Annotated in this window: 51 protein-coding genes (2 of these 51 only partly in view); 27 read left to right on the plus strand and 24 right to left on the minus strand. The window is 74.7% G+C overall.

From position 1 onward, the window contains the following. The 4 genes from MF406_RS14765 to MF406_RS14780 all read left to right on the plus strand — a co-directional run. Nucleotides 1–930, plus strand: partial view of a YafY family protein gene (locus tag MF406_RS14765; protein ID WP_242895213.1) — the 3' portion only. The gene continues 81 nt to the left of window position 1, outside the view; 930 of the gene's 1011 nt are visible here — the last part of the coding sequence; its start codon lies beyond the left edge, outside the window; it ends in the stop codon at nt 928–930. Nucleotides 931–1303: 373 nt separating this feature from the next. Continuing rightward, a complete protein-coding gene (locus tag MF406_RS14770; protein ID WP_242895215.1) occupies nt 1304–2869 on the plus strand; it encodes a flotillin family protein in 1566 nt (521 codons plus the stop codon). Between the two features lie 640 nt (nt 2870–3509). Then, the gene (locus tag MF406_RS14775) at nt 3510–4964 is read left to right on the plus strand and encodes an HNH endonuclease signature motif containing protein (RefSeq protein WP_242895216.1); all 1455 of its coding nucleotides are present in this window, start codon (nt 3510–3512) and stop codon (nt 4962–4964) included. Nucleotides 4965–5385: 421 nt separating this feature from the next. Next, complete coding sequence (locus MF406_RS14780; RefSeq protein WP_242895218.1) at nt 5386–6774, plus strand: DUF2254 domain-containing protein; 1389 nt, start codon at nt 5386–5388, stop codon at nt 6772–6774. A 69-nt stretch (nt 6775–6843) separates the two neighbouring features. On the opposite strand, the gene MF406_RS14785 is transcribed toward MF406_RS14780, so the two are convergent. Beyond that, nucleotides 6844–7944 carry a DNA glycosylase AlkZ-like family protein gene (locus tag MF406_RS14785; RefSeq protein WP_242895220.1) on the minus strand — a complete coding sequence of 367 codons (1101 nt, stop codon included), beginning with the start codon at nt 7942–7944 and terminating at the stop codon, nt 6844–6846. Nucleotides 7945–8164: 220 nt separating this feature from the next. On the opposite strand from MF406_RS14785, the gene MF406_RS14790 reads away from it, so the two are divergent. After that, nucleotides 8165–8797 carry an O-methyltransferase gene (locus MF406_RS14790; protein ID WP_242897815.1) on the plus strand — a complete coding sequence of 211 codons (633 nt, stop codon included), beginning with the start codon at nt 8165–8167 and terminating at the stop codon, nt 8795–8797. 117 nt (nt 8798–8914) lie between these two features. Here the strand turns inward: MF406_RS14790 and MF406_RS14795 are convergent, their stop codons facing one another. From MF406_RS14795 to MF406_RS14815, 5 genes are all read right to left on the minus strand, one after another. Then, nucleotides 8915–10636 (minus strand): M17 family metallopeptidase, encoded by a 1722-nt coding sequence (locus MF406_RS14795; RefSeq protein WP_242895222.1) that lies wholly within the window; start codon nt 10634–10636, stop codon nt 8915–8917. 84 nt (nt 10637–10720) lie between these two features. Continuing rightward, complete coding sequence (locus MF406_RS14800) at nt 10721–10888, minus strand: DUF3117 domain-containing protein (protein ID WP_242895224.1); 168 nt, start codon at nt 10886–10888, stop codon at nt 10721–10723. Nucleotides 10889–10967: 79 nt separating this feature from the next. Further along, nucleotides 10968–11792, minus strand: coding sequence for a TIGR00730 family Rossman fold protein (locus MF406_RS14805; RefSeq protein WP_242895226.1), 825 nt, complete (start codon nt 11790–11792; stop codon nt 10968–10970). Between the two features lie 53 nt (nt 11793–11845). Then, nucleotides 11846–13075 carry a succinyl-diaminopimelate desuccinylase gene (gene dapE / locus MF406_RS14810; protein WP_242895228.1) on the minus strand — a complete coding sequence of 410 codons (1230 nt, stop codon included), beginning with the start codon at nt 13073–13075 and terminating at the stop codon, nt 11846–11848. Further along, nucleotides 13072–14478 carry an NAD(P)H-quinone dehydrogenase gene (locus MF406_RS14815; RefSeq protein ID WP_242897816.1) on the minus strand — a complete coding sequence of 469 codons (1407 nt, stop codon included), beginning with the start codon at nt 14476–14478 and terminating at the stop codon, nt 13072–13074. The genes dapE and MF406_RS14815 overlap by 4 nt, the downstream gene beginning before the upstream one ends. 252 nt (nt 14479–14730) lie before the next feature. On the opposite strand from MF406_RS14815, the gene MF406_RS14820 reads away from it, so the two are divergent. After that, nucleotides 14731–15660, plus strand: a complete 930-nt coding sequence (locus MF406_RS14820; RefSeq protein WP_242895230.1) for a purine-nucleoside phosphorylase — start codon at nt 14731–14733, stop codon at nt 15658–15660. Nucleotides 15661–15718: 58 nt separating this feature from the next. Continuing rightward, a complete protein-coding gene (locus MF406_RS14825; RefSeq protein WP_242895231.1) occupies nt 15719–17515 on the plus strand; it encodes a phospho-sugar mutase in 1797 nt (598 codons plus the stop codon). A 107-nt stretch (nt 17516–17622) separates the two neighbouring features. On the opposite strand, the gene deoC is transcribed toward MF406_RS14825, so the two are convergent. The 10 genes from deoC to MF406_RS14875 all read right to left on the minus strand — a co-directional run bounded on the left by deoC (nt 17623) and on the right by MF406_RS14875 (nt 29853). After that, nucleotides 17623–18276, minus strand: coding sequence for a deoxyribose-phosphate aldolase (deoC, locus tag MF406_RS14830; protein ID WP_242895239.1), 654 nt, complete (start codon nt 18274–18276; stop codon nt 17623–17625). Between the two features lie 131 nt (nt 18277–18407). Beyond that, a complete protein-coding gene (locus MF406_RS14835) occupies nt 18408–18599 on the minus strand; it encodes a hypothetical protein (protein WP_242895241.1) in 192 nt (63 codons plus the stop codon). Nucleotides 18600–19219: 620 nt separating this feature from the next. Beyond that, complete coding sequence (locus MF406_RS14840) at nt 19220–20230, minus strand: hypothetical protein (protein ID WP_242895243.1); 1011 nt, start codon at nt 20228–20230, stop codon at nt 19220–19222. A gap of 292 nt (nt 20231–20522) precedes the next feature. Further along, complete coding sequence (locus tag MF406_RS14845; RefSeq protein ID WP_242895245.1) at nt 20523–21812, minus strand: thymidine phosphorylase; 1290 nt, start codon at nt 21810–21812, stop codon at nt 20523–20525. Beyond that, the gene (locus MF406_RS14850) at nt 21809–22255 is read right to left on the minus strand and encodes a cytidine deaminase (RefSeq protein ID WP_256463962.1); all 447 of its coding nucleotides are present in this window, start codon (nt 22253–22255) and stop codon (nt 21809–21811) included. The genes MF406_RS14845 and MF406_RS14850 overlap by 4 nt, the downstream gene beginning before the upstream one ends. An 8-nt stretch (nt 22256–22263) precedes the next feature. Next, a complete protein-coding gene (locus tag MF406_RS14855) occupies nt 22264–23559 on the minus strand; it encodes an ABC transporter permease (protein ID WP_242895246.1) in 1296 nt (431 codons plus the stop codon). Next, nucleotides 23556–24857 (minus strand): ABC transporter permease, encoded by a 1302-nt coding sequence (locus tag MF406_RS14860; protein WP_371744519.1) that lies wholly within the window; start codon nt 24855–24857, stop codon nt 23556–23558. Before MF406_RS14860 ends, MF406_RS14855 begins: the two co-directional genes overlap by 4 nt. Next, the gene (locus tag MF406_RS14865; protein WP_242895248.1) at nt 24854–26698 is read right to left on the minus strand and encodes an ATP-binding cassette domain-containing protein; all 1845 of its coding nucleotides are present in this window, start codon (nt 26696–26698) and stop codon (nt 24854–24856) included. The genes MF406_RS14860 and MF406_RS14865 overlap by 4 nt, the downstream gene beginning before the upstream one ends. Before the next feature lie 296 nt (nt 26699–26994). Further along, nucleotides 26995–28116, minus strand: coding sequence for a BMP family protein (locus MF406_RS14870; protein WP_242895249.1), 1122 nt, complete (start codon nt 28114–28116; stop codon nt 26995–26997). A 309-nt stretch (nt 28117–28425) separates the two neighbouring features. Next, entirely contained in the window at nt 28426–29853 is a 1428-nt protein-coding gene (locus MF406_RS14875; protein ID WP_371744520.1) for an amidohydrolase, read from the minus strand. Between the two features lie 196 nt (nt 29854–30049). On the opposite strand from MF406_RS14875, the gene MF406_RS14880 reads away from it, so the two are divergent. Continuing rightward, nucleotides 30050–31123 carry an FAD-binding oxidoreductase gene (locus MF406_RS14880; protein WP_242895251.1) on the plus strand — a complete coding sequence of 358 codons (1074 nt, stop codon included), beginning with the start codon at nt 30050–30052 and terminating at the stop codon, nt 31121–31123. Nucleotides 31124–31130: 7 nt separating this feature from the next. Here the strand turns inward: MF406_RS14880 and MF406_RS14885 are convergent, their stop codons facing one another. Together MF406_RS14885 and MF406_RS14890 are read right to left on the minus strand one after the other, a co-directional pair. After that, a complete protein-coding gene (locus tag MF406_RS14885; RefSeq protein ID WP_242895253.1) occupies nt 31131–32504 on the minus strand; it encodes an FtsX-like permease family protein in 1374 nt (457 codons plus the stop codon). After that, nucleotides 32504–33244: an ABC transporter ATP-binding protein gene (locus tag MF406_RS14890; RefSeq protein WP_256463901.1), complete on the minus strand. Its 741-nt coding sequence runs from the start codon at nt 33242–33244 to the stop codon at nt 32504–32506. The genes MF406_RS14885 and MF406_RS14890 overlap by 1 nt, the downstream gene beginning before the upstream one ends. A gap of 132 nt (nt 33245–33376) precedes the next feature. Between MF406_RS14890 and MF406_RS14895 the strand changes: the two genes are divergently transcribed. Continuing rightward, nucleotides 33377–34558, plus strand: coding sequence for a sensor histidine kinase (locus MF406_RS14895; protein ID WP_242895255.1), 1182 nt, complete (start codon nt 33377–33379; stop codon nt 34556–34558). Further along, nucleotides 34558–35226 carry a response regulator transcription factor gene (locus MF406_RS14900; RefSeq protein WP_242895257.1) on the plus strand — a complete coding sequence of 223 codons (669 nt, stop codon included), beginning with the start codon at nt 34558–34560 and terminating at the stop codon, nt 35224–35226. Before MF406_RS14895 ends, MF406_RS14900 begins: the two co-directional genes overlap by 1 nt. A gap of 524 nt (nt 35227–35750) precedes the next feature. On the opposite strand, the gene MF406_RS14910 is transcribed toward MF406_RS14900, so the two are convergent. The 3 genes from MF406_RS14910 to MF406_RS14920 all read right to left on the minus strand — a co-directional run bounded on the left by MF406_RS14910 (nt 35751) and on the right by MF406_RS14920 (nt 37878). Then, nucleotides 35751–35915: a hypothetical protein gene (locus tag MF406_RS14910; RefSeq protein WP_242895264.1), complete on the minus strand. Its 165-nt coding sequence runs from the start codon at nt 35913–35915 to the stop codon at nt 35751–35753. A 136-nt stretch (nt 35916–36051) separates the two neighbouring features. Beyond that, nucleotides 36052–37209: a mannose-1-phosphate guanylyltransferase gene (locus MF406_RS14915; RefSeq protein WP_242895266.1), complete on the minus strand. Its 1158-nt coding sequence runs from the start codon at nt 37207–37209 to the stop codon at nt 36052–36054. A 102-nt stretch (nt 37210–37311) separates the two neighbouring features. Beyond that, nucleotides 37312–37878: a 2'-5' RNA ligase family protein gene (locus tag MF406_RS14920; RefSeq protein WP_242895275.1), complete on the minus strand. Its 567-nt coding sequence runs from the start codon at nt 37876–37878 to the stop codon at nt 37312–37314. 722 nt (nt 37879–38600) lie between these two features. Between MF406_RS14920 and MF406_RS14925 the strand changes: the two genes are divergently transcribed. The 6 genes from MF406_RS14925 (at nt 38601) to MF406_RS14950 (ending at nt 45171) form a co-directional block, all read left to right on the plus strand. Further along, nucleotides 38601–39431, plus strand: a complete 831-nt coding sequence (locus MF406_RS14925) for a DeoR/GlpR family DNA-binding transcription regulator (protein WP_242895277.1) — start codon at nt 38601–38603, stop codon at nt 39429–39431. 2 nt (nt 39432–39433) lie between these two features. Then, nucleotides 39434–40741 carry a galactose-1-phosphate uridylyltransferase gene (gene galT / locus MF406_RS14930; RefSeq protein WP_242895279.1) on the plus strand — a complete coding sequence of 436 codons (1308 nt, stop codon included), beginning with the start codon at nt 39434–39436 and terminating at the stop codon, nt 40739–40741. Beyond that, on the plus strand, nt 40738–42012 hold the full coding sequence (galK, locus tag MF406_RS14935) for a galactokinase (RefSeq protein WP_242895281.1): 1275 nt from the start codon (nt 40738–40740) through the stop codon (nt 42010–42012). The genes galT and galK overlap by 4 nt, the downstream gene beginning before the upstream one ends. 170 nt (nt 42013–42182) lie before the next feature. Beyond that, the gene (locus MF406_RS14940) at nt 42183–43232 is read left to right on the plus strand and encodes a secretion protein HlyD (protein ID WP_242895283.1); all 1050 of its coding nucleotides are present in this window, start codon (nt 42183–42185) and stop codon (nt 43230–43232) included. A gap of 2 nt (nt 43233–43234) precedes the next feature. Next, on the plus strand, nt 43235–43975 hold the full coding sequence (locus tag MF406_RS14945; RefSeq protein WP_242895291.1) for an ABC transporter ATP-binding protein: 741 nt from the start codon (nt 43235–43237) through the stop codon (nt 43973–43975). Continuing rightward, nucleotides 43972–45171, plus strand: a complete 1200-nt coding sequence (locus MF406_RS14950) for an ABC transporter permease (protein ID WP_242895293.1) — start codon at nt 43972–43974, stop codon at nt 45169–45171. The genes MF406_RS14945 and MF406_RS14950 overlap by 4 nt, the downstream gene beginning before the upstream one ends. A gap of 56 nt (nt 45172–45227) precedes the next feature. Here MF406_RS14950 and MF406_RS14955 read toward each other — a convergent pair whose 3' ends face one another. The 3 genes from MF406_RS14955 to mftR all read right to left on the minus strand — a co-directional run bounded on the left by MF406_RS14955 (nt 45228) and on the right by mftR (nt 47599). After that, complete coding sequence (locus tag MF406_RS14955) at nt 45228–46043, minus strand: exodeoxyribonuclease III (RefSeq protein WP_242895301.1); 816 nt, start codon at nt 46041–46043, stop codon at nt 45228–45230. A gap of 130 nt (nt 46044–46173) precedes the next feature. Then, entirely contained in the window at nt 46174–46926 is a 753-nt protein-coding gene (mftE, locus tag MF406_RS14960) for a mycofactocin biosynthesis peptidyl-dipeptidase MftE (protein ID WP_242895303.1), read from the minus strand. Between the two features lie 7 nt (nt 46927–46933). Next, on the minus strand, nt 46934–47599 hold the full coding sequence (gene mftR / locus MF406_RS14965) for a mycofactocin system transcriptional regulator (RefSeq protein WP_242895305.1): 666 nt from the start codon (nt 47597–47599) through the stop codon (nt 46934–46936). 105 nt (nt 47600–47704) lie between these two features. On the opposite strand from mftR, the gene mftA reads away from it, so the two are divergent. The 11 genes from mftA to mftF form a co-directional block, all read left to right on the plus strand. Then, the gene (gene mftA, locus MF406_RS14970; RefSeq protein ID WP_242895307.1) at nt 47705–47794 is read left to right on the plus strand and encodes a mycofactocin precursor MftA; all 90 of its coding nucleotides are present in this window, start codon (nt 47705–47707) and stop codon (nt 47792–47794) included. Beyond that, entirely contained in the window at nt 47784–48131 is a 348-nt protein-coding gene (mftB, locus tag MF406_RS14975; RefSeq protein WP_242895309.1) for a mycofactocin biosynthesis chaperone MftB, read from the plus strand. The genes mftA and mftB overlap by 11 nt, the downstream gene beginning before the upstream one ends. Beyond that, nucleotides 48128–49537, plus strand: coding sequence for a mycofactocin radical SAM maturase (mftC, locus tag MF406_RS14980; RefSeq protein WP_242895311.1), 1410 nt, complete (start codon nt 48128–48130; stop codon nt 49535–49537). Before mftB ends, mftC begins: the two co-directional genes overlap by 4 nt. Nucleotides 49538–49604: 67 nt before the next feature. Continuing rightward, nucleotides 49605–50453 (plus strand): mycofactocin-coupled SDR family oxidoreductase, encoded by an 849-nt coding sequence (locus MF406_RS14985; protein WP_242895313.1) that lies wholly within the window; start codon nt 49605–49607, stop codon nt 50451–50453. Between the two features lie 116 nt (nt 50454–50569). Next, nucleotides 50570–51406, plus strand: a complete 837-nt coding sequence (locus MF406_RS14990) for a mycofactocin-coupled SDR family oxidoreductase (RefSeq protein ID WP_242895315.1) — start codon at nt 50570–50572, stop codon at nt 51404–51406. A 38-nt stretch (nt 51407–51444) separates the two neighbouring features. After that, nucleotides 51445–52263, plus strand: coding sequence for a mycofactocin-coupled SDR family oxidoreductase (locus MF406_RS14995; RefSeq protein WP_242895317.1), 819 nt, complete (start codon nt 51445–51447; stop codon nt 52261–52263). 39 nt (nt 52264–52302) lie between these two features. Continuing rightward, the gene (locus tag MF406_RS15000; RefSeq protein WP_242895319.1) at nt 52303–53304 is read left to right on the plus strand and encodes a MoxR family ATPase; all 1002 of its coding nucleotides are present in this window, start codon (nt 52303–52305) and stop codon (nt 53302–53304) included. Nucleotides 53305–53355: 51 nt separating this feature from the next. Further along, on the plus strand, nt 53356–54279 hold the full coding sequence (locus tag MF406_RS15005; RefSeq protein WP_242895321.1) for a VWA domain-containing protein: 924 nt from the start codon (nt 53356–53358) through the stop codon (nt 54277–54279). Between the two features lie 125 nt (nt 54280–54404). After that, nucleotides 54405–55643, plus strand: a complete 1239-nt coding sequence (gene mftD, locus MF406_RS15010; protein WP_242895323.1) for a pre-mycofactocin synthase MftD — start codon at nt 54405–54407, stop codon at nt 55641–55643. A 111-nt stretch (nt 55644–55754) separates the two neighbouring features. Further along, nucleotides 55755–56573 (plus strand): mycofactocin-coupled SDR family oxidoreductase, encoded by an 819-nt coding sequence (locus tag MF406_RS15015; protein WP_242895324.1) that lies wholly within the window; start codon nt 55755–55757, stop codon nt 56571–56573. Between the two features lie 250 nt (nt 56574–56823). Beyond that, nucleotides 56824–57671, plus strand: partial view of a mycofactocin biosynthesis glycosyltransferase MftF gene (gene mftF / locus MF406_RS15020; protein ID WP_242895326.1) — the 5' portion only. 622 nt of this gene lie beyond the right edge of the window; 848 of the gene's 1470 nt are visible here — the first part of the coding sequence; it begins with the start codon at nt 56824–56826; its stop codon lies off the right edge, out of view.

The following is a 57671-nucleotide window of genomic DNA, read 5'->3' on the forward strand; positions in this document are numbered from 1 at the left end:
GATCTCGCCGGCCATCTCGGCGTCACCGAGCGGGCCGCCCGCCGCTACGTCGCGATCCTGCGGGAGGCGGGTATCCCGGTCACCGCGACGCGCGGCCCCTACGGCGGGTACCGGCTCGGCCGCGGCGTCCGGCTGCCGCCCGTGGTGTTCACCGCGCCGGAGGCGGTGGCCCTCGTCATGGCCGTCCTCCAGGGCGGCCGGGCCCCCGACGGCGAGGACGCCGTCGGCACCGCGCTGGCGAAGCTGGTCCGGGCGCTGCCGGAGAACGTCGGCCGGCAGGCCGCGGTCGTCGCTCGCCACGCGGCGACCGCACCGGACCGCGGAACCCAGCCGGCGCCCGACACCACCAGCGCCCTGGTGACCGCCGTCGGCCTGCAACGACGCGTCACGATCGGCTACCGCAGCGGCGCGGGCCGGGAGTGGGCGGAGGACGTCGACCCGTGGGCCGTCGTCGTGCGGCACGGCTACTGGTACCTGCTGTGCCACTCCCACCGCGCCGGGGCGGTCCGTGCCTACCGGGTGGACCGGGTCCGCTCGGTCGTCGAGGGGAACGAGCGGTTCGAGCCCCCGGCCGGCCTGGACGCCGTGGCGCTGCTCGAGGAGCACCTCGGCACCGGCTGGGAGTACGAGACGCGGGTGGTCTTCGACGCGCCGGCGGAGGAGGTCGCCCGGTACGTCCGGCCGCCGATGGGCCGCCTGGAAGCCGCCGACGACGGCGAGGGCTGCACGCTGGTCGGGACGACGGGCAACCCCGAGATGTACGCCGCGGAGTGGCTCGCGGCGATCCCGCTGCCGTTCCGCGTGGCCGGGGGGCCGGAGCTGCGCCAGGCGGTCGCCGCGGTCGCGGCGCGGCTGACGACGGCGGCCGGCGGGGTGCCGGGCGACGTGCGCGGGGCGGCGGCGAGCAGTCCCACCGACCCGCGTACGTAAACGCGGTCCGACCACTCGGACCCTCGGGTCGCCCGGCTAGGCATCTCGACGTTCGCGGGCCGGGCCCACCGCCCGAAACCGGTTACGCCACGCCCTGGTCAGGATCTGCGGCCCTGGTCAGGACCTGCGTCCGGCACCATCGCCGACACTGGGCGGCGAGCTCGGGACCGGCCCTGTCCGACCTTGGCCACATGATCGTTCACGATCTGAAAGCCCGCCTGAGGTTCGTCGCCCCCCGGTAGGGTCACAGTGCCCGACCGGAACGATCGGCGGGCGCGGTTTGCCCGCCTGGCGATCAAGTCCGCCTGGGCAGGCGACGGCCGCTCATGGCCGTACCGCTCTCCGTGACCGACGTCCTGCCTCGAGGAGTGCCGTGGATCTCGCCCGCCCCGTCCTGATCGTCGCTGCGGCGGTCGTCGCCGTGCTGGTCCTGGCGGTCGTCGTCTTCGTCTATGCAAAGGTGCGGTTCAAGATCGCAACGCCTGACGAGGCGCTCATCATCACCGGCCGCAAGAGCGGCGCACCGGTGATCAACCCCGAGACGGGTGATGAGAGCACCGACCTGTCCGGGCAACGCGTCGTCATCGGCGGAGGAACGTTCGTCAAGCCGGTCTTCGAGCAGGTCGCACGGCTCTCCCTGGCATCCCAGAGCTTTCCGGTGACGGCCGAAGACGCCACCACGAAGAGTGGTGTGGGAGTCACGCTGCGGAGCATCGCCGTCGTCAAGGTCGGCGGCACCGAGCGCATGGTGCGGGCCGCGGCGCAACGCTTCGCGGGACGGAACCAGGAGCAGGTGATCGAGCAGCAGACCAGCGAGGTCCTGGTCGGTGTTCTGCGCACCATCGCGGGCACGCTGACCGTGGAGTCGATCCTCTACGAGCGCCAGGACTTCTCCAAGGAGGTCAAGGACATAGCCGTCCCGATGCTCGCCGAGCGGGGTCTGGTCCTGGAGAACTTCGAGATCCAGACGGTCGAGGACTCCGGCGACTACATCCGCAACCTCGGCCGTCCCAGGGCGGCCGCGGTGGCCCGTGATGCCGAGATCGCGGAGGCGCAGGCCCAGCAGGAGAGCACCGAGCGTTCCAACGAGGCCGCGGTCCAGATCGCGGAGTCCAACAAGGCCCTCGCGCTGCGCAATGCGCAGATCGCCCAGCAGACGGCCACGGCGCAGGCCGAGGCCGAGGCAGCACGCGAGCGCGCGGAGGCGGAGGCTCAGCAGGCCGTGCTCGTGCAGCAGGAGCAGGTGGCCCAGCGTCGGGCGGCGCTGCGCGAGCAGGAGCTCCAGACCGAGGTGCGCAAGCCCGCCGAGGCGGCCAAGTACGAGGCGGCGCAGGAGGCCGACGCCCGCAAGTACGCGGCGGAGCAGGAGGCGGAGGCGGCCAAGACGGCGGCGATCCGGAAGGCCGAGGCGGAGGCCCAGCGCACCACGGCGCAGGCACAGGCGGAGGCGTCGGCCCTGCGCGCGCGGGCCGAGGCCGCCCTTGTCGAGCAGCAGCGCCGGGCCGAGGGCGCCCTCGCGCTCGCCCGGGCGGAGGCGGACGGCACCCAGGCCCGCGGCGAGGCCGAGGCCGCTGCCGAGCGGGCAAAGGGGGAAGCACGAGGTGCCGCGATCAAGGCCGAGGCCGACGCCTACCAGGCCTTCCCCGAGTCGGCGCGCCTGCAGATGGTGCTCGACGCGCTGCCGAGGATGGCGCAGCCCTACGCCGACGCGCTCAGCAGCATCGACGACATCACCGTCATCGACAAGAACGGGGCCTCCAGGCTCACCGACCAGGTCGCCGTCGGCGTGAACGAGCTCGGGGCGCTCCTCAAGGCGCAGACTGGCATCGACCTGCTTCAGCTGGTCCGCGGGGCCGCCGAAGAGAACCGGCCCGAGAAGGCAACGCCGGCCGGACGCAGCCCAGGGGGCCACGAGGCCGGTGACGGCGCGCGGACGTAGCCCCTCCTCCACCCGGCATCCCCGGCGAGGACTCGCGGCGGCCTGCGCGGGTCACCTGCGCGAAGCCCACCGCAATGCCGCCCGACGATCACCACCCCGGCACAGACGACCTCCTGCATCCCAGCAGCTCCCGTAACCCGTCGGCGCCACCTGATCGATGAGGTCGACGGGCAACCGGCTGGTATCCGACTCACCCGGTCGACCCTGAGCCGTTCCTTGCCTGGATGGCCGCGGACGATTTCGTTTCCCAGGCGACCAGGGGCATCTATGTCAGTGCGGGCCACCGCTCGGCGATCAGATCGAGCGGCTTGGCGCTGACCTCGTGGAGCTTGTACCGCCCCTCGAGCGTCGTCTAGGACCAGGCCTGCAGCCTTCGACCAGGCCTGCGGCTTCGAGGACGGCGAGGTGCTGGGCGATCGCCTGTCGCGATGACCCGAGCCCGTGGTTGCTCATGAGTTGGCCGCACAGCGAGGGGCGCCTGCCCAGTCCGCACCGTCAACTCGTCGAGAATTATCCACAACGACACCCTTGTTGCCACACAATCCACAGATTAAAAAATCCCGGTAGAAAGCCTTGCGGAGTCGTACGCCAGTTCGATAGAATGTGTGGCAGGAAGAACATCACGAGGAGGTGAGCAGCCATGGGACCCGAGCACCCGCCACCGGAACCGGCCGGCACCGCGGACCTGGCCGGGGCGCTCCAGCGGGCCAGCCAGGCCCTGGCCGAGCTCCAGGGCGTGGACGTCGTCGGCCTCCAGGCCGGGGAGGTGCTGGCCGCGGTCGACACCCTCGAGCGGCTGCGCCGCCAGGTCGAGGGCCTGGCTTCCAAGGTCCTGGCAGCCGTCGAGGCCCACGGGCTGTGGGCCGCCGGCGGGGCCAGGTCCCTGCCGGTGTGGTACCGCCACCGCACCGGGCGGACGGACGTGACCGCCCGCACCGAGGTCCGGCGGGCCCGCACCCTGCGCGAGCACCTGCCCGCCACCGCCGCGGCCCTGGCCGCCGGGGTGATCGGGCCAGACCACGCCGCGGCCCTGGCCCGGCACGCCACCGACACCCAGGCGCGCCGGGACCAGCTCGCCGACCCCGAGATGGGCGAGGCGTTCCTGCTGACCCAGGCCCAGGCGATGGACGCCACCCTGTTCACCCGCCTGGTGCGCCGGTGGGCGATCATGACCGACCCCGAGGCCGCCGAGGCGTCCTGGAAGGAAGACGTCGGCCGGGAGGAGCTCTACCTGTCCCGGACCACCGGGGGGTACGACCTGCGCGGGTGGCTCACCGAGACCAGCGGTGACCTGCTCTACCGGGCGCTGTCCGCCCGCACCCCCACCCCCGCCGCCGGGGAGAAGAGCACCCCGGCCCAGCGCCGCGCCGCGGCCCTGGACGGCCTGGCCCACCTCGCCCTGGACTCCGGTACCCTGCGACCCGGCGCCCGGATCCGCCCCCACCTGGCCGTCACCGTCCCCTTCGACACACTGAAGGCCCTCGCCGACGCCGAGGGCGACACCCCGCCGGGGCAGCCCGCCGGGGACGACGCCAGCGCCGGGCAGGCCGCCGGGCAGCACCTGGGCGCCGGGCCCGGCGGACCCGGCGCGGCAGCCGGGCCGCCAGGGCCGGGTGGGAGCGTCGGAGCGGCTGGGGCGGAGGCGGTGCTGACCACCACCCTGGACGCCGGCCGGCTCCGCGGTGTCGAGCCCGCCACCCTCGAGGACGGCACCCCGCTGCCCCACGGGCTCCTCGCCCGCCTCGCCTGCGGCTCCGCCGTCCACCGCGTGGTCTTCGGCCCCGCGAGCGAGATCCTGGACGTCGGCCGCGAAGAACGCCTGTTCACCACCGCCCAGACCCGCGCCATCATCGCCCGGGACCGCCACTGCCAGTCCCCCGACTGCACCGCACCGCCGGGGGAAGGGGAGATCCATCACTCCATCACCTGGTGGGCCCAGCACGGACCCACCGACGTCGCCCTCGGGGTGCTGCTCTGCTGGCACCACCACGACCTCGTTCACGCCCGCGACATCACCATCACCCGTCTGCACGGGCAGTGGCACTTCCACCGCCCCGACGGCACCGAGATCCACCCCTACCGCCTCACGGCCTAACCGGATCCATGCCACATGTGCGACGCCGCCGGTGCCGGGACCGCGCGGACGCCTCAGGCTGAGACGCCGGCGGCATTCGCCGGTCGCTCACCTCCACCCCGGCCCTCTGCGCTGGCGAGGCCCTGGCAGACCCGCCGCGACCTCGACCCGATGGCCGGGTGTGGGACTGATGGACATCGGCGTGGAGGTCGAGAACCAGACCCGCCTCCTCGACATCCCGGGATCATGGACCGGCTGGGGCGCCTGTCCTACCTCGAGCGGGAGGGGCAGGCCCGGTCGGGGGTCGATGGCCGTCAGGTTCGTGCCCCATGGGTCGCTGGTCGAGGCTCGATGGGCCGGCATCGCCGGAGGGGACGACGCGGGGCGTACGGCCCACCGCTCTCGGTGGGCACTAGCCCGACCATCCCGGGACGATGACGTCATGAGGAGGTACCCAGCCCTGCGACCCGAGCTGGCCCTGGCCGCTGGGGTGTACCGGTTCCGCGAGAGCCTCTTCCTGCTCCCGGCGCTCATCGTCGCGGGCGGCGTCGGGCTGGCCGAGGCGGCCGCGGCGGTCGACCGCGCCCTGGACGCTCGGGAGACGGTCCCCGGCGCTGTCCAGATGGCCAGCAACGCGGCGACGTGGCTGCTCAGCACCGTCGCCGGTGCGACGATCACGACGGCGGGTGTCGTGTTCTCGCTGACCGTCGTCAGCCTGCAGCTGGCCAGCAGCCAGTTCTCGCCGCGGGTCATGCGCTCGTTCGTCCGCGACCGGCTCAGCCAGGTCGTCATCGGCCTGCTGGTCGCCACGTTCGTGTACAGCGTGCTGACCCTGCGGCACATTGGCGCCGACCCGGCCGCACCAGCCCCACCGGTCACCCTGACCGTGGCCGTGGCGCTGACCCTGGTGACCGTCGTGCTGATCGTGGCCCACCTCGACCGCCTGGCGCGGCGGCTGCAGGTCGGCGAGGTAGTTCGGGCGATCGCGCAGGAGGGCAGCGAGGTGCTGGCGGCCATGCTGCGCACCGGGGTCGACGAGCGCCCCGCCGCACCGACGCGCGAGGACCTCGAACCGTACGTCGTCCCGGCACCCCGGGCCGGCTGGGTCACGCAGGCGCCGGGCCAACGGATCCTGCAGGCGGTACCGCCGGGCACGACGGTTCGGCTCGAGACCCGCACGGGCGCGTACATCCACCAGGGTGAGCCGCTGGTCACGCTGTGGCCCACCCCGGCCGACCCCCGCCGGGTGGTGCGGCTGCTGTCGGCCACGGTCGCCGTGGCCGACAACCGCACGATGCAGGAGGACGTGGACTTTGCGATCCGCCAGCTGGTCGACATCGGGCTGCGCGCCCTGAGCTCAGCCATCAACGACCCGACCACGGCGGTGGAGGCCACGCTGCGCATCGGCGGGCTGCTGCGCGAGGTGCTCGTGGCCGACCTGCCCCCGGAGAGCGTCGCCGGCCCCGACGGGCGGGTGCTGCTGCGCCCCTGGAACCTGCGGCACGAGGAGTACATCGAGCACGCCTTCAGCCAGCTGCGGCAGGCAGCACCGGCCCAACCGCTGGTGGTCGCCACGCTGCTGCGGGTCCTCAGGATGCTGGTCCAGCACGTCCAGGAGGCCGGCCGCGACGAGCACGTGCCGGCGCTGCGCCGCCAGATCCGGCTGCTGCTCGAGACGGTCCAGGACCAGCCGGGCCTGCACCCGGAGGACCTGGCCCGTCTGCGAGCCGTCGCGGAGGACGCCACCGACCCGGCGGAGCACGGCGACCCGCTCCCCGATGCGCGGCGGGACGGGCGACTGGCGCGGGCGACGGGACACGGGCAGGACTGACCGCCGGGGCCGCCGTCGGGCTGCCGCGCGGCTGGGTCGGGCTTTGCGCACGCCGCGAGCCGGTCGCGACTACCCGGGGTCGGGTTCCACGCTCACCTCGGTCGTGCCCAGCAGTGTGCCGAGCCGCTGCACCTCCGCCGTCAGCGCCTCCTCCGGCGCCGCGCCTGCCTCGGCGAACCATGAGACCTCGATCCGCCCGTCCCGCTGCTGCCAGGTGCCGCTGACGACCCCGCCGGCGACCACCAGGTCGGCGCCGTGGCTCACCACCGCCCGGCGCGCCGGCGGGACGACGCGGACGTCGGCGGTGCCCGGGCCGAGCACCCACTGGTCGTGGGCCGGGAGCAGCCGCACCGCGTTGCTGGCCTCGGCCGCCGCCAGCGCGGCGGCGTCCTCGGCCAGCACGAGCGCGCCCGCGCCATCGACGTCGACCTCCACGAGGCGGTCCCCCAGGCCCGTGAGCCAGGCCCGGACACGCCTGCGGCCGGCGCCGAGTCCCTGGCCCAGCCAGTAGTCCAGGTGCCCGGGGGTCGTCGGACCGTAGGCGCGCACGTACGCCGCGACGGCTCGCGGCCCGGCGTCGCCGGCGTCGGGCAGGCCCGGCCAGTGCGGGTTGGTGTCCAGCCGCTGGAAGGTGACCCGGCCCTGGCGGCTCGGGCCGAAGCTCATGTCCCCCTGCCAGGTGAACGCCTTGAGCAGGGTGTGGCTGGGGTCGGCGAAGGCGAAGCCGAGGTGGGCGAACCGGGGCACCGCGGTGACCGCGGCCCCGAGCTCGGCGCGGGTCAGCGGACCGTCGGCCAGCGCCTCCCGGACGACCGCGCGGAGCGCCGGCCAGTCCGCCGGCTCGAGGTGGTAGTACTCCCGCCAGCTCTTCCGCTCCCACATCCGGCTCGCCGCCCGGACCGCCAGGGCGTCGGCGGCGCCGGCGGGGGCCATGAGGTGCGTCGCACCGCGCCAGGCGTAGACCATGACCAGCCGTCCGTCGGCGAGCGCCGCGGGCACCTCCCCCGGCTGGGAGTCGGTGCTTCTCGCGCCGACGGCCAGGTCGGTCCGGCCCGCCGCGGGCACCGCGACCAGCCGCCGGACGACGTCGTGCGCCGGCGCGCTGCCCACCGGGTCGAGCAGGTGCCGCCGCAGCCGCCAGCCGAGCGCCTGCCGCCAGGTGAGGGACATGACGGGGAGGGTAGGCCGGCACCTCGGCGGACGGCCACCATCCGCCCCGCTGCGTCCGGTCGGGCAGCGGGTCCGGTCCGGCAGTGCGGGCGAGCCCGGTCCGGCGGGGCGGGCGAGCCCGGTCCGGCGGGGCGGGTGAGGCTGGCCCGGCAGGGCGGGCGGGACCGGCGCCCGCTACCATCGCCCCTGTCCCGAGCCCGCACCGGCGAGAGAGGTCGCCATCACCGCCGACAAGGCCCTGTCCTGGGCATACACCGAAGAGTTCGTCCCGGAGGACGACGCCACCGCCCAGGCCCGGCTGCGGGCCGCCGAGCTGGGCGTCACCGCGGTCTCGCCGGGCACCGGCGCCGCGTTGCGCGTCCTCGCGGCCGCCTGCCAGGCCCGCGTCGTCGCCGAGGTCGGCACCGGCGCCGGCGTATCCGGCCTGTGGCTGCTCGGCGGCATGCGTCCCGACGGCGTGCTGACCACGATCGACGTCGAGGCCGAGCACCAGCGCGCGGCCCGGGAGTGCTTCGCCGCCGCGGGCGTGCGGCCCGCGCGGACCCGGCTGATCACCGGCCGGGCCCGGGAGGTGCTGCCGCGCCTCGCCGACGGGGCCTACGACCTGGTCCTGGTCGACGGCGACCCGGAGGAGGCCGCGGACGACGTCGCGCAGGCGGTCCGGCTGCTGCGGCCGGGCGGGGTGCTCGCCGTCGCCTCCGCGCTGTGGCACGACCGGGTGGCGGACCCGGCGCGCCGGGACGAGGCGACCGTGGAGGCCCGCGAGCTCGGCAAGGCCGTGCGGGCGGATGACCGGCTCGTCACCGCGCTCCTGCCCACCGGCGACGGGCTGCTGGTCGGCGTGCGGCGCTGACCGCTCGGCCACGCCGGTCGGTCCCCCGGATGCACCGTTGCCCGGTTGCCGAGGCGCCGGTCGCACCGGCCGACCGCACCGGCCGCCGGTCGCACCGGCCGCCGGGTCGGCCGTCGGTCACGCCGGCTGGCCGCCCACCGCCTCGAGGTAGCGCAGCAGCAGGTGCGCGCCGTAGCCGGTGGGCGCGCCCGCCGGGAGCTCGCCCTGCTTGCTGCCGGTCCGGCCGGGGCCGGCGATGTCCAGGTGGGCCCAGGTGCGACCGGCGGCGAAGCGGGCGAGGAAGAGGGCCGCGAGGACGGATCCGGCGCCGACGTGCGGGTCGCTCGTGACGTGCCCGACGTCGGCGACGGTGGAGTCGAGCGCCGGGACGTAGTCGGTCACCAGCGGCATCCGCCACGCCGGCTCGCCGGCCTCCCGCCCGGCCCGGAGCAGGGCGCCGGCGAGGTCGTCGTCGGTGGCGTATAGCGCGGCGCGGCCAAGCCCGAGGCCCTGCTTTGCCGCGCCGGTGAGGGTGGCGACGTCGACGAGCACGTCCGGGTCGAGCGTGGCGCCCGCCCAGGCGAGCGCGTCGGCGAGGACCATCCGGCCCTCGGCGTCGGTGTTGGCGATCTCCACGGTGGTCCCGTCGAAGGTCCGCACGACGTCCCCCGGGCGGTAGGCGGCCCCGCCGATGGCGTTCTCGGCGAGCGGCAGGACGGCGACGACCCGGACCGGCAGGGCCAGCTCGGCGGCGCCGAGGGTGGCGGCGAGCACGGCGGCCGCGCCGGCCATGTCGGTCTTCATCGTGACCATGGCCTCGCGGGGCTTGAGCGAGAGGCCGCCGGTGTCGAAGGTGATGCCCTTGCCGACCAGGGCCACCGTGCGTGCCGCGTGCGGCGGCTCCCAGGTGACGACCACCAGCCGGGGCGGGGTGGCGGAGCCGGACCCGACGGCGAGGATGCCGCCCATCCCCTGCTCGGCGAGCCAGGCCTCGTCGTGGACCTCGGCGCTCAGCCGGCCGGCGGGCGGACGGGTCTCGGCGGCCAGGGCCCGGGCCTGGTCCGCGAGCCAGGCGGGGCTCTTGGTGTTCGGCGGCGTGGCCGCCAGCAGCCGGGTGCGCAGGGTGGCCCGGACGGCGGCCCGGGCGGCCGTGACGGCGGCTGCGTAGCCGGGGGCGGCGTCATCGCCGGCAGGGGCGGCGGGCCCGGCGCCGTCGGCGGGGCCGGCAACCAGGAGGGTCAGCCGCTCCGCGGGGGCCGGGCCGGGGTCGGGGCGGCTCGAGGTGCGCGGCATCCGGTAGCCGGCGAGCAGGAACCCCTCGACCAGGGCGCGGACCTGCGCCGCATCGGTCCCGGGCTCCACCACGACGGCGGCGGCAGCCGTCCCGGCCGCCGCCCGGCCCAGCGCCAGGCCGGCCTGCCGGGCGGCGTCCGTGGCACCTGGACCCTCGCCGTCGCCGTCGGCGGCGTCGCCGTCACGGCCGTCACCGGCGCGACCGCCGTCGCCATGGGTGCCGGCCGCCCCGCCGGTGCCCGCGGCTGCCCGGGCGCCGGCCGCCCCGCCGCCCGTGCCGAGGAGCACCACCGTGCCCGGCAGCCCGGCCCACGGCGCCGCCGGCAGGTCCGGCAGCCGCAGGACCGCGCTGGTGCCGACGGCCCCGGTGAACCGGTGCCGGCGGGCCTCCGCGGCCCAGTCCAGCCCGTAGCCGGCGGCCGCCGCGGCGGCGCCGGGCAGCAGCGCCGCGCCGTCGCCGTCGGGAACCGCGAGCAGCCCGAGGACGTCGGCGTCGGGGCCGGCGAGGGCGGCGGCCGGTGGGCGGCGGCCGAGATGGACCTGGGGCAGGCGGCAGTCGATGGGCACGGGCGGATCAGCTCCTGGGACGCCGACGGCCGGTCAGCGGGTGCTGACCGGCCGGGCGGCTGGGGTGCGGGTGGGAGTGGGGTGTCAGCCGGCGACGGCGGCGAGGGCCTCGCTCAGCTCGCCCGCCTCGGCGGGGGTGAGCTCCACGACGAGCCGGCCGCCGCCCTCGAGCGGGACGCGCATGACGATGCCGCGGCCCTCCTTGGTCACCTCGAGCGGGCCGTCTCCGGTCCTCGGCTTCATCGCGGCCATGTGGTGCACCCCTCATTCCTCGTGGTCTTCTCACCACCGGCGGGCAGGTCCGGCCGGTGGTCGCCGTCGGCCAGTCTAGTCACTCGGGGGCACCGCCGGCCTCGCTTGCCGCGGCTTCCTGCGCCTCCCGCTCCTTGGCGAGCACCACCATGCCGCGCAGGACCGCCTCGACAGCCTCCTCCGCGGTGTCGACGACCGGCAGCAGGTCGACGTCGGCCGGGCTGATCGTCCCGCGTCCCACCATGGTGCTCCGCAGCCAGTCCACCAGGCCGCCCCAGTACTGCCGGCCGACGAGCACGATGGGGAAGGAGGAGACCTTCCGGGTCTGCACCAGGGTGAGCGCCTCGAAGAGCTCGTCCATCGTGCCGAACCCGCCGGGCAGGACGATGAAGCCCTGGGAGTACTTCACGAACATCGTCTTGCGGGCGAAGAAGTACCGGAAGTTCACCCCCAGGTCCACCCACTGGTTCATACCCTGCTCGAAGGGCAGCTCGATGCCCAGGCCGACCGAGACCCCGCCCGCCTCGCAGGCACCCTTGTTCGCGCCCTCCATCACGCCCGGCCCGCCGCCGGTGACGACGGCGAGCCCGGCCTCGACGAGGCGGCGGCCGATCTCCTCGGCGAGGGCGTACTCGGGGTCGTCGGCGCGGACCCGGGCCGACCCGAAGACGGAGATCGCCGGGCCGAGGTCCGCCAGCGCGCCGAAGCCCTCGACGAACTCGGCCTGGATGCGCATCACCCGCCAGGGGTCCTGGTGCAGCCAGCTGATGTCCTGGCCGGGCTGGAGCAGGCGGGCGTCGTGGGTCTCCTCGGGGATCTGCGTCCCGCGCAGGAGGACCGGGCCGCGCTGGTAGGCGTCCCGGTGCCCGTTGTGGCCGTGGTTGCGGCGGACCTCGCGCGTCATGCGGGCCATTGTCGTGCCCGCCGACGGCGGTCCGCGACCAGGCGGCGCCGGGATCAGCCCAGCCAGGACCGCAGGGCCGCGGCGCAGGCCCGGACCTGCGCGGTGGGGCAGCGCTCGTCGTCGGCGTGGGCGAGCATCGGGTCCCCGGGGCCGAAGTTCACCGCCGGCACGCCGAGCTCGGCGAACCGGGCGACGTCCGTCCAGCCGTACTTGGGCCCGGGCCGCCCGCCGGTGACCGCGGTGACCGCCGCGACGAAGCCGGCGACGGCCTCGTCGTCCAGACCCGGCCGGGCCCCGCCGGCCAGGTCGGTGACGGCGACGTCGTAGCCGGCGAAGACCTCCCGGACGTGCGCCTCGGCCTCCGCCGGGGTGCGCGAGGGCGCGAACCGGTAGTTGACCGTGACCACGCAGGAGTCGGGGATCATGTTCGCCGCGATGCCGCCGGCGATCCCCACCGCGGAGAGGCCCTCGCGGTACACCAGCCCGTCGACCTCCACCTCCCGCGGCCGGTACTCGGCGAGCCGGCGCAGCACCTCCCCGGCGGCGTGCACGGCGTTGACCCCGCGCCAGGCCCGGGCGGAGTGCGCGGTCCGGCCGGTCAGGCGCACCTCGGCCCGGAGGGTGCCGTTGCAGCCGCCCTCGATCCCGCCGGCCGTCGGCTCGCCGAGGACGGCGAGGTCCGCGGCGAGCCAGTCCGGGTGCCGGCGCACCAGCCGGCCCAGCCCGTTCAGCTCGGCGGCCACCTCCTCGTGGTCGTAGAAGACCCAGGTGACGTCCCAGCGCGGGGCGGTCAGCGCGGCGGCGAGGTGGAGCGCGACGGCGACCCCGCCCTTCATGTCCACCGTGCCCCGGCCCCACAGCTCCTCGGTGCCGTCGGCCGCGGTCACCCGCCGGGTGGGCAGGTTGGCCTGGACCGGGACGGTGTCGATGTGCCCGGCGATCACCACCCGCCGCGCCCGGCCGAGCCGGGTGCTGGCGACGACGTCGTCGCCGTCGCGCTGGACCTCCAGGTGCGGTTGCCGGCGCAGGGCGGTCTCGATCGCGTCGGCGAGCGGGCCCTCCGCCCCGGAGACCGAGGGGATGTCGCAGACCGCGGCGGTCAGGTCAACGACGTCGGCGGCCGCGAGGTCGGGCAGGACCGGGGCGGGCGCCGCCGGGGGACCCGCCGGGGCAGGAGACCCCGGGGCCGGGGCCGCCGGGGCCGGAGACCCCGGAGCGGAGGCCGCCGGGGCGGGGGCCGCCGGGGCCGGGCCCGCCGGGGCGGGGGACGCGGCCTCGCTCATGCCCGGCGCACCTCCCCCGCGCGGTGCAGGGTGCGGGCGGCCTCGGCGATGGACCCGGTCAGCGAGGGGTAGATGGTGAACACGTTGGCCAGCTGGTCCACCGTGATCCGCTGGGTGACCGCGATGGTGATCGAGTGGATGAGCTCGGCGGCGCGCGGCGCGACCACCACGCCGCCGATCACCGTGCCGGAGGCGCGGTCGGAGAAGAGCTTGATGAAGCCCTCGGAGATGGCCAGCATCTTCGCCCGCGGGTTGCGGCTCAGCGGCAGCCGGGTGATCACCCCGTCGACCTCGCCGGCGTCGATCTGCCGCTGGGTCACGCCGATGGTGGCGATCTCCGGGGCGGTGAAGATGTTCGCCGGGACGATGCCCAGGTTCAGCGGGGCGACGGCGTCGCCCAGGGCGTGCCACATGGCGATGCGGCCCTGCATGGCCGCCACCGACGCCAGCGGCAGCACCCCGGTGCAGTCCCCCGCGGCGTAGACGCCCAGCGCCGCGGTGCGGGAGACCCGGTCGACGACGATGTGCCCGGCCGACGTCGTCTCCACCCCGGCCGCCGCCAGCCCGAGCCCGTCGGTGGCCGGCACCCCGCCGACGGCGACCAGGCAGTGGGACCCCGCGACGGTCCGGCCGTCGGTGAGCTCGACGACGACGCCGTCGCCGGTCCGCCGCACCCCGGCGGCCCGCGAGCGCGGCAGCACCGTCATCCCGCGCCGGCGGAAGACGGCCTCGATGAGCTCGGCGGCGTGCTCGTCCTCCCCGGGCAGCACCCGGTCCCGGCTGGAGACCAGCGTGACCTGGGCGCCCAGCGCGTTGTAGGCGCCGGCGAACTCCGCGCCGGTGACGCCCGACCCCACCACGACGAGGTGCTCGGGGATGGCGGTGAGGTTGTACATCTGCGCCCAGGTCAGGATCCGCTCCCCGTCCGGCCGGGCGGTGGGCAGCACCCGCGGCGTGGCGCCGGTGGCGAGCAGGACGACGTCGGCCGGGAAGGCCTCCTCGGCGCCGTCGTGGGTGGTGGCGCGCACCAGCCGGGAGCCGTCCGGGTGGATGGTCGGCTCGATCCGGCCGGTGCCCTCGACGATCTGCACCCCCTCGCGCTCGAGCCGGGTGCGGATGTCCTTGGACTGCTTCTGCGCCAGGCGCATGACCCGCCGGTCGACGACGTCCATGTCCGCCCGCAGGGCCCCGTCCTCCCCCTCGGCGCCGATGCCTAGCTCGCCGGCCTGCTCGGTCACCGTCATCCACTCGGCGGTGGCGATGAGGGTCTTGGACGGCACGACGTCGGTGAGCACGGCGGAGCCGCCCATCCCCTGGCGCTCGATGACGTGGACCCGGGCGCCGAGCTGGCGGGCCACCAGGGCCGCCTCGTACCCGCCGGGGCCACCGCCCACGATGACCACCCGGGCGCCCTCGCGGACCGGGGAGGCCCCGGCCGGGACCTGCTCGGGCCGTACCTCGGCGCCGGCGCCGGCCGGGGTCACCGGCGGGGCGGCCTCGCCGGCCGTGGCGGCCGGCCCGGGGGTGGCGGCGGGACCAAGGGCCTCGGTCTGCGGCGGGGGGAGGGGGCCGGTGGAGGTGCTCACGGGGGCATTGTGCCGGGACCGGCCGTCGGGCGCGCCGGGGCGACCCGGATGCGCGGTAGCGTCAGGCTCATGACGACCCCGCTCGACGGCGCCGCGGCCCCGGGTGGTGCGGCCGCCGGCCCCACCCCCGACGCGGCCACGGACGCCACCACCGGCGCCGCCCCCGCCCTGCCCGCCGTCGGACCCGCCGGCACCGGCGGCGCCGCCGACCCGGCCGACCTCGCCCGGCAGGCCGCCGTCGTCCTGGCCGAGCGCACCGGGGTGGCGCGGCACGAGACGGCCCTCGTCCTCGGCTCGGGCTGGGCCGGCGCCGCGGACCTGCTGGGCGAGACGGTCGCCGAGGTGCCCGCGCAGGAGGTCCCCGGCTTCGCCGCCGCGGTCGTCGCCGGGCACGGCGGCACCGTGCGGTCGGTGCGGATCGCCGGCACCGACCGGCACGCGCTCGTCCTGCCCCGCAGCCACTACTACGAGGCGCGGGACGTGCGGGCGGTGGCCCACGGCGTGCGGGTCGCGGCCGCCGCCGGGGCGCACGCCGTGGTGCTGACCAACGGCTGCGGCGGGCTGGACCCGGCGTGGGCGCCGGGCACGCCGGTGCTGATCAGCGACCACATCAACCTCACCGGCGCCTCCCCGCTGGAGGGCGCGACGTTCGTGGACCTGACCGACCTGTACTCCCCCCGGCTGCGGGCGCTGGCCCGCACGGTGGACCCGGGGCTGCCCGAGGGCGTCTACGTGCAGTTCCCCGGGCCGCACTACGAGACCCCGGCCGAGGTGGAGATGGCCCGGCGCCTGGGCGGGCACCTGGTGGGCATGTCCACCACCCTGGAGGCCATCGCCGCCCGGCACGCCGGCCTGGAGGTGCTCGGCATCTCCCTGGTCACCAACCCCGCCGCCGGGATCTCCCCCACCCCGCTCGACCACGCCGAGGTACTGGCCGCGGGCCGCGCCGCCGGCCCGCGCATCGCCCGCCTGCTCGCCGAGATCGTCCGGCGCTTCTGACCCGCCACCCCGCGCCGGCCGCCGGCGCACCCGCCGCCTGGCAAGGAGGACATCCGTCATGACCGTCAGCACCGAGGAGGTCCGCGCCTGGATCGACGCCGACCCCGACCCGGCCACCCGCGCCGAGCTCGCCGAGCTCCTCGCCCGCGCCACCGACGGCGCGGGCGACGCGGCCGTTGCGCCGGGTGACGCGGCCGGCGCGCCGGGCGACACGGCCGGTGCCCCGGGCGACGCGGCCGGTGCCCCGGCCGGCGCGGATGAGCGCGCGCGGGCCCGGGCGGAGCTGGCCGCGCGCTTCGCCGGGCCGCTCGAGTTCGGCACCGCCGGCCTGCGCGGCGCGCTTGGCGCCGGCCCGCACCGGATGAACCGGGCGGTGGTCATCCGCGCTGCGGCCGGGCTCGCGGCGTTCCTCGCCGAGCAGGTCGGGCCGGACTTCTCGGTGGTCATCGGCTACGACGCCCGGCACGGCTCCGCCGACTTCGCCGTCGACACCGCCGCCGTGGTGACCGCCACGGGCGGCCGGGCCCGGCTGCTGCCTGCCCCCCTGCCCACCCCGGTCCTCGCCTTCGCGGTGCGCCACCTCGGCGCCGACGCAGGGGTGATGGTCACGGCCTCGCACAACCCGCCGCAGGACAACGGCTACAAGGTCTACCTCGGCGGCCGGGCGGTGACCGGCTCCGGCCAGGGCGCGCAGATCGTGCCGCCGTACGACGAGCAGATCGCCGCGCACATCGCCGCCGTCGGCCCGGCCGCCGCCGTCCAGCGGGCCGCCGATGGCTGGGAGGTCCTCGGCCCGCAGGTCCGCGAGGCGTACCTGCAGCGGGTGGCATCGCTGGTGCCCGGCGAGCACAGCCGGGCCCTGCGGATCGTGCTCACCCCGATGCATGGCGTCGGCGGGGCGACGGCGGTGGAGGCGCTGCGCCGCGCCGGGTTCACCGACGTCGTCGTCGTCCCCGAGCAGGCCGAGCCGGACCCGGACTTCCCGACGGTCGCCTTCCCCAACCCCGAGGAGCCCGGCGCCCTCGACCTCGCCCTGCGCCTGGCCCGCCGGGTCCGGGCGGACCTGGTGATCGCGAACGACCCGGACGCCGACCGCTGCTCCGCGGCGGTGCCCGACCCGGCCGCCGACGGCGGCTGGCGCCAGCTCACCGGGGACGAGATCGGCTCGCTGCTCGGCGAGCAGACCGCCGCGGCCGCGGCGCTCACCGGGCGCGGGGTGCTGGCGAGCTCGGTGGTCTCCTCCCAGCTGCTGGCCCGGATCGCCCAGTCCCACGGCCTGGCGCACCGCACCACCCTCACCGGGTTCAAGTGGATCGCCCGCACCGAGGGCCTGGTCTTCGGCTACGAGGAGGCGATCGGGTTCTGCGTGGACCCGACGGCGGTGCGGGACAAGGACGGCATCTCCGCCGCCGTGCGCCTGGCCTACCTGGGCGCCCAGCTCACCGACACCGGCCGGACGTTCCTCGACGCCCTCGACGACCTCGCCCGCCGGCACGGCCTGCACCACACGTCCCAGCTCGCCGTCCGGGTGACCGACCTCGGCCTCATCGCCGACGCCATGGCCCGGCTGCGGCAGAGCCCGCCGACGGCGCTGGCCGGCTCGCCGGTGACCGCCCGGACCGACCTGGCGGAGGGCTCGGCGGACCTGCCGCCCACGGACGGGCTGCTCTACCTCACCGCCGCCGGGGACCGGGTGATCGTGCGCCCGTCCGGCACCGAGCCGAAGCTGAAGTGCTACCTGGAGGTGGTCCTGCCGGTCGCCGACGGCGGCGATGTCGCCGCCGCCCGGCGCGCCGCCGCGGACCGGATGACCCGGCTGCGCGCCGACGTCTCGGCCGCCATCGGGATGTCCTGACCTCTACCGGCTGCCCGCCGGGTGTCCGGCCGGCCCCCAGCCGGCGCTCGGCCCGGGTGCCCTCGTCAGCCCCGGCCGGCGCTCGCCGGTGGCGCCCGCCCGGCCGGTCAGTCGTCCAGGCCCTCCAGCACCGCGGCGGTGCCGGACAGGCCCAGCCGGGTCGCGCCGGCGTCGATCATCGCCAGCGCCGCCTCGGTGGTGCGGATGCCGCCGGAGGCCTTGACCCCCAGCCGCCCGTCCACCGCGTCGGCCATCAGCCGCACGGCGTGCACGGTGGCGCCGCCGGCGGGGTGGAAGCCGGTGGAGGTCTTGACGAAGTCCGCGCCCGCCGCGGCGCTCGCCCGGCACGCCGCGACGATCTGCTCGTCGGTCAGCGCCGCGGACTCGATGATCACCTTGAGCACGATCCCCGGGGTGGCCTCCCGCACCGCGGCGATCTCGGCCTGGACCTCCTCGAACCGGCCGGCCCGGACCAGGCCGAGGTTGATCACCATGTCCACCTCGTCGGCGCCGTCGGCGACCGACCGGGCCGCCTCGGCGGCCTTGACGTCGGCGTGGTGGGCGCCGGAGGGGAACCCGCAGACGGTGGCCACCTTCACCTCGCGCGGCACGGTCAGCGGGAGCTGGCTCGGGGAGACGCAGACCGCGTAGGCACCGAGCTCGCGGGCCTGCGCGACCAGCGCCGCCACCTCCTCGGCCGTGGCCTCGGGCTTGAGCAGCGTGTGGTCGACGATCCGGGCGACCTCGGAACGGGTGGGCATGCGGTCTTCCTCCTGGTGCGGCGCCGACGGCGCGTGGCTGGCCGGTCGGGCCGCTGCCAGGGTAGCCGCCACCGGGTCCGGTCGGCCGACGGCGACGGCGCGCACGCGGCTCAGCCGTTGACGACCCGCGCTCAGCCGTTGACGACCTGGACGGACCCGTCGTCGTCCAGGCGCAGCCGGCGGGGGTCACCGTCGGCGAGCCGGAGCGCGGCCTCCAGCGCCACCTGCGGGACGTTCTCCCACCACTCCGGCAGCCACCGGTGCTCGCGCCACGCGTCGCGGATGATCCCGGCCGGCACCACGCGTCGATTCACAGCCGTCACGCCGACAGCATGGCACAACCCATAGCTGTCTGCGGTAATTCTGCCCGGCCACGCTGCCAGGCCAATTGCGACAGTCGGCCGGACGCTGGAGAAGCCGCTGTGGGGGGCGATCTCCCGCGGCGGGGCCGCCGAAACCGGAGCGGCGGGGGCGCTCGGAATGCGCACGAGGTTCCGCTACCTCATTGTCGTGGGGCCCGCCCGGCGGAGCGGTCGCGCAGCGGGTCAGACCGAGGCAGCCGGGGCCCACTACCGGGACCGTCGGCCCGAACGGCGCACCGCGCAGCAGCACGGTGCACCTGAACGACCACAAAGCACCTTCCGGACCCAGCCGTGCCGAATCGCCGTCCGCGGAATCCCGCCACTCCGGTCCGGCCGGTCCGGGGCGTGCAGAGGGCTTTGTGGTCGTTCATGATCAGCTCCGCCGGTCTCGCCCGGCGCAGCCGTCAGACCAAGGCAGCCCGGGTCCGTGGCCGGGGCTGTCGGCGGAACTCTGCCGGCGTGGACGCCGACCCGGCGAGGTCAAGGTCCTCGTACCCGGCGGGCGGCACGTCGACCACGGCGGCCGAGCTATCGACGGCGGCGCGGCGGAGGCGCTGCGAGCGCCCGTCGACTCTGCGCGATCAGGCCTCCAGCCCGCCCTCGTCAGTCTCGTCGCCCTCCTCGTCGTCCGGCACCGGCACCTCGGCGATCTGCTCCGAGACGTCGGCGGGGTCCGCCTCCCGGGTGGGGACGTCCAGCTCCCGGTCCGGCGCGTACTCCTCCTCGGCGGTGACGGGGTCGGGGTCGGGGCGGTGCTCCTCCGCCAGGTCGGTCGGGTCCTGCTCGACGGCGATGGGGTCGGTGCTCATGGCTCCTCCTTCGTGGTCGGGCGTCGCTCCTGCCAGCCTGCCCCGCGAGCCGGGCAGGCGCAAGGAGGCTGCGGGGACCGGGAGCAGCGCCCAGCACACGTGGCTCCAGCCGCCGAGGGCGGGGTGCGGGCCGGTGCGGGCGAGCAGGTCCGCCACCGGCACGGTGTGCCGGCGGCCGGCGGCGGGCTCGAAGATGTCGAGGACCGCCCGGCCGGCGGCGTCGACTCCGGTCCTGGGGCCGGCTTGCCGGTCGGCAGCACCGCCGACGGCGGGGTCGCCGACGGCGGCGCCCGGCGGCAGGGCGAGGACCAGGTGGCGGGGCACGGCGGCGGCGAGGCCGCCGGCGAGGTCACCGCCGGTGTAGAGGACGACCGGGGTGCCGGCCGCCGTCGCGGCGTGCACGGCGCGGAGGACGCGCTCGGCGGCGGGGGTGGCGTCGTCCAGCGGGACCGAGCGGTAGCGGACGCCGGGGAAGCGGGCCTCCCGGGCCGCCGTCCACGGCGGGGTGCCGAGCGCGGCCGGCCAGCGCAGGAGGCCGAGGGCCCGGGCGCGGACCCGGCCGGCGACCCACCGCTGGGCGGCGGCGATCCGGGCGGCGGCGTCGTCGGTGGTGCCACCCGCGGCGCGGGCGGCGGCCAGCAGGTCCGGCGGGATCTCGGGCGGCAGGCGGTGCGGGGCCACCTGCGGCGGCACGGTGCCGTCCGCGAGCCACCGGGCGAGCAGCGGGTCACCGACCGCGGCGAGCAGCAGCAGGACGGTGGGACCGCACGTGGTGGCGTCCACCTGGCGCAGGGGCGCGCCGCCGAAGGTGACGGTCCGGGCCGGGCGGCGCCCGCGCGGCGGGCCGGGACGGAGCCTCCGCGGCCGGTCGGGACGGCGCCCCAGGGGCCGGTCGGGACGCCTCCCCCGGGGCGGGTCGGGACGGTGCCCGTGCGGGCCGGCCGGCGACCCCGCCGCCGGCGCGTCCCCGGGCGCCGTCGGGCGCGTGCTGCCCCACGGGGGCACCGGTGGGGCGAACGGGGCGAGGAGCGTGGTGAGCGAGCGGTGCGCCCAGCGGCTCACCGGGCCACCACCGTCACGGCGCCACCCGGTCCAGGATGACGCCACCTGCCTCCGGGGCGGCGCCGGGCTCGATGGCGACGGCGCCGGCCAGGGCCTCCCGGGCCCGGGCGAAGCGCTCGGGGGTGGCGGTGTGCAGCGTCATCAGGGGCTGCCCGGCGCGGACCGGCTCGCCCGGCTTGGCGTGCAGCTCGATCCCGGCGACCGCCTGGACCGGGTCCTCCTTGCGGGCCCGGCCGGCGCCGAGCCGCCAGGACGCCAGGCCCACCCGGTAGGCGTCCAGCCCGGTCAGCACGCCGTCGGCGTCGGCCCGGACGTCCTCGGTGTGCTCGGCCACCGGCAGCGGGGCGTCCGGGTCCCCGTCCTGGGCGGCGATCATGGCGCGCCAGACGTCCATCGCCCGGCCGTCGGCGAGGGCGGCGGCCGGGTCGGCGTCGGGCTGCCCGGCGGCGGCGAGCATCTCCCGGGCCAGGGCCACGGTGAGCTCGACGACGTCGGGCGGGCCGCCGCCGGCGAGGACCTCCACCGACTCGCGCACCTCCAGCGCGTTGCCGACGGTGCGGCCGAGCGGGGTGGACATCTCGGTCAGCAGCGCCACGGTCGCCACCCCGGCGTCGGTGCCCAGCGCCACCATGGTCTCGGCCAGCTCGCGGGCCCGGGCGAGGTCCTTCATGAAGGCCCCGGAGCCGACCTTGACGTCCAGGACCAGGGAGCCGGTGCCCTCGGCGATCTTCTTGCTCATGATGGAGGAGGCGATCAGCGGGATCGACTCCACCGTGGCGGTGGTGTCCCGCAGCGCGTAGAGTTTCTTGTCCGCCGGGGCCAGGCCGGAGCCGGCCGCGCAGATGACGGCGCCCACCTCGGCGAGCTGGGCCATGACCTCGGCGTTGGTCAGCGCCGCCCGCCACCCCGGGATCGCCTCGAGCTTGTCCAGCGTGCCGCCGGTGTGGCCCAGGCCCCGGCCGGACAGCTGCGGCACGGCGACGCCGAAGACCGCCACCAGCGGCGCCAGCGGGAGGGTGATCTTGTCCCCAACCCCGCCGGTGGAGTGCTTGTCGGCGGTCGGGCGGGCCAGGCCGGAGAAGTCCATCCGCTCGCCCGAGGCGATCATCGCCGTCGTCCACCGGGCGATCTCGGCCCGGTCCATCCCGTTGAGGAAGATCGCCATGGCCAGGGCGGCCATCTGCTCCTCGGCGACGACGCCGCGGGTGTAGGCGTCGACGACCCAGTCGATCTGGGCCGGGCTGAGCCGGCCGCGGTCGCGCTTGGTCCGGATCACGTCGACGGCGTCGAAGGCTTCGGTCACGGGCGGGCCTCCTTGAGGTGGTCGGGCCCGAACGCGTCGGGCAGGACGGCGGACATCGGGGTGATGCCGCGCGGCATGGCGAGCAGGAGCCCCGGGCCGCCGTGCTCCCAGAGCAGCTGGCGGCACCGCCCGCACGGCACGAGCGGCTCACCGGCGCCGTCGACGCAGGCGAAGGCGACCAGCCGGCCGCCGCCGGTGCGGACCAGGTCCGAGACCAGGCCGCACTCGGCGCACAGCGTCACCCCGTACGCGGCGTTCTCCACGTTGCAGCCGGCGACGGTGCGGCCGTCGTCGACCAGCGCCGCCGCGCCGACCGGGTAGCCGGAGTAGGGCACGTAGGCCCGCCGCATCACCTCTGTGGCCTGCTCCCGCAGCGCGTGCCAGGTGCCCGGCGGGACGCCGTCGGCCGCGTTCTCGGCGGCCGCGCTCCCGCCGTCGGCCATCCCCGCGCTCACTTGATGTAGGGGATGTTCTCGGCGGCGGGCGCCCGGACCCTCCCCACCAGGCCGGCGACGGCGAAGATCGTCACCACGTACGGGAGCATGAGGAGGAACTCCGAGGGCACGTTGGACCCGATGGTGGACAGCACGTTGCCGAGGTTGCGGGAGAAGCCGAACAGCAGCGCGGCGGCGACGGCGCCGGTCGGGTTCCACCTGCCCAGGATCATCGCGGCGAGGGCGATGTAGCCCTGCCCGGCGGACATCTCCTTGCCGAACGCCAGGCCCGAGCCGACGGTGAAGAACGCCCCGCCCAGCCCGGCGATGGCGCCGCCGAGGAGGGTGTTGAGCACCCGGGTGCGGTTGACTTTGATGCCGACGGTGTCGGCGGCCTTGGGGTGCTCGCCGACGGCCCGCATCCGCAGGCCCCACCGGCTGCGGAAGATCCAGATCTGCAGCACGATCACGGCCGCGTACATGAGGTAGACGAGGAGGGTCTGGCGGAAGAGCACCGGCCCGATGACCGGGATCTCGGACAGGCCCGGGATGGGCAGCGCGGGCAGCCGCTGCCCGGCGTTCCAGGTGGCCTTGTTCTCGGTGAGCACGGTGGAGAACAGGAAGCTGGTGACCCCGACGACCAGGACGTTCAGGACGACGCCGACGATGATCTGGTCCACCCAGTACCGGACCGCGAAGAAGGCGAGGATGGCGCCGACCAGCACCCCGGCGACCGGGGCGGCGATCATGCCCAGGTAGGCGCTGGAGGTCAGCGACCCGACCACCGCGGCGAGGAACGCCCCGCCGAGGAGCTGGCCCTCGATGGCGATGTTGACGATGCCGGACCGCTCGCACACCACCCCGCACAGGGCACCGAAGACGAGCGGGACGGACAGCGCCAGCGCCCCGGAGAGCAGGGTGGTCACCGGGATGACCGTGGCCCGGCCGGCGCCGACCCAGACGAGGAAGGTCAGCACGAACGCCACGCCGAACAGCGCCGGCAGCCACACCCCCACCTTCCGCCGGCTGGCGGCGGCCCAGGTGGCGTAGCCGGCCAGGGCCAGCAGGAGCACGCCCAGGGTGATGTTGGTGGGCTTGAGCCCGAGCGCGAAGTTGGGGATGGCGAACAGGTCACCGCCGCGGGAGACCTGGAACGTCGTCGGCCGGCCGCCCTCGGGCAGGAGCGCGAAGAAGAGCAGGGCGGCGACGGCGAGGACGCCGTAGATGATCGGCCCGCGCCAGCTGATCGGGGCGAGCGCCTGGGCGGCGGCCGGCGCGGCCGAGGCCGGCGGCCGGGTGGTCACGGCGGTCATGCGGCGGCCTCCTTCACGGCGGGGGCGGCGGCCCGGCGGGGCCGGGCGCCCGGGGCCGGCAGCCGGAAGATCGCCCGCACCAGCGGCGGGGCCGCGATGAGCAGCACGATGACCGACTGCACGACGAGGATGATGTCGATCGGGGTGGCGGTGTTGGACTGCATGAGGAAGCCGCCGGCGCGCAGCGCCCCGAAGAGGATGCCGGCCAGGAACGTCCCCAGCGGGCGGGACCGGCCGAGCAGCGCCACCGTGATCGCGTCGAAGCCGAAGCTGGCGGCCACCCCGGCGGTCAGCGCCCGTTCGGTGCCCAGCACGACGGCGGAGCCGGCCAGCCCGCACAGCAGGCCGGAGATCACCATCGTCATCACGACGACACGGTTCACCGAGATCCCGGCGGTGCGGGCGGCCGAGGGGTTGGCGCCGGCGGCGCGGATCTCGAAGCCGATGGTCGAGCGCTCGAGCAGCCACCAGACGAACGCGGTCGCGGCGATGGCCACGACGAACCCGAAGTGCAGCCGGAACGGCGGCCCGAGCAGCAGCGGGTAGGTGGCGGACTCGACGGGGATGTCCGGGGACTTGGGGAACGGGGAGTTCGGCAGCTTGAACGCGGTCGTGGTGAGCAGGTAGGCGATGAGGTACACCGCGATGTTGTTCAGCATGATCGTCACGATGACCTCGTTGGCCCCGGTGCGGGCCTTGAGGACGCCGGCGATCCCGGCCCAGATGGCCCCGCCCAGGGCGGCGCCGAGGGCGGCGAGGGTGACGTGCAGGACCGGCGGCAGGTCGAAGGTGAACCCGATGAAGGCGCCGACGATGGCGCCGAGGATGATCTGCCCCTGGCCGCCGATGTTGAACAGCCCGGCCCGGAAGCCGACGGCCAGGCCCAGGCCGGCCAGGATGAGCGGGACGGCGAAGACCAGCGTCTCGGTCAGCGGCCGGAGCATCCGGGTCAGCGAGTCGGCCTCGAAGTCGAGGATCGCGCCGCGGAACATCGCCTTGTAGGCGCCGAAGACGGCGTCCCAGGCGGCGCCGAAGACGTCGCTGGGGCGGGCGAAGAGGTACCCGGCGGCCGTCTGCACGGCCGGGTCGGCCAGCGCGATGAGCACCGCGCCGATGACCAGGGCGATGACGACGGCGAGCACGGAGACCAGCCAGCCGCCGGAGAGCAGGTCCCGGACGAACTGCTGGGTGCGGGTCTCCACGGGCTCGCCGGGGGTCTCCGGCGCCGGCGCGGTCAGGGCCGCCTGCGCGGTCAGGTCCCCCGGCTGGGCGGGGCGCGGGCTGGTCGGCTCGCTCACATTCCCTCCTCGTCCTCGTGGGCGCCAGATCGGGTGGCCCGACCGGTCCCGCCGGCGCGGGTGGCGCCGCGGCGGCCGCGGCCGGCGGCGTGGCGGCCGCCGTCGTCGGCGGCGCCGGGCTGGCCCGTCCGGGTGCCGTCGGCCCGGGTGCCGGCTGGCGGAGTGCCGTCGGCCGCTCTGCCGGCTGGCGGGGCGCCGTCGGCCCGGGTGCCGGCGGACCGGGCGCCGTCGGGCCGGGTGCCGCCGGGCTCGCCGGTCCGGCCGGCCCCGTCCGGGAGGCCGCCGGTGAGGTCGGCCTCCCCCAGGGTGGTGCGGTGGGCGGCGGCCTGGGCCTCCGCCTCGGCCTGCGGCACGCCGGCCATCATCAGGCCGAGCACGTCCCGGTCGGTGCCGCCGGGGACGATGCCGACGATCCGGCCGCGGTACATCACCGCGATCCGGTCGGCGAGCGCCAGGACCTCGTCGAGCTCGGTGGAGATGATGAGGACCGGGGTGCCCCGGTCCCGCTCCTCCACGATCCGCCGGTGGATGAACTCGATGGAGCCCACGTCCAGCCCGCGGGTGGGCTGGGAGGCCAGCAGCAGGCGCAGCTCGCGGGACATCTCCCGGGCCAGGACGACCTTCTGCTGGTTGCCGCCGGAGAGGGTGGAGATGGGGTCCTCGGTGGCGGTCAGGCGGATGTCGAACTCGGCGGCCCGCTGCTCGGCGTTGGTGCGCACGACGGCGGGGGCCAGCGCCACGCCCTTGGCGAAGGGCGGGGTGTCGTACAGGTCCAGGACGAGGTTCTCGGCCACCGAGAAGCTGGCGACGATCCCGTCGGTGGACCTGTCCTCCGGCACGCAGCCCAGGCCGGCCCGCAGCCGGTCCTTCACGCTGGTGCCGACCAGCTCCTTGCCGTCCAGGACGATGGACCCGGCGACCGGGTCGGCCAGGCCCAGGATGGTCTCGGCCAGCTCGGTCTGGCCGTTGCCCTGCACCCCGGCGACGGCGACGATCTCCCCCCGCGCGACGCCGAGGCTAAGGTCGTCCACCGCCGTCTTGCGGGCCTGGTCCAGCACGGTCAGCCCGGTGACGGTCAGCGCCTCCTCCGCCGGCTGGGCCGGGGCCTTCTCGACGCCGAGGCTCACCGACCGGCCGACCATCAGGGAGGCGAGCTCGGTCTCGGTGGAGGTGGGGCTGGCCTCGCCGACGACCTTGCCGCGGCGGATGACGGTGATCCGGTCGGCGACCGCGCGGACCTCGCGGAGCTTGTGGGTGATGAACACGATCGAGGTCCCGCCGGCCTTGAGCTGGCGCATGATCTCGATCAGCTCGTCGGTCTCCTGCGGGGTGAGCACCGCCGTCGGCTCGTCGAGGATGAGGACGCGGGCGTCCCGGGAGAGGGCCTTGATGATCTCCACCCGCTGCTGGGCGCCGACCGGGAGGTCCTCGATCCGGGCGTCCGGGTCGACGTCGAAGCCGAACCGGTCGGAGAGCTCCGTCACCCGCCGGCGGGCCTCGCCGAGCTGGATCAGCCCGGCCCCGCCGGTGGGCTCGTAGCCGAGCACCACCGACTCGGCGACGGTGAAGACCGGGACGAGCATGAAGTGCTGGTGGACCATCCCGATGCCGGCGGCGACGGCGTCGCCGGGGCCGGCGAAGGTGACCGGCTTGTCGTCGAGGAGGATCTGGCCGTCGTCGGGGGCGTAGAGGCCGTAGAGCACGTTCATCAGCGTGCTCTTGCCGGCCCCGTTCTCCCCGAGCAGGGCGTGGATCTCCCCGGGCTCGACGACGAGGTCGATGTGGTCGTTGGCGACCAGCGGGCCGAAGACCTTGGTGATCCCGCGAAGTTCGAGCTTCACGTCTGTTCCTCCGAGCGTCCTCGGGTGGGCGGGGTACCGCCGTCGGGCTGGCCCGGGGCGGACGGTGCCGGGGCGGGTGGTGCGGGTGCCGTGGTGCTGGTGCCGTGGTGCGGCTGCGGCGGTGCGGGGGCTGCGGTGGCGTGGTGCGGGGCTGCGGCTGCGGTGGCGCGGGGGCTGCGGTGGTGCGGGTGCTGCGGTTCGGTGCCGCTGGTGCGGCCGGTGTCTCGGCTGGTGCGGGCGGATGGTGACGGCCCGGCCGCTGCCGGCCGGGCCGTCGTCGCCGTCATGCGCCCGGGTCAGGGCGCGTTGGGCGACTCCACCGTGATGTCACCGTTGACGATCTGCTCCTGCAGGTCGGTCAGGGCGTCCTTGAGCTCCTGGGGCACCTCGGCGTCGAAGTCGTGGAACGGCGCGAGCGAGACGCCCTCGTTCTCCAGGGTGCCGATGTAGGGCTCGCCGGTGAAGTCCCCGGCGGTGCCCTCCTCGATGGTGTCGTAGACGGCCTGGCCGATCTCCTTGACCACCGAGGTCAGCACGATCGGGCCGTAGTCGGTGGACTCGTACCAGTCGGAGTCCACCCCGACGATCATGACGCCGTCGGCCTGCTCGGCGGCGGCCGCCGCGCCCAGGCCCACCGGCCCGGCCACCGGCATGATCACGTCCGCGCCCTGGGCGATGAACTGCTCGGTCAGGGTCTGCCCCGCCGCCTGGTTCTCGAAGTCGCCGCTGAAGGACCCGGTCTGACCCTCCTTGTCCCAGCCGAGGGCCTGGACGTCGGTGCCGTTGTCCTCGTTGTACTTCGCGACGCCGTCGACGAAGCCGTCCATGAAGATCGAGACCGAGGGGATCTGGATGCCGCCGAAGGTGGCGACCTTGCCGGTCTTGGACATGCCGGCGGCGGCATACCCGCCCAGGTAGGCGGCCTCGGCGGTGTTGAAGACCAGCGGCTTGGCGTTGTCGATCTCGACCGGGTTGTTCTCGGCGTCGCTGAAGGTGGCGTCGACGAGCGCGAAGTTCAGGTCGGGGTTGGCCTCGGCCGCGGACTGGATCGGGTCCTCGAGGAGGAAGCCGACGCCGATCGTCAGGTTGCAGCCCTCCTGGACCATGGCGTCCACGTTGGGGCCGTAGTCGGAGTCGGACTGGGACTCGGCGTCGGACTCCTGGATGCCCAGCTCGTCCTTGGCGCGCATCAGGCCCTCGTAGGCCGACTGGTTGAAGGACTGGTCGTCCCAGCCGCCCTGGTCGGAGACGAGGCAGGCGAGGAAGTCCTCGCCGCCGCCGGCGGCGCCGGTGGTGGCCTCGTCGGCGGGGGTGCCCTGGCCGCCCTCGTCCTCGTCGCCCTCCGGGGCGGCCCCGCAGGCAGCGAGCGACAGCGCGGCCGCGGCCGCCAGCGCCGTCGCGTAGATGCTCTTCTTCACGCGTCTCTCCTGGTGTGAGTGCCGAGGGCCTGCAGGGCGGGCGCCGCATCGTGGTGGCGTGCCCAGCCAGGTCCGGGTCCGGCTGGTATCGAGACGACCCTAGACCCACGCGCGCCGTCGGCCGCCGCATCCTGAGATGCCGCGGCAAACCGTTACCTTTCCGTTTCCCAGCGGGTACCCTCCCGCGCCCGCCGGGCGGGACCTCCGGCCCGGGCGGGGGCTGCCCGGTAGGCCGGCCTCGGCCGTGGCCCCATGGCTATGCCCCGGGCCGGGAGGCCGGCCACCCGTCCGCCCGGACGGTCGCCCGGGCTACCCCCGCGGCCGGCCCGAGCCGGGCGCTCTGGTCCCGCCGCCCGGACGGTCTCGGCCGGCAGGTACGGGCGCGACCGGCCGGGGGGTCGCCGTCGGCGGCCTCGGCGCGACGGGTCCGGGGACCCCGGCCGACGGCGCGGGCCCGGGCACCCCGGCCGACGGCGCGGGCGGGGCGGGCCGCGGGATCCCGGTCGGCGGGGTGGCCCCGGCGGGCCGGGGGGTGCCGGCGAGCAGCGCCGTGCGGGCGAGGATCCGGGCGCCGATGCCGATAGCGCGCTCGTCGAAGACGATGTCGCCCTGGTGCAGGTCGTAGGACGGCCCGCCGGGGGTGCGGGTGCCGAGGCGGACCAGGGCGCCGGGCACCCTGGTCAGGTACCAGGCGAAGTCCTCCCCGCCCAGCGACTGCTCGGTGAGCACGAGCGCGTCGGGCCCGATGACGTCCTTGACGGCGGCGTCGATGGTGCGCACCGCGCGCTCCTCGTTGACCACCGGGGGGATGCCGCGGACGTAGTTGAGGTCCACCCCCACGTCGTAGGGGGCCAGGAGGTGGCCGACGGCGTCCTGGACCACCCGGGCGGCCCGCTGCCAGGCCCGCTCGTCCAGGCACCGGACGGTGCCGGAGACGGTGCCGGTGGTGGGGATGGCGTTGGCGGCCTGGCCGGCGTGGACCGCGCCCCAGGTGAGGTTGGCCCCGGCGCGGGGGTCCAGGCGGCGACCGAGCACGGCCGGCAGGGCGGTGATGAGCTGGCCGAGGGCGAAGACGACGTCGCCGGTCAGGTGCGGGCGGGAGGTGTGCCCGCCGTCGCCGGTGACGGTGACGATGACGGTGTCCGAGGCGGCGGTGATCGCGCCGATCCGCGAGCCGACGCTGCCGACGTCCACCTTGGGGTCGCAGTGCAGGGCGTAGATCTGCTCCACGCCGTCCAGGACGCCCTGGTCGATGGCGGACTCCGCGCCGCCGGGCTGGACCTCCTCGGCGGCCTGGAAGATGCACCGCACCCCGACCGGCAGGTCGCCGGCGTCCGCGAGGTCCTTGAGCACCAGGGCGGCGCCGAGCAGGGCGGCGGTGTGCAGGTCGTGCCCGCAGGCGTGGGAGACGCCCTCCCGGGTGGAGGCGAAGGGGAGGCCGGTGGTCTCGGGCAGCGGGAGGGCGTCCAGGTCCGCCCGCAGCCCGATGCGGCGCCGGCCCTGCTCGCGCGGGTCCGGGCCGATGTTGACCACCAGCCCGGTACCCTCCAGCAGCCGGGGCTCCAGGCCCGCGGCGGCCAGCCGCTCGGCGACGAACGCGGTGGTCTCGTGCTCCATCCGGGCCGGCTCGGGGTGGGCGTGGAGGTGCCGCCGGACGGCGATGAGGTCCGGCTCCAGCGCCGCGACCATTCCGCTGATGCGGCGGGCGGCGGGGGACGGCGCCTCGGGCAGGGTCACAGCGCCGACCCTAGCCCCGCGCCTGGCAGGCAGCAGGCCGGCGGCCGACGGCGGGGGCCGGTGCCGGTGCCGGTGCCCGGGCCGGTGCAGGTGCCGGAGCCGGTGCCGGTGCGAAATCGAGCGGCGAAGGTTGCCGGCGACGGCGTATACGTGGATCAGCGGTCGCGGCAGGGACCGGCAGCGAGACGGAGCAGACGTGGCGCGGGTCGTGGTGGTGGGAGCCGGGATCGTCGGGGCGGCGGTGGCGTACGAGTCCGCCCGGGCAGGCGCCGAGGTGGTCCTGCTGGACAAGTCGGTGCCGGCCTCGGGAGTGACCGCGGACTCCTTCGGGTGGATCGGCAGGCCGCGCGGCGGCGACCCTCCGGACGCGAGCACGCCCCTGCGTCGCCGCGCCCTGCCGGAGTACCGGCGCATGGAGGCCGAGGTACCGGGCGTGCAGGTGCACTGGCGAGGGGCGCTGGTGTGGGACGAGGAGCCTCTCGGGGCTGACGCCCGGCTCGGACCCGATGAGCGGCTGCTGGAGGCGGCGGAGGTCGCGCGGCTGGAGCCCCACCTCCGGGTTCGAGCCCGGCCGACCCGCGCCCTGCACCTACCGGACCACGGAGCGATCGACCCGGTCGCCGTGACGCAGGCGCTGGTGGGGGCGGCGCAGGACCACGGCGCCGAGCTGGTGGCCAGCTCCGTCGTCACGGCGCTCACCCTCCGCGACGGCCGGGTCGTGGGTGTGCAGGCATCCACGGGCTTCGTGCCCGCCGAGACCGTGGTCGTGACGGCCGGGGTGGACGCGCCCGTGCTGTGCGCGTCGCTCGGCTTCGGCCTGCCCGTCGCGCCGTCCCCTGCTCTGCTGATGCGCTTCACGGCCCCTGCCGGGCTGGTCCGCACGCTGGTAGCCACCCCGCACCTCGAGGTCCGCGAGGCTGCCGATGGTGAGCTGCTGGTCGCGGCCGACTACGACGGCGAGGTCGGCCACGAGGACCTGCAACGCGCAGGTCAGAAGATGCTGCGCCGCCTGACCGCCACCGTCAGTGTCCCCGGTGTCCGCCTGGTCAGCGTGCGGCTCGGGGTGCGACCCTTGCCGGTGGACGGGCTGCCGGTCATCGGTCCCATCCCCGGCGTCAGTGGCGCCTACGTCGTCGTGATGCACTCCGGCATCACCCTGGCCCCAGCCGTCGCGCGGCTCGTCGCCGCAGAGATCGTGCACGGCAATGAGGCCGAGGACCTCACGGGCCTGAGGCCAGCTCGGTTCCGTGCTGCGCACGCCAGTCTGTGAGAAGCCATCACTGGGGGCTGAGCGAGGTCCGGAGGTTGGCGTCGACGGCCTTTCGGGCGGGTAGGGCGATCGCCGTGACGGTGGCCAGGTAGGCGCCGGCGGCGAAGGCGGCCAGGGTGAGCCCAGGGAACTGCGGGGCGAAGGGCAGGCCGTTGCGGGAGCCGAGCCATGCCAGGGTGAAGACGGTGGCCAGGGTGGTCACCGTGGCCAGCAGCAGGGCGGTAATGACGTAAAGCAGCGCTTCGAGGAGCACCATCCGGCCCAGCGTGCTCGGGGTGGCGCCGGCACTGCGCAGCAACGCGAACTCGCGTTCGCGGTTGCGAGAGGTGAGCGAGACCACAGCGACGCTGCATCCGGTGAGCATCACCGTGGCGACGACCACGATGACCCAGCTGTCGAGCAGGTTGACGTCGGTGATGCCTACGGTGCGCGCTTGGGCCAGAAAAGTCCTGACGGTACCGATTAGTACGCCGACGCAACCCAGCCCGGCAGCCAGCGGCGCAACCGTGGCACTGCTGATCTGAGCCCTGGCCATCGCCGAGCGCCGGGCGATCTGCCAGGCCGGCCCCGTCACCAGGTTGAGCAGCCGGCCCCAGCCGCGGATGATCGCCGGGACCAGCGCCGGGGCGGCGGCGTAGAAGGTGAGGATCAGGCACAGGCCGAGGTAGAACGCGATCGTCACCGGTCCGTTGGACGTCGCCGGAACATTTGGTGCGATCGCGACGATCGCCGCGGCGGCCAAGATGCCGAGCACGGTGAGCACCATCCGCGCCGTGGTCAAGCGCGTGCGGTGTGGGGATGTAGTCACGAGCGCCTCGACGGCGGGTACCCGTGCGGCGCGGCGGGCGGGGGCGAGTGCACCGAGCAGACAGGTGATGACGGTCAGGACGATGGCGATGGCCGCAGGGATCAGGTGCATGCTCACCGGCACCTCTTCCAGGCCGGGTCCGGCCATGCTGTTGACCAGATTGACCAGCGGCGGTCCGACCACCGCCGCCAGAGCCACTCCGGGGATGGAGCCGACGAGCGCAGTGAGGGCGACGAGCCCGATGGCTATCGCTGATGTCTGGCGGGGTAAGGCTCCGGCCAGTCGCCACTGCCCCATCAGGGCACGTTCGGCCTCCACGGTGGCTGAACCGACCACGTTGAGGGCGATCGCCCCGAACAGGGCGGTCAGGACGTAGATGGTCTGGGCGGCGATGCGGACTTCGCTCAGCGTGGTGCCGGCTTCCGCAACGGCCGCGGCCATCTGCCGCGTGGTGGAGGACCAGTAGTGCAGGATGCTGATCCCGACCAGGGCGGAGACGAGGATCACGACCCCCATGGCGGGCAACCATGCCCGCCACCGGGCGCGGAAGGTCTGAATGATGAGGGTGAGCATCATGCCTCCTTGCCGACCGTGTGCATCAGCGTGAGCAGCTGGGCCGGTGTTGCGGCACCGACGGTGGCGACCAGCCGCCCGTCGCGCAGCACCGCGACGCGGTCGGCCCGGGACGCGGCGTCGAGATCGTGGGTGACCATGATGACCGCGTGGGTCTCGTCGGCCAGGCCGCGCAGGGTGTCGAGCACCAAGGACGAGGTGGTGGTGTCCAGGGCACCGGTGGGTTCGTCGGCGAAGATGATCCGCGGGCGGGCGGTGATCGCTCGAGCCAGTGCGACGCGTTGCTGTTCCCCGTTCGACATGGTGGACACCACCTGGTCGGCCTTGCCGTCCAGTCCGAAGGAGGCCAGGGTCGCCCGGGCCAGGGAGCGGTCCTTGCGGCGGCCGGCGAGCGTGGCGGGCAGCAGCACGTTGTCCTCGGCGCTGAGGTAGGGCACGAGGTTGTAGGACTGGAAGACGAACCCGATCTCGTCCTGGAACAGGCGGGCCAGCTGGGTGCGGTTCATTCGGCTCAGCGGCGTGTCGAGGAGGGTGACTTCACCGGCAGAGGGCCGCTCCAGACCGCTGAGGCAGAACAACAAGGTCGACTTTCCCGACCCGCTGGCACCCACGACCGCAGTCATCCCGGCGGCCGGGACCTCCAAGGTCAGATCGTGGAGGACTTCGACAGGCTCTCCGCCCCCCGGCGGGGCGAACGTCTTGGATAGATGCTCGGCAATAACCGCAGAATAAGGAGGCATGCTTCTATCCCAGCCGCTGCCCGCCGCAGCGCCCAGCCCGTTGACCGCCGCGGGCGGTAAGGGCAACCCCACCCCCGCGAGGCGGTCAACCTGCCTGGGGCGGCGATCGACGTGAATTACGCTGATGTACCGATGGCTACCACCAGCCAGCGATGGCACATGCTGGGTGTCTGTCCGCGCCAGGTGCCGGGGCACCTGGCCTACCTGACCGCCCAGACCGCCCTCGGGTGGATCTCGACCATGGCCGCGATCGCCCTGCCGCTGTTCCCGCTGTGGGCCGACGCAGCCGCCAAGCTGGAAGTCGCGCTGCTTCGGGCCGGGATGGTGGCTGCGCCTCCACCGTCCCGCCCGACGATCGCCGCCTGGCGCGCCATGACGCATGCCCTGACCAGCATCCCGGTCGCCGCCATCGGCACCCTCGCCTGGGTGGTCCTGGTGGCCTGCGGCGGGCTGGTCGTGCAGGCCCCCTATCGGGCCGTCACCGACCAACCCGTCGTGGGCGGGGCGTCCGGCCCCACCGGTCCGGTGGCCGCTCTTGTCGCGTCCGCGCTGGCCCTCGCGGTCTTGGCCGTCGTCGCGTGGCTGGCGGCAGCGGCCGCCCGGGTGGCCAGTGACATCGCGACCCGGACGCTGTGGTCCCGGGAAGACCTGCTCCGAGGACACATCGACGAGCTGGCGCACCGCCAAGCTCTCAGAGAGGAGGCCGCGGCCGCCGAGCGAGTCCGGCTGGAACGCACCCTGCACGACGGTGCACAGCTGCACCTCGCCGCCACGGCCATGCACCTGGGCATGATCGAGCTCGCCGCAGGAAAGGTCGATGACCCGGCAGCAAAGTCCCAGCTGCTGGAGCACCTGGACGCGGCACGCGAGGAGAACGAACGCGCCCTCGACGACGTCAGATCGGTGGCCACGGGTCTGCGCCCCGAGCCGCCGGCCTCATTGAGCAGTGCGCTGACGGAACTGGTGTACGGGCTGCCAGTGTCCGGAACCGCAGACATCGACCTCCCGACCCTGTCCGCGGAGGCCGAATCCGCGCTGCTGCTGATCGCCAAGGAGGCGGTGACCAACGCCTTGCGCCACTCCGGCTGCTCCTCGGTGACCATCGCCGCGCGGCGATCCGCCGACCAGATCGCGCTCACCGTCCGGGACGACGGGGCGGGAGGTGTCGACCCCGACCGTGGAACCGGCGTGAGGGGAATGCGTGCCCGGGCACGGTCCCTCGGCGGTGAGGTGGCCATCATCAGCCCGGAAGGGGGGCCCACCACGGTGCGGGCCACCATCCCCTACCCCACGTCCGGGATGGAGCGCTCCTGATGCGCATCGTGATCGCCGAGGACGCTGCGCTGATGCGGGCAGGTCTCACCGCCCTCCTGGACGCCCTCGGTCACCGAGTCCTCCACGCCGCCAAGGATGCCGAGGATCTGAACCGCGCCGTTGACTCCCATGCCGATGACCCGCCCGAGGTCATCATCACCGACGTCCGGATGCCACCCACCCACACCGACGAGGGCCTGGTGGCGGCGCTGGCGCTGCGCGAGCGGTACCCAGCGATAGCGATCCTGGTCCTGTCCCAGTACCTCGGCGGGGAGTACGCCTCCCGGCTGCTCGCCACGGCCGAGAGCCAACCCGGTGGCGTGGGGTACTTGCTCAAGGACCGCGTCGGCCACCTCACCGAGCTCGACCGTGCCATCCACACTGTCGCGGGAGGCGGAGTGGTCGTCGACCCCAAGGTTATCGACGATCTCCTCGGCCGCCGCCACCACCCGCTCGCCCAGCTCACCGGCCGGGAGCAGGACGTCATGAGCCTCATGGCCCAGGGCCGCACCAACGAGCAGATCGGCGAGGAGCTCCACCTATCCATCGGGTCGGTCGAGAAGCACATCCGCAACGTCTTCGACAAGCTCAGCATCACCCCCACCGACGGCAACCGCCGCGTGCTGGCGACCCTCCGATGGCTCTCTTTCCATCACAGGCCCAACTGACACAGTCGCGCCCCCACTGATCGGATCGAGCAATGCGCAAGTGAGGCGCAGTTGCGACGAGAATGTCGATCGTTCGAAGCAGGCGCGCGGGTCGGAGCACGGGGGGACCAGCGCGGTGCCGACCCCGAGGGCCACCGCTCTGCGGGACGCCGCGCCCACGTTGGTGCAGTCCACGACGTCCTCCAGGGAACATGGCTCGACGCATTGGGACAATCATCCGTTCACACCTCGCGGCGGTGGCAAAATGTGTTGACGAAATAAGAGAGGAGCCGCAAAAGGTCGCCTCGCCTACTCCTGGATCTCAACATGCCTACTCACCCGTTCATCCCGCTAAGACGTGAGGAGCACTTTACGGCAATCGGACAAACCCCCCATCGCGAGAGCTATCAGCAGCAGGGGAAATCTAGCGGCCTCCCCAAGCTCCTACCGCTGCGAAATCGACCCTAAGGCGACAGGCCCCAGATTGAGCACACAACAATCCTGCCACACTTTGGCGATACAACGAACGGACGGGCCCCGTATCGCTAGTCCTCGCGCAGCACGCTCAGCAAAGCCGCAACGGCTTCATCTCTTGTCGAATAGGTGTCCAAAGACACTTCGACACCGCCAAGCCAACGCGCCCACCACGCCCACCGGCCATCCGACGTCTCGATCACGCCAGCAGGCGCCTCGTCTTCTTCGATCCACATTCATCGCCCTCCGTGGTGCGAAATGATGACACAGTTCTCAGAATCAGCGACCACTGGCTATCCCCAAGGTACACCGACGGACAAGGGGCCGACGAGACTCACCAACGTTCTCCGCGAAACCGGTCGCGCGCCTCGGTCAGAGGAGCTCGTCGCGCCCCTCGGCGCCGAGCGCGTCGACGATCCCCTTGACGGCCTGGGCGTGCGAGCGGTCGGTGACGAGCAGCGCGTCCGGGGTGTCGACCACGACGACGTCGGGCAGCCCCAGCACGGCGACGAGGCGCCCGCCGGCCGGGACCACGAGGCCGCCGTCGGCGTCCTGGGCGAGCACCGACCCGCCAGCGCGGCCCTGCCCGGGGATCGCCCCGCCGTCGGCCTCCCCCACCGACCGTCCGAGGACGCGGACACCGTCGGGACCCGCAGGCAGCAGCCCGGCGAGCGCGGTGAAGTCGCCGACGTCGTCCCAGCCCATGGCGGCGGGCACGACGGCGACCCCGCCGGCGGCGGCGACCGGCTCGGCGATGGCGTGGTCGATGGCCACCTTCTCCAGGCCCGGCCACACCTCGGCCAGCACGCGCTCCCGGTCCGGGGTGTCCCAGGCGGCGACGACCTGCTGCAGGCCGTCGTGCAGGGCGGGCCGTTGCTCGGCGAGGTGGCCCAGCAGGACCGCCGCCCTGGCGACGAACATGCCGGCGTTCCACCGGTACTCCCCGGTGGCCAGGTAGGCGGCGGCGGTGGCGGCGTCGGGCTTCTCGGTGAAGCCGCGCACCTGCCGGGCGGTCGGGGCGCCGGGGAGCGGGTCGCCGGCCCGGATGTAGCCGAAGGCGGTGGCGGGGTGGTCGGCCTCGACGCCGATGGTGACGACCCGCCCGCCGCGGGCGACGTCGACCGCCTCCCGCACCGCGCGCTCGAAGGCGGGCCGGTCGGCGATGACGTGGTCGGCGGCGAAGGACCCCACGACCACGTCGCCGTGCCGGCGGGCGAGGACGGCTGCGGCCAGCCCGATCGCGGCCATGGAGTCCCGGGGGCTTGGCTCGGCGAGCACCTGCCCGGCGGCGAGCTCGGGCAGCTGGCGGTGCACGGCCGGCGCGTGGCCCGCGCCGGTGACGACCGTGACGCCGGCGGTGGTGGTCAGCGGGACGAGCCGGTCGACGGTCTCCTGCAGCAGCGTGCGGCCGGAGCCGGTGAGGTCCAGGAGGAACTTCGGCGCGCGGCGCCGGGAGAGCGGCCACAGCCGGGTACCGGCGCCGCCGGCCGGGACGATGGCGTGCAGCAGGGGCGGGTCGGCGGTGGGCACGGGAGGCACCCTAGTTCCGCCTTGCCGGCGGACCGGGGCACCCGCGCCGGCGCCCGGCTCCGCGCCGCTCGCGCTCCGGCCGGCGCGTGTGCCGGCGGGCCGTTAGCGCGCGGCGGCGGGCACCACGGTGCTGCCGACCAGCGGCAGCCGAGCCACCGTGCGCCACACGCCGTCGTCACCGTGCTCGTACAGGCGCATGCTGCCCTGCGCGTAGGTGGCCGCGAAGCCGGCCAGGTCGCGCTCGGCCTCGTCCAGGGCGGCGCCCGGCAGGTCGTGGGCGACGGTGACGTGCGGGTGGTACGGGAAGCGCAGCTCCTGGGCCAGCGGGCCGGTGCGCGCGGCGCGCTGCAGCTCCTCGCACCGGTCCCCGCCCTGGACGACGTTGACGAAGACCACCGGCGTGACCGGCCGGAAGGTGCCCGTCCCGGCGAGCTGGACGACGAACGGGGCGTAGCGGCCGGCGACCTCGGCGAGGTGGTCGACCACGACCGGCAGCTCGGCCGCCTCGACGACGGTGGGCGGCACGAGGGTCACGTGCGGGGGGATGGCGTGGGCGAGGGGGTCACCCAGCCGGGCGCGGGCCGCGCGCAGCGCCGGGCCGTAGGGGGCGGGGACCTCCAGGGCGACGCCGATCCGGACCTGGTCACCGTGGCGCGGGGGCAGGTGCATGGTCACCGCCGTCGGAGGGGACGGCGAGAACGGGCGGGCACGTCGCCATCCTGGCAGGAGTTGCCGGGATCCGGCGACCACGGAGGGTGCTGCCCGACGGCGCCTGCGCACCGTCGGCCGACCGGTTAGCTGTCCATGGCCGCCTGCGTGTCGTGGCCACCTGCCCCCAGCGCGCCCCTGTCCGTGCCAGTGTCACAAGGACGTATGTCGCCGAAGGCGTGGTGAGCTGCACGCGGCGGCCGCTGGCCGACGTCGACGCCGACGGCCATCCCCGTACGCACCTGGGCCTGCGCCGCCCCTGCTCGTGTCGGCTCGGCTCGCCGGCTCATCACGTCGAAACTGGCAAAGTGGTTGCTCACAGCAACCGTTTTGCCTTTCTCGGCGTGAACCCTCACCGGTCGGGGCCGGCTCGGCGCATCGAGACTGGCAAAGTGGTTGCTCACAGCAACCGTTTGTCTTTATCGACGACCGTCGGAGGCGCGCAAGCACGCGAGCGGCCCCGGCCCGGCCATCGTCGACCGGAGCCGGACCGCCGGGTCGGGGCACCCGGAGTTCGCACCGCCGAGCCTGGGCGGCCGGAGCGGGGCCGCCGGAGCCGGGTGACGCCAGCTCGGACGCATCAGCGGGCGCCAGGCCGTCGGCCGGCGCCACTCTAGCGCCAACCCGAACAACTCCCACCAGCCCAGCTTGTTGGTTTCTGTTCGGACTGCCATGCTTGCGGCATGACCACCGAGGCTCCCGCCTCCGGCCCGCCGCTGGCCCGGCAGCGCCAGCAGTTCATCGTCGACGCCGTCGCCCGGCACGGCGGGATCCGCGTGGCCGAGGTGGTCGAGGCGCTCGGGGTCTCGGAGATGACCGTGCGCCGCGACATCAACGAGCTCGTCGGCCAGGGGCTCGTGGAGCGGGTGCACGGCGGTGCCGTCGCCCCCTCCACCGCCGCCGCCGAGCCGCTGTTCACCACCAAGGCCGGCCAGCACGAGGCCGCCAAGGCCGCGATCGGCCGGCGCGCCGCCGCCCGCGTGCGGCCCGGGGACGCCCTCCTGCTCACCGCGGGCAGCACCACCCTCGCCGTCGCCCGGGCGCTGGTCGACCTGGAGCACCTGGGCACCCTGACCGTCCTGACCAACTCCCTGCCCGCCGCGCAGGTCCTGCACGAGGCGGCCGAGCGCGCCCACGACGAGGGCCGGCCGGCCGCGACCGTCGTCCTTACCGGCGGGGAGCGGACGAGGTCCGACGCGCTCGTCGGCCCGGTGGCCGTGGACGCCCTGCGCAGCCTGCGGGTGGAGTGGGCGTTCCTCGGCGCCCACGGCGCGGACGCCGAGCGCGGCCTGATGTCGCCCAACCTCGCCGAGGCGCAGACCAACGCCGCGATGGTGGCCGCGGCCAGGGTGGCGGTCGCCGTCGTCGACGCCACCAAGTGGGGCGTGCCGGGGCTGCGCACCTTCTGCAGCCTGGACGACCTCGCCGTCCTCGTCACCGACGCCCCGCCCCCGCCCACCGCCGCCGCGGCCCTGGAGAGCCACGACGTCGTCCTCGACCTCGCCCAGGAGTGACCATGCCCGACCCCACCACGCCCGACCCCACCACGCCCGACCCGGCCGCGCCCACGCCCGACCCAGCCACACCCGCGCCCGCCGTGCGCAAGACCACCACCCGCCTCGCGGACGGCCGCGAGCTCATCTACTTCGACGACAGCGAGCCGTACGTCTCCGGCGCGAAGACCCGGCGGCTGGACGACCCCCGGCCGCTGCCGGACCGCTTCGCCGACGTCGTCGGGCCGGACGGCGTCGCCCGCCCGGTGACGGCGCCGCAGATGCGCTACGACGTGCTGACCGGGGAGTGGGTCCCGATGGCCACCCACCGGATGAACCGCACCTTCCTGCCGCCGGCGGACGCCAACCCGTTCGCCCCGGCCCGCCCCGGCGCGGCGTACTCCGACGGGGAGATCCCGGACACCGACTACGACGTGGTCGTCTTCGAGAACCGCTTCCCCTCCCTGGTGGCGGTGCCCGGCGTCCCGGACGAGGTGAGCCACCTCGACGGCGAGGAGCTGTGGCCGGTGCGGCCGGCGGCCGGCCGGACCGAGGTCATCTGCTTCTCCCCTGACGCCACCGCCTCCCTCGCCGGGGTCGGCACCCACCGGATGCGCACGGTCATCGCCGCCTGGGCCGACCGCACCACCGCCCTGGGCGCCCTGCCGGGCATCGAGCAGGTCTTCTGCTTCGAGAACCGCGGCGAGGAGATCGGGGTGACGCTGCACCACCCGCACGGGCAGATCTACGGCTACCCCTACGTCACCCCGCGCACCGCGACGATGCTCCGCCAGGCCCGGGCGCACCGCGAGCGCACCGGCCGCAACCTGCTGCGCGACGTCCTGGACGCCGAGCTGCGGGCCGGCCGCCGGGTGGTCGCCGAGAGCGACCACTGGGTCGCCTACGTCCCGGCGGCGGCCCGCTGGCCCGTCGAGGTCCACCTCGCCCCCCGCCGGGACGTCCCGGACCTGCCGGCCCTGACCGACGCGGAGCGGGCGGACCTCGCCGGCATCTACCTGCGGGTGCTGCAGGGCGGGGACGCCTTCTTCGTCTGGCCCGACGGCGACCCGCGGGCCGGGCAGCCCATCCGCCTGCCGTACATCGCGGCCTGGCACCAGGCCCCGGTGCGGCTGGGGCGGGAGGACCTGCGCCTGCACCTGCAGCTCTTCTCCGTCCTGCGCGCCCCGGGGAAGCTGAAGTACCTCGCCGGCTCGGAGTCCGGCATGGGGGCGTGGATCTCCGACACCACCCCCGAGCGGATCGCCGACCGGTTCCGCGAGGTCGTCCCCGCCGTGGCCGCCGAGCCCGCGCCGGCCGGAGCCGAGCAGTGAGCGCCCCGCTGCCGGCGTGGTCCGACGCCGAGGGGGCCGGCCGGGCCCGGGCGGTGTTCGCGGCGGCCTTCGACGGCGAGCCCGCCGGGGTGTGGACGGCGCCCGGCCGGGTCAACCTCATCGGCGAGCACACCGACTACAACGACGGCCTGTGCCTGCCCATCGCCCTGGAGCACCGCACCTTCGTGGCGCTGCGCCCCCGCGCGGACCGCACCGCCCGCCTGGTCAGCGCCCAGGAGCCGGACGGGGTCCAGGTGGTGGACCTGGACAGCGTGGCACCGGCCAGCGCGGGCGCGGCCGGCGGCGCGGTCACCGGCTGGCCGGCCTACGTCGCCGGGGTGGCCTGGGCGCTGGAGCGCGACGGCCTGGCCCCGGCCGGGAGCCTGCCCGGGTTCGACCTGGCGGTGGACTCCTGCGTCCCCTACGGCGCAGGCCTGAGCTCCTCGGCGGCGATCGAGGCCGCCGTCGCGATCGCGCTGGACGACGCCGCCGGGCTGGGCCTAGGCGCTGACGACGACGGCCGGGCCAGGCTCGCCGCGGCCTGCGTGCGGGCGGAGAACGAGGTGGCCGGGGCCCCCACCGGGGGGATGGACCAGGCGGCGGCGCTGCGCGCCCGCGCCGGGCACGCCCTGCTGCTGGACTGCCGCGACGGCAGCACCCGGCAGGTCCCGCTCGACCTCGCCGCCGCCGGGCTCGCCCTGCTCGTCATCGACACCCGGGCCGAGCACCGCCTGGTCGACGGCCAGTACGCCCGCCGCCGGCAGGTGTGCGAAGAGGCCGCCGCGGTGCTCGGCGTGCCCTCGCTGCGCACCCCTGCCGACGCCGTGCTGGAGGGGGAGACCACCCCGGAGGAGGTGCTGGACCGGCTGGCCGACGACGAGCAGCGCCGGCGGGTCCGGCACGTGCTGGCCGAGATCGGCCGCGTCATGTTCCTGGTCGCCCGGCTGGACCAGAACCCGGGCCGCGAGCTGCGCGGGCGGGCGCTGGACCGGGTGGCCGAGGCGCTGGACGACTCGCACACCTCGCTGCGGGACGACTACGAGGTCTCCGCGCCCGAGCTCGACCTCGCCGTCGAGACGGCCCGGGCGGCGGGCGCGCACGGCGCCCGCATGACCGGCGGCGGGTTCGGCGGCTCGGCGATCGCGCTGGTGGACGCCGGCGCCGCCGACGCCGTCGCCGACGCGGTGGCCGGCGCCTTCGCCGGGGCCGGCTTCACCCCGCCGGCCTTCCTGCTGGCGACGGCGGGCGGGGCGGCCCGGCGGGTCGGCTGACCAGGCGGGGCGGTCCGCCGGCGCCCGACCGCCGGTTCCTGACCGAAACCCCGCGTGTTCGGCCGCCCGCCGGGCCGGCGTCCCGGTAGGTTCGCGCCGTACAGCACGGCCGACGGCGGCCGTGCCGCCGCGGGCGGCCGGGTGCGGACGCCCCTGACCTCGGGGACGACATGACCTTCGCTCGGCACATCCTCTTCCCGGCGCTGCGGCTGCTCGTCTGGGCAGTCATCGCCGTCGCCCTGGTCAGGCTCGCCTTCGGCGGCGGGGCCGCCCCCGGCGCCGATGCCGAGCCGCCCGTCGAGGCCACCGCCGACTTCACCGACCCGGTCGTCCCAGTGAGCACCGGCGACGTCGCCAACACCGTCACGGTCGACGCCGTCGTGGTGGCCGACGCCCCGGTCGAGGCCAAGGCCGGGCTGGCCGGCACCGTCGGGTACCTCGCCGTCGCCGACGGCACCCACGTCGAGGCCGGGGCGCCGCTGCTGGAGATCCGCCAGGAGGAGCCCGTCCCACCCCGGGAGGTGGTCGGCGAGGACGGCACCGTCACCATGGTCGAGCAGGCGCCGAAGGTCCGCCGCTCCACCGTCCAGGCGCCCTCCGCAGGCACCTTCGCGCTGAAGGTGATGCTCGACCAGGAGGTGGCCGTCGGGGACGTCGTCGCCACCGTCACCCCGGGCACCCACTCCGTCACCGGGGACCTGTCGGCCGAGCAGCAGTACCGCCTGCTCGACGCCCCCTCCGAGGCCGAGGTCGCCGTCGTCGGCGGGCCGGCGCCGTTCACCTGCACCGACCTGAGCATCGGCACCGAGGTCACGACGGCGCCCGGGGAGGCCGGGCAGCCGGGCCCGGCGGTGGACCCGATGGGCGAGCCGGCCGACCCGACCACCAGCGCGACGGTGGAGGTCCGCTGCGCGGTGCCGGCGGGCGTCACGGTCTTCCCCGGCCTCGGCGGGACGATGACGATCACCGCCGGGCAGGCCACCGGGGTGCTGACCGTGCCGGTCACCGCGGTGCAGGGGCTGTTCAGCACCGGGAACGTGTGGGTCGTCGGCGAGGACGGCGGGGAGCCGGTGGAGACCCCGGTGAAGCTTGGGCTCACCGACGGCACCGTCGTCCAGGTCGTCGAGGGGCTGGCGGAGGGGGACACCATCCTGGAGTTCGTCCCCGTCGGCGACGTCAGCCCGCTGGACGAGCCGACCGACGAGCCGGCGGTGTTCTGACCGTGGCCCTGCTCGAGCTCGCCGGCATCGCCCGCACCGTCCGGCTGCCGGACCTGTCCGAGCTGCAGATCCTGCGCTCGGTGGACCTGGCCGTCGACGGCGGGGAGCACGTCGCCGTCGTCGGCCGCTCCGGCACCGGCAAGACCACCCTGCTGAACCTCCTCGGCCTGCTGGACTCCCCCACCGCCGGCACCTACCACCTCGACGGCGTCGACGTCGCCCGGCTCGGCGCCCGCGCCCGGGCCCGGCGCCGCGGGGAGGACTTCGGCTTCGTCTTCCAGCAGTTCAACCTGCTGCCCGGGCGCACCGCGCTGGAGAACGTGCTCGCGCCGCTGCTCTACGCCACCGGCCGGACCTTCTGGCGCCGCCGCGCCGTCGCCACCGAGATGCTCGAGCGGGTCGGGCTGGGCGGGCGGCTGGAGTCCATGCCCGCCCGGCTCTCCGGCGGGGAGCAGCAGCGGGTCGCGATCGCCCGGGCCCTGGTCCGCTCCCCCCGGATCATCCTGGCCGACGAGCCCACCGGCGCCCTCGACGTCGACACCGGCGCGGAGGTGATGACCCTGCTGGACGACGTCGCCAGCCAGAGCGGCGCCGCGCTGATCACCATCACCCACGACCTGTCCGTGGCCGCCCGGGCCAGCCGGCACTACCGCCTCGGCGACGGCGTGCTGACCCCGGTGGCCCTGGAGCCGGCCCGGGCCGACGCCCTGGCGTCCCTCACCGCCCTGGAGGCCGGGGCATGACCGGGCTGGTCGCCGCGCTGGTCGAGGCGTGGGAGGAGCTCCGGCTGCACCGGCTGCGGGTGCTGCTCTCGCTGGTCGGGGTGGCGGTCTCGGTGGCGGCGATGACCGGGGTGATGGCGGTCGGGCAGATGACCTCCCAGGCGCAGAACGAGATGCTCGAGCGCGACACCGGCCGGCGGGTCACGGTGATGGCCTCGGCGTATGCGGCGACGGACCCGGACCAGGTCCTGCCGGCGATGCGCGCGCTGACCGAGCGGTACCAGGTCAGCCACTCCTCGGTGGTGCTGTGGGCGTCGGAGCGGTTCCGCGCCGACGGCGGCGCCGCCGTCGACAGCCAGCTGCAGTTGGTCGACCAGCCGTACGGGACGATCCACCGCCTCCGGGTGAGCGAGGGGTCGTGGTTCGTCCCCGGCGACGAGCAGCGCCGGGCCCCGGCCCTGGTCGTCAACGAGTCCTTCCTGCGCGCCCTGGGCGCGCGCGACCTCGCCGGCGCGCCCACCCTGACCGTGCGCGGCGAGCGGCCGACGACGATGGTGATCACCGGGGTGGTCCCGGACCGGTGGGAGGGGGAGGGGCCCGCCGCGTTCGCCCTGTACGACCCGTACGCCCGGACCGGCGGCGCGGCGATCGACCCGGCGATGGGCGCGGTCCCCCAGCTCGAGCTGTGGGTGCCGCCCGGCGCCGCGGAGGAGGCCGAGCAGACCGTCCGGGACGACCTCACGACGGCGCTCGGCCCGGACTCCCAGGTGGACGTCTACCGCACCAGCCTGGAGGACCAGGAGGCGTTCGACGCCACCTTCCAGCTCGTCGTGCTCGGCATCGGCACCCTCCTGCTGCTGCTCGGCGCGCTCAGCCTGGTCAACATCGCCCTGGTCACCGTGCGCCAGCGGATCCGGGAGATCGGCATCCGCCGCTCCTTCGGCGCGACGTCGGCCCGGGTGTTCTTCTCGATCATGCTGGAGTCCGTGGTCGGCACCGCCCTGGCCGGGCTGATCGGGGTGGCGATCGCCGTCGCCGTCGTCCGGGCGCTGCCGATGGAGACGTGGCTGGGGTTCGCCATCGAGGACGTCCCGCCGTTCCCGCTCGGCGTCGCGGTGACCGGCCTGGTGGCCGCGACCGCCGTGGGCGCGCTCGCCGGTCTGGTCCCGGCGCTGGTGGCGGTGCGGGTCAAGCCGATCGACGCGATCCGGTACTGACGGCGACGGCGGCGGGACGACGGCGGCGCCCGGGTCTCCTGGTCCGACGGCGCCGCTCAGGTCTCGTAGGTCGCCACCACCGGGGCGTGGTCGGAGAAGCGCTTGTCGTAGGCCGGGGCCCGGTCCACCACGGCCGCCGTGGACCGCTCGGCCGCCCCCGGGGAGGCCAGCTGGTAGTCGATCCGCCAGCCGGCGTCGTTGTCGAAGGCCTTCCCGCGCCAGGACCACCAGGTATACGGGCCGGCGGCGCCCGGGGCGTGCCGGCGGCCGAGGTCGGCGTAGCCGAGCTCGTCGATCCACCGGTCCAGGTAGGCGATCTCCTCGTCGAGGACCCCGGCGACCCGGTTGTGGTTCTCCTTCCACCGCTTGATGTCGTCCGGGCGGCGGACGATGTTGACGTCCCCGCCGACGACGACGTCCCGCTCGCCGGCCGCCGCCTGCGCGCCGAGCTCGGCCAGGCGGTCGGTGACCCGGTCCAGGTGGGCGTACTTGGCGTCCATCGCCGGGGTGTTCGCGGTGCCGGAGTGGACGTAGACGGAGGCGACGGTCAGCGGCCGGTCCGCGCCCGGGACGTCCAGGTCCATCTCCACCCACCGGCCGGTGTCCACCGCGGGCTCGCCGTCGCCGAGCCCGACCCGCACCGCCGCGGCGGGCAGCCGCGCGGCGACGGCGACCCCGGCACGGCCCTTGATCTCGCTGGCCTGGTGCACGATGTGCCACCCCGGGCCGAGGTGGCCGGCCAGCACGTCGTCGGTGGCGCGGACCTCCTGCAGGAGCAGGACGTCCGGCCGGCGGTGCGCGAGCCACTGGTCCATGCCGCGCCGGATCGCGGCGCGTATCCCGTTGACGTTGATGGTGGCGATGGTCAGCACGCCGCCATTCTCCCCGACGCCACCGACACCGTCCGAATCCGCCTCGACCGAGCGTTGGCTACCCTGGAGCCCTCTGCTTCTCGACACCTCGGCCTTCCTTCGTGCGCGCCACCGGGGTAGACGGTCTGGATCACCGGCCAGCGGTTCGGGAACCTGGTGATCGCTCGTCCGACTCGTCCGGCGCCCCGTGGCCGGTCCTGCCCGACTCACCCGCCACGTCGTCGAACGCAGCGGTCGCGCGCGCGACGAGCGCGGCGAACAGCCGGGCCCCCTCCTCGGCCGTGGCGCCGCGCGGGTCGCCCAGCACGCCGGTCGGGCTCACGGCCCGCACACCCTCGGTCCGCAGGCGGGGCAGCAGCTCGGCGACCGGCTGGGTGACCCCGGCCGCCCGCGGGAGCGTGCGCACGCCCGCCGGGTCGAGGTGGAGCATCAACGAGGTCTCCGACCTGCCGGCGTGGGCATCCATCCCCGGCAGGCCGATGTGGTGCACCGCCAGGCGCCGGCCCTCCTGCCGGCAGACCTCCTGCGCGCCGGCCAGCGCCGCGGCGTTGCCGCCGTGCGCGTTCACCACGAGCACGACCGGCCAGTCCCGCGTGACGTGCCGGACGAGCTCGACGACGACCGCCTGCAGGGCCGGCCCGCCGATCGACACCGTGCCCGGGAAGTCGGCGTGCTCCCCGCTCGCCCCGTAGCAGAGCACCGGGGCCAGCCCGGCGGCCGGGCGCTGCTCGTGGACCGCTGCCGCGACCCGCTCGGCGATGCGGGCGTCGGTGCTCAGCGGCAGGTGGGGGCCGTGCTGCTCCAGCGCCCCCACCGGCAGCACGAGCACCCGGCGGGTGGCCCCGTCGACCTCGGTCCACGTCGCCTCGGTCAGCCTCACCATCCCCCGCTCACCGGTGTCCTCCGGCCGCGCCCGCCGCCGCCGCGGCGGGGAGGTCCATCCGCTCCAGCAGCCGGAACGCCTCGTCGATCAGCTCGGTGAGCTGCGCCCGGTCGTCGTCGAGCCAGCGGCGGTAGGCGGCGACGGCGGCCCCGAGCGCACACTCGCCGACCACCTGCGGGTGCAGGTCCTGCGGTGCCTGGTGCAGCCGCCGGGCCGCGAAGCCGGCCACCGCCCGCCGCCAGCCGGCGAACTTCAGCATCGAGTGGGCGAGCAGGTCGGGGGCGCCGAGGATGAGCCGGAGCCGGGCGCGGTGGTGCTCGGTCTCCGTGGCCGGGACCCGGTTGAACTCCACGACGGCGAGCCGGAGGGCCGTCATCATCGGCGCCTCCGCGGGCATCTCGTCCAGCGTCGCCCGCAGCCGGTCGACCTCGCGGTCGAAGTCGCCCCAGACGACGTCGGCCTTGGTGGGGAAGTAGCGGAAGAAGGTGCGCCGGGAGATCCCGGCCGCGTCGGCGATGTCCTGCACGCTGGTGCGGGCGTACCCGGACCGGGTGAACATCTCGATGCCCAGGCGCTCGAGGTCCCGGTGGGTCGTCGCGGGCGGGCGGCCGGGCCGGGGCGGGGCGGCAGCACCACCCGCCGCGGGGCTGCGCATGTCGGGCATGCCTCCCATCTCACCACCCTCGTTGCGTTTGGCACAGAGTGTCATATAACGTGCATCACACCTTGCGCCGGCGCACGGAGCCGGGCGTCACCGGAAGTCCGAAGGAGGACCACCATGAGCAACCCCATCGAGGACCAGAACGCCGTCCAGGCCCAGGACCTGCTCGAGGACGTCTCGATCGACGGCATGTGCGGTGTCTACTGACACCAGTGCCACCCCCGCCGCGGGGCCGGGCCTCAGGTTCGACCCCGCCGCGCGGTGGCGCGTCCACCCCGCGGTGGCCGTCCGGCCCGAGCCCTTCGGCGCGCTCCTCTACCACTTCGACACCCGCCGCCTGACCTTCCTCAAGGACCGCCGCCTGCTCGAGGTCGTCACCACCCTGGCGTCCCACGCCACCGCCCGCGAGGCGTGCACCGCCGCGGGCGTCGGCCCGGCCGAGCAGGCCGGCTTCGACGCCGCGCTGCAGCGCCTCGTCGACATCCACATGCTCGCCCCCGCCGAGCCCGTCAGCAGCGCAGAGCCCGAGGTACTCCCCCGATGACCATCGCCCCACCCGCTCCCCCGGCCGCCCCGACACCCCGCCCCAGCCTGATCGACCACTTCGAGAAGGGGCTCGACTCCCCGATCTGCCTGACCTGGGAGCTGACCTACGCCTGCAACCTCTCGTGCAGCCACTGCCTCTCCGCCTCCGGCCGCCGCGACCCGAACGAGCTGAGCACCGAGCAGTGCAAGGCCGTCATCAACGAGCTGCAGCGCATGCAGGTCTTCTACGTCAACATCGGCGGCGGTGAGCCCACCGTCCGGCCCGACTTCTGGGAGATCGTGGAGTACGCCACCGCCCACGACGTCGGCGTGAAGTTCTCCACCAACGGGGTGCGGATCACCCCCGAGGCCGCGCGCCAGATCGCCGACAACGGCTACATCGACGTCCAGATCTCCCTCGACGGCGCCACCGCCGAGGTCAACGACGCCGTCCGCGGACCGGGGTCCTTCGACCTGGCCGTCCGGGCGATGGAAAACCTGCACGCCGCCGGGGTCGAGGGGTTCAAGATCTCGGTGGTCATGACCCGGCACAACATCCCCCAGCTCGACCAGTTCAAGGCCCTCGCCGACCGGTACAACGCCACCCTCCGGATCACCCGGCTGCGCCCGTCCGGCCGCGGCGCGGACGTCTGGGACGACCTCCACCCGCGCCCGGAGCAGCAGCGCGAGCTCTACGACTGGCTGGTCGCGCACGGCGAGGGGGTCCTCACCGGCGACTCCTTCTTCCACCTCTCGGCCTACGGCGAGACCCTGCCCGGCCTGAACCTGTGCGGCGCCGGACGGGTGGTCTGCCTGATCGACCCGGTCGGCGACGTCTACGCCTGCCCGTTCGCGATCCACGACGAGTTCAAGGCGGGCAACGTCATCACCGACGGCGGCTTCCAGCACGTCTGGCGCCACGCGGACCTCTTCACCGAGCTGCGCGTGCCCCAGCAGGGCGGGGCCTGCTCGACCTGCCAGCTCTTCGGCTCCTGCCGCGGCGGGTGCATGGCCGCCAAGTTCTTCACCGGCCTCCCGCTCGACGGGCCCGACCCCGAGTGCGTCCGGGGCTTCGGGGAGGAGCTGCTCGGCTCCCGCGCCGACACCGCCCAGCTGCCCCGGCCGACCGGGGACCACAGCCACCGCACTGCACCGCCGCGGCCGCGGACGAAGAGCCGCCCGGTGCCGGTGACGATCGGCCGGACCAACCCCGGCCGGCCGCCGGTCAGCGCGTGCGAGGAGAACCCGCTCGCCGGCTTCACCCCGGACCGGCCCCCGGTGGGCGCCTGCGGGGAGAACCCCCTCGCCGGCTTCGCCCCGGACCGTCCGCCGGCCGGCGCGAGCCTCGGCCCGCTGGCCGGGACGACGGCGGCCCCGTCCGACGGCGGCTGCGGCTGCGGTGCCGGCGGGTGCGGCTGCGGCTGACCGCCCCCACCCCCCGCCCGGGCACGAGCCCGGGCGGTTGACGACCGAGTCAAGGAGGACAAGGACGATGGCAGGACGAGTCGAGGGCAAGGTTGCGTTCATCTCCGGCGGTGCCCGCGGTCAGGGGCGCAGCCACGCCGTGCGCCTGGCCCAGGAGGGCGCCGACATCATCACGTTCGACATCTGCAAGGACGTCGAGCACGTCCCCTACGCCGGGCCGACCGCTGAGGACCTCGCGGAGACCGTCCGCCAGGTGGAGGCGCTCGATCGCCGCATCATCGCCCGCGAGGCGGACGTGCGGGACTTCGACGCCATCAAGGCGATCGCCGAAGAGGGCTTCGCCGAGCTCGGCCGCATCGACATCGTCTCCGCCAACGCGGGCATTTCCGGCGAGATGGCGGAGGCCGACGTCATGTCCGAGGGCGGTTGGCAGACGATGATCGACATCAACCTCACCGGCGTGTGGCACACCGTGAAGGCGGCGATCCCGCACATCAAGGCCGGCGGCAACGGCGGATCGATCGTTCTCACTAGTTCGCTCGCAGGCCTCAAGGGCATGGGCAACATCTCGCACTACGTCTCGGCCAAGCACGGTCTGGTCGGCCTCATGCGGTCCCTCGCCATCGAGCTCGCCCCTCACAACATCCGCGTCAACTCGATCCACCCCACCCAGGTGGACACGCCGATGATCATGAACGAGGCCACGAAGAAGCTCTTCCGGCCCGACCTGGAGAGCCCGACTGACGAGGACTTCGCGGCGACGTCGCAGGCGATGAACTCGCTGCCGATCCCATGGGTGGAGCCCGTGGACATCTCCAACGCGCTGCTCTTCCTCTCCTCTGAGGAGGGGCGGTACATCACGGGCGTACCGCTCGCCGTCGACGCAGGCGCCGGCCTGAAGTCGGTCGTCTACTAGCACGGGGCATCCCGGACCGTGCGACCGTCATCGGCCGCCGATCAGCCCACGGACCGGCGGCCGATGGTCGATCACATCCGAGTTCACCACCGATCAAGACGAAGGAGTCGCACATCATGGCTGGACGAGTAGCAGGCAAGGTCGCGTTCATCTCCGGCGCGGCACGGGGCCAGGGACGGAGCCACGCCGTTCGACTCGCGGAGGAGGGCGCGGACATCATCGCGTTCGACATCTGCAAGGACGTGGAGACCAACCAGTTCCCGGGACCCACCCCCGAGGACCTCGCCGAGACGGTCCGGCAGGTTGAGGCGCTGGACCGCCGGATCATCGCTCGCGAGGCCGACGTCCGGGACTTCGATGCCGTGAAGGCCGTGGCGGACGAGGGCTTCGCCGAGTTGGGCCGCGTTGACATCGTCGCCGGCAACGCCGGCATCACCGGCGAGCTGGCGCAGGCCGACGTGATGTCGGAGGTCGGCTGGCAGACCATGCTCGACGTCAACCTCACCGGTGTCTGGCACACCGTGAAGGCGGCCGTGCCGCACCTCAAGGCCGGCGGCAACGGGGGATCGATCATCCTCACGAGCTCGACGGCGGGCATCAAGGGGTACGAGAACCTCTCGCACTACGTGGCGGCGAAGCACGGCGTCGTCGGTCTCATGAAGTCGCTTACCCTCGAGCTGTCCAGGGAGAGCATCCGGGTCAACACGATCCACCCCACGAGCGTCGACACGGACATGATCCAGAACGAGGCGTTCTACCAGCTCTTCCGGCCCGATCTGGACAACCCGGGCAAGGAGGACCTCCGGGAAGTCATGCTCGGCATGAACGCCCTCCCGGTCCCGTGGGTCGAGGCGATCGACATCTCCAACGCGCTGCTCTTCCTCGCCTCCGACGAGGCCCGCTACATCACGGGCATGGAGCTCAAGGTCGACGCCGGACAGCTGACCAAGTAGCCAGCCACCACTGATCGAGACAAGAGGAGTCAAACACCATGGCGGGACGCATGGACGGCAAGGTCGTCTTCATCACGGGCGCCGCGCGCGGGCAGGGTCGGAGCCACGCGCTCCGCCTCGCCGAGGAGGGCGCTGACATCATCGCGGTCGACATCTGCGAGGCGATCCCGGGGGTGACGGCCTATGAGGGCGCGACGGAGGAGGACCTCGCGGAGACCGTCCGCCAGGTCGAGGCGCTGGACCGGCGGATCGTCGCCGAGCAGGCCGACGTCCGCGACCTAGCCCGCCTCAAGGAGGTCGCGAGCACCGGAGTCGCCGAGCTCGGCGGCCGTCTGGACGGCATCGTCGCCAACGCGGGCATCGACATCTTCAACCACTGGCAGGACTTCACGGAGGAGGAGTTCCGCACGACGATCGACATCAACCTCGTCGGGGTGTGGCACACGGTCATGGCGGCCGCACCGACGATGCTCGAGGCCGGCAACGGCGGGTCGATCGTCCTGATCTCCTCGGCGAACGGCATCAAGGCCGGTCCGTTCAACGTCGCCTACAACGCGTCGAAGTTCGCGGTGACCGGCATGGCGAAGTCCTTCGCCCAGGAGATGGGCAAGGACCGTATCCGGGTGAATTTTATCCACCCCGGTCCGGTGGACACCCACATGGGGCAGGTCCTCACGGCGTTCGAGAAGCTGGCAGACGACAACCCGGGCATCGTGTCAATGCTCAACACCTGGCTGCCGGACACGTTCATGCAGCCGCGCGAGATCTCGAACGCGGTGCTCTATCTGCTGTCCGACGAGTCGTCGTTCACGACCGGCCTGTCGATGGCGGTCGACGCCGGCATGTCGCAGTACTGACCTCCACCAACCACGAGAACAGCAGAGGCGAGGACCAGGATGAGCACGCAGTCCACCGGCATACGCGACACCGGGTACGTCACGCGCGTGCGGGCGCACATCCGGGAGCGCGTCGTCGGTCGGGAGCACGAGCTCGACCTGGTCCTCGCCGCGGTGGCGGCCGGACGGGACATCCTCCTCGAGGGGCCGCCCGGCACGTCGAAGTCCACGCTCTTGCGCGCGATCGCCGAGGAGTGGGGGATCCCGTTCGTGCTGGTCGAGGGCAACGCCGACCTCACGCCGTCGAAGCTCATCGGCGGCCACGACCCCGCGCGTGTGCTCCGGGAGGGCTACCGGGACGAGAACTTCGTCGACGGCCCGCTCGTGCGGGCCATGCGCGAGGGCGGCTTTCTCTACATCGAGGAGTTCAACCGGGCCCCCGACGACACCATCAACACCCTCCTGACGGCGATGGCCGAGCGCGAGGTGACCGTCCCGCGCGTCGGCACGGTCACCGCGCTGCCGACGTTCCGGGTCATCGCCACTATGAACCCCTACGACAACGTCGGCACCACTCGTCTGTCCTCCTCCGTCCACGACCGGTTCAACCGGCTCGTCGTCGACTACCAGGACGCAGCCTCGGAGCGGGAGATCGTCGCCCTGCGCACGGGCTTCTCGCCCGACGCCGACGTCGACGCGGGCTCGAGCATTTCGGCGGATCTCGCCGCCGTGCTCGTCACGGACGCGGTCGCCCTCACGCGCGCGACCCGCGACCACGAGAACACCCGCCAGGGCAGCTCCGTGCGCGGCGCGATCGACCTCGCCCTCGTCGCCGCCCAGCTGCTCGCCCTGCGCGGCATCACCAGCCCCGGCGACGGTCGGGTGACCGCCGAGGACACCCCGCGCCGGCGCTACGCCGAGTCGATGCGGGATGCCGCGCTCGTCGCCCTGTCCGGCCGCATCCACGTCGACGAGGCCGCTGCGACCACCCCGGAGAGGGTCATCCACCAGATCTGGGAGGACCACTTCATCCTCCTGCCTGCAGCAGCCGAGCCGGGATGAAGGGATGTCCAGGCCGACTCGCCGGTGCGTCGTCGGTCCGAGAAGTCACAGGTGCGCCCGCGCCGGTCCAAGGTGCTCGACCAGGAGCCCACGGTCTTCGAGCCCGCGACCGGTGAGGGCGGCGGACAGGTGCTCATCGCCACCGGGGGGAGTCGTGACAAGGCCGCCGCTCGCGCCAGGGGAACGGCGGCGCCGGGCGAAACCGGCGAGGAGGGTGCGGTCGTCGACCTCGCGGACCTCGACGAGGCCGCCGACGCCGACGCACTGCGACGCGCCCGCGAGATCGCCGCGGCACTCGCGATCCCACAGCCGCCGAGGCGGGCAACCGCACGGCGCGGTCTCGGCGACCTCGAATCGTTGCCCTTCGCCGGGGCCGCGGACGACATCGACCTCGAGGCGACGATCGACAACCTGGTCTCCAACCCCGTGCCCGACGCCCGCGACATCGTGGTGCGCGAGCGCATCCGGCAGCACCGGGCGGTCGTCCTCGTCATCGACGTCTCCGGCTCCATGCGCGGGGACCGCGTCCGATCCGCAGCGGCGGCCGTCGGTGCGCTCGTCGGTGAGCTTGTCCGCGACGACCTGGCCGTCATCGCCTTCTGGTCCGACGCGGCGATCCTCGCGCCCATGGGCCGGGGGGTGCCCGCCAACCAGATCCTCGACCTGCTCGTACGCATCCCGGCACGCGGACTCACCAACGTCGAGCTCCCCCTACGGCTCGCCCGCGACGAGCTCGCCAAGACCCTCGGTGCCGAGGGGCGGGTCCTGCTGCTTTCCGACTGCGTGCACAACGCCGGGCCCGATCCCCGGAGCGTCGCGGCGACCCTGCCGAGGCTGGACGTCCTGCTCGACACCTCGGGCGAAAAGGACGCGGAACTGGGGCGCGACCTGGCCCGGCTGGGGCGCGGCAGGCTGGAGACCGTCCGTACGCACCGGGACCTCCCCGCGGCCCTCTCCCGGATCCTGGGTCCGTGACCCCCGCCCCCTGACAATTGCCACTTGGCCCCTGACCCCACTAGCCGACCTGCCCCGGCTGCGCTCCGCCGCCGGGCACACGCACGGCGCGACGTCCGCGCCCTGACCAGAAGAGGACACCATCCATGGCCAACCCGTGGTTCGAGAGCGTCATCGAGGCGCGGCGCCGCGCCAAGCGCCGCCTGCCGAGCTCCGTCTACATGGCCCTCGTCGCCGGCTCCGAGCGCGGGAGCACCCTGCGCGACAACATCGGCGCCTTCGCCGAGCTCGGCTTCGCCCCGTTCGTGACCAACCTGCCGGCCGACCGCGACCTCTCGACGACGATCATGGGCCAGGAGGTCGCCTTCCCGGTGATGATCTCGCCCACCGGGGTCCAGGCCATCCACCCCGACGGGGAGGTCGCCGTCGCCCGCGCCGCCAACAACCGCGGCGCGGCGATGGGGCTCGGCGGCTTCGGCTCCAAGCCCATCGAGGAGGTGATCGCCGCCAACCCCAAGACCTTCTTCCAGACCTACTGGACCGGCACCAAGGACGCGATGCTGCACCGCATCGAGCGGGCCCGGGCGGCCGGGGCGAAGGGCCTGATCGTCACGCTGGACTGGACCTTCGGGTACGGGCGCGACTGGGGCAGCCCGGAGATCCCCCAGACGATGGACCTGAAGACGATCGTCAAGTTCGCCCCCGAGATCATCCTCGGCGGCAAGTTCGCCTACCTGATGGACTACGCCAAGACCCTGCGGCCGCCGGAGCTCACCGTGCCGAACATGCAGCTGCCCGGCCAGCCGGCCCCGGGGTTCTTCCAGGCCTACGGGGAGTGGATGCAGACCCCCCAGCCCACCTGGGACGACGTCGCCTGGCTGCGGCGGGAGTGGGGCGGGCCCTTCATGGTCAAGGGGATCACCCGGGTCGACGACGCCAAGGCCGCCGTCCAGACCGGCGCCACCGCCATCTCGGTGTCCAACCACGGCGGCAACAACCTCGACGGCACGCCCGGCACCATCCGGCTGCTCCCCGCGATCGCCGACGCCGTCGGGCACGAGGTCGAGGTGCTGATGGACGGCGGCATCCGCCGCGGGTCCGACGTCGCCAAGGCGCTCGCCCTCGGGGCCCGCGCCGTCCTCATCGGGCGCGCCTACCTGTGGGGTGTCGGCGCCAACGGCCAGGCCGGCGTCGAGAACGTCCTGGACATCATGCGCGACGGCCTCAGCGCCGCGATGCTCGGGCTCGGCAAGAGGTCGGTGCACGACCTCTCGCCCGCGGACCTGCTCATCCCGCCCGGCTTCGCCCGCACCCTCGGCACCCCCGAGGGCCACCTGTACGGCGCACCGTCGCTCGGCGCACAGGAGATGCACCCGTCCCACTGACGGGGCGCAGCAGATGTACCCACCCACCGACCGGGGCGCAGGAGACGCGCCCCACCCATTGACCGGGGCGCAAGAGATGTGCCCCACCGAATGAGAGCGAGAGGAAGCACCATGGGCAACAGCCTCGAGGGCAAGGTCGCCTTCATCACCGGAGCGGCCCGCGGCCAGGGCCGCGCGCACGCCGTCAAGATGGCCAGCGAGGGGGCGGACATCATCGCCCTCGACCTCGCCGGCCCCCTCCCCTCGGTCGTGTACGACTCGGCCACGCCCGAGGACCTCGCGGAGACCGCGCGCCTCGTGGAGGCGCAGGACCGCCGGGTCGTCACCGCGCAGGGCGACGTGCGTGACCTCGCCCGGCTGAAGGAGGTCGTCGAGCAGGGCATCGCCGAGCTCGGCCGGCTCGACATCGTGGTCGCCAACGCCGGCATCTGCCAGCCCGCCTCGTGGGACGAGATCACCGAGGAGGACTTCCGCAACACCCTCGAGGTGAACACCTTCGGCGTCTGGAACACCGTCATGGCCACCGCCCCGCACCTGGTGAGCGCCGGCAACGGCGGCTCGATCATCCTGACGAGCTCCTACGCCGGGAAGAAGATGCAGCCGTTCATGGTCCACTACACGGCGTCCAAGCACGCCGTCGTCGGGCTCACCCGCGCCTTCGCGGCCGAGCTGGGAGTACACAACATCCGGGTCAACTCCGTCCACCCCGGGGCGGTCGCGACCGGCATGACGGGCGACGCGATGATGGCGGCGATGGCCCGGGCTTCCCAGCGGAACCCGAAGCTGGACCAGATGGGCCAGACGTTCATCGAGCCCAACTGGATGGAGGCGGACGCCATCGCCGACGCGGTCGCCTTCCTGGCCTCGGACGCGGCCCGCAACATCACCGCCGAGCAACTGAGCGTCGACAAGGGCATGCAGCACTTCTGAGCGTCCCGGCTGGGCGTCCGCGCCCGGGCACCGCGCGTGCGGTGCCCGGGCAGCGGGCGGCCGGTGGGTGGCGGCAGGTGGCGTCGGCAGGCGGCCAGTGGGCGACGGCGGCCGGCGGGCGACGGCGGCCGGCAGGCGATGGCGGCCGGCGGGCGCGAGGTGATGCGGCGGCGGGCGACGGCGGCCGATGGACGGCCGGCGCCGTGGGCGAGCAGCGGCAGTGACAGCAGAACGGAGGCATCGTTTGCCGGTGGCGGAGCAGACCGGGACGACGGCGCGGCGGGGCCTACGGGCGCCGAGCGGCACGCTGCCCGCGGGCACCCGGGTCGCCTGGGACCGGCGCGCCCGGCTCCGGCAGGGCGGGGAGTTCGTGCTCGGCGGGGCGCCCTGGGGCGTCGTCCGGCTCACCCCGCCGGCGCAGCGCTTCGCCCGCCGCGTCCGCGACGCCGGCCCGGCGGGCCTCGTGCCCGCGGGCCCCCTCGAGCGCCGGGCGGCCGACCTCCTGCTCGACCGGGGCATCGTCCACCCCGTCGTCGCGCCCCGGCCGGCCGGGCCGGAGGTCACCGTCGTCATCCCCGCCCACGACCGCCTCGACCTGCTCGAGGCCTGCCTGCGCGGGCTCGGCGGCCTGGACGTCCTCGTCGTCGACGACGCCTCCCACGACGCCGACGGCGTCCGCCGGCTCGCCGAGCGGTACGGGGCACGGCTGGTCCGCCACCCCGTCAACCAGGGGCCGGGCGCCGCCCGGAACACCGGCCTGGCGCACACCGACGCCCCGGTGGTCGCCTTCCTCGACTCCGACTGCACCGCCGAGCCGGGCTGGCTCGACGGGCTGCTCCCCCACTTCGACGACCCCCGGGTCGGCGCCGTCGCGCCGCGGGTGCGCCCGCGGCACGCCGGCAGCTCCGTCCTCGGCCGGCACGAGGACGCCCGGTCCTCCCTGGACATGGGGCGTCACCCCGCGCTCGTCCGGCACGGCGCCATGCTCGGCTTCCTGCCCTCGGCAGCGCTCGTGGTCCGCCGCGACGCCCTGGCCGGCGGCGCCTTCGCGGCCGCGCTGCGGGTGGGCGAGGACGTGGACCTGGTGTGGCGGCTGGT

The sequence above is a fragment of the Georgenia sp. TF02-10 genome (assembly GCF_022759505.1).
Taxonomy (GTDB): Bacteria; Actinomycetota; Actinomycetes; order Actinomycetales; family Actinomycetaceae; genus TF02-10.

Excerpts from the sequence above, each read along its gene's own strand:
- MF406_RS14775 (WP_242895216.1), top strand. The coding sequence starts at position 3,510 with ATGGGACCCGAGCACCCGCCACCGGAACCGGCCGGCACCGCGGACCTG.
- MF406_RS14780 (WP_242895218.1), top strand. The coding sequence starts at position 5,386 with ATGAGGAGGTACCCAGCCCTGCGACCCGAGCTGGCCCTGGCCGCTGGG.
- MF406_RS14785 (WP_242895220.1), bottom strand. The coding sequence starts at position 7,944 with ATGTCCCTCACCTGGCGGCAGGCGCTCGGCTGGCGGCTGCGGCGGCAC.
- MF406_RS14800 (WP_242895224.1), bottom strand. The coding sequence starts at position 10,888 with ATGGCCGCGATGAAGCCGAGGACCGGAGACGGCCCGCTCGAGGTGACC.
- MF406_RS14805 (WP_242895226.1), bottom strand. The coding sequence starts at position 11,792 with ATGACGCGCGAGGTCCGCCGCAACCACGGCCACAACGGGCACCGGGAC.
- dapE (WP_242895228.1), bottom strand. The coding sequence starts at position 13,075 with ATGAGCGAGGCCGCGTCCCCCGCCCCGGCGGGCCCGGCCCCGGCGGCC.
- MF406_RS14820 (WP_242895230.1), top strand. The coding sequence starts at position 14,731 with ATGACGACCCCGCTCGACGGCGCCGCGGCCCCGGGTGGTGCGGCCGCC.
- MF406_RS14825 (WP_242895231.1), top strand. The coding sequence starts at position 15,719 with ATGACCGTCAGCACCGAGGAGGTCCGCGCCTGGATCGACGCCGACCCC.
- deoC (WP_242895239.1), bottom strand. The coding sequence starts at position 18,276 with ATGCCCACCCGTTCCGAGGTCGCCCGGATCGTCGACCACACGCTGCTC.
- MF406_RS14850 (WP_256463962.1), bottom strand. The coding sequence starts at position 22,255 with ATGGCCGACGGCGGGAGCGCGGCCGCCGAGAACGCGGCCGACGGCGTC.
- MF406_RS14855 (WP_242895246.1), bottom strand. The coding sequence starts at position 23,559 with ATGACCGCCGTGACCACCCGGCCGCCGGCCTCGGCCGCGCCGGCCGCC.
- MF406_RS14885 (WP_242895253.1), bottom strand. The coding sequence starts at position 32,504 with ATGCTCACCCTCATCATTCAGACCTTCCGCGCCCGGTGGCGGGCATGG.
- MF406_RS14890 (WP_256463901.1), bottom strand. The coding sequence starts at position 33,244 with ATGCCTCCTTATTCTGCGGTTATTGCCGAGCATCTATCCAAGACGTTC.
- MF406_RS14895 (WP_242895255.1), top strand. The coding sequence starts at position 33,377 with ATGGCTACCACCAGCCAGCGATGGCACATGCTGGGTGTCTGTCCGCGC.
- MF406_RS14900 (WP_242895257.1), top strand. The coding sequence starts at position 34,558 with ATGCGCATCGTGATCGCCGAGGACGCTGCGCTGATGCGGGCAGGTCTC.
- MF406_RS14910 (WP_242895264.1), bottom strand. The coding sequence starts at position 35,915 with ATGTGGATCGAAGAAGACGAGGCGCCTGCTGGCGTGATCGAGACGTCG.
- MF406_RS14920 (WP_242895275.1), bottom strand. The coding sequence starts at position 37,878 with ATGCACCTGCCCCCGCGCCACGGTGACCAGGTCCGGATCGGCGTCGCC.
- MF406_RS14925 (WP_242895277.1), top strand. The coding sequence starts at position 38,601 with ATGACCACCGAGGCTCCCGCCTCCGGCCCGCCGCTGGCCCGGCAGCGC.
- galT (WP_242895279.1), top strand. The coding sequence starts at position 39,434 with ATGCCCGACCCCACCACGCCCGACCCCACCACGCCCGACCCGGCCGCG.
- MF406_RS14940 (WP_242895283.1), top strand. The coding sequence starts at position 42,183 with ATGACCTTCGCTCGGCACATCCTCTTCCCGGCGCTGCGGCTGCTCGTC.
- MF406_RS14950 (WP_242895293.1), top strand. The coding sequence starts at position 43,972 with ATGACCGGGCTGGTCGCCGCGCTGGTCGAGGCGTGGGAGGAGCTCCGG.
- mftE (WP_242895303.1), bottom strand. The coding sequence starts at position 46,926 with ATGGTGAGGCTGACCGAGGCGACGTGGACCGAGGTCGACGGGGCCACC.
- mftR (WP_242895305.1), bottom strand. The coding sequence starts at position 47,599 with ATGGGAGGCATGCCCGACATGCGCAGCCCCGCGGCGGGTGGTGCTGCC.
- mftA (WP_242895307.1), top strand. The coding sequence starts at position 47,705 with ATGAGCAACCCCATCGAGGACCAGAACGCCGTCCAGGCCCAGGACCTG.
- mftC (WP_242895311.1), top strand. The coding sequence starts at position 48,128 with ATGACCATCGCCCCACCCGCTCCCCCGGCCGCCCCGACACCCCGCCCC.
- MF406_RS14985 (WP_242895313.1), top strand. The coding sequence starts at position 49,605 with ATGGCAGGACGAGTCGAGGGCAAGGTTGCGTTCATCTCCGGCGGTGCC.
- MF406_RS14990 (WP_242895315.1), top strand. The coding sequence starts at position 50,570 with ATGGCTGGACGAGTAGCAGGCAAGGTCGCGTTCATCTCCGGCGCGGCA.
- MF406_RS14995 (WP_242895317.1), top strand. The coding sequence starts at position 51,445 with ATGGCGGGACGCATGGACGGCAAGGTCGTCTTCATCACGGGCGCCGCG.
- MF406_RS15000 (WP_242895319.1), top strand. The coding sequence starts at position 52,303 with ATGAGCACGCAGTCCACCGGCATACGCGACACCGGGTACGTCACGCGC.
- mftD (WP_242895323.1), top strand. The coding sequence starts at position 54,405 with ATGGCCAACCCGTGGTTCGAGAGCGTCATCGAGGCGCGGCGCCGCGCC.
- MF406_RS15015 (WP_242895324.1), top strand. The coding sequence starts at position 55,755 with ATGGGCAACAGCCTCGAGGGCAAGGTCGCCTTCATCACCGGAGCGGCC.